This window comes from Cobetia sp. 29-18-1, from assembly GCF_029846405.1.
GTDB lineage: Bacteria > Pseudomonadota > Gammaproteobacteria > Pseudomonadales > Halomonadaceae > Cobetia > Cobetia amphilecti.
In genome coordinates this window covers 57,672-114,329 of record NZ_JARWKS010000011.1, presented here as the reverse complement: position 1 = coordinate 114,329, position 56,658 = coordinate 57,672, and the positions used below count along the sequence as shown (strand labels likewise).

Annotated in this window: 53 protein-coding genes (2 of these 53 running past the window's edge); 31 read left to right on the top strand and 22 right to left on the bottom strand. The window is 63.6% G+C overall.

Features of this window, described 5'->3' with window-relative positions; all coding sequences use genetic code 11:
• From relA to ppc, 3 genes are all read left to right on the top strand, one after another.
• A protein-coding gene (gene relA, locus QD208_RS10595) for a GTP diphosphokinase (protein WP_043331860.1) crosses the window boundary here: on the top strand, nt 1-1,508 show its 3' portion. Its footprint begins 757 nt before the window's first position; only the last 1,508 of its 2,265 coding nucleotides appear in the window; its start codon lies beyond the left edge, outside the window; its stop codon occupies nt 1,506-1,508.
• Complete coding sequence (gene mazG / locus QD208_RS10590; RefSeq protein ID WP_279836770.1) at nt 1,505-2,479, top strand: nucleoside triphosphate pyrophosphohydrolase; 975 nt, start codon at nt 1,505-1,507, stop codon at nt 2,477-2,479. Before relA ends, mazG begins: the two co-directional genes overlap by 4 nt.
• Before the next feature lie 332 nt (nt 2,480-2,811).
• Nucleotides 2,812-5,460 (top strand): phosphoenolpyruvate carboxylase, encoded by a 2,649-nt coding sequence (gene ppc / locus QD208_RS10585; RefSeq protein ID WP_043331859.1) that lies wholly within the window; start codon nt 2,812-2,814, stop codon nt 5,458-5,460.
• 255 nt (nt 5,461-5,715) lie between these two features.
• On the opposite strand, the gene QD208_RS10580 is transcribed toward ppc, so the two are convergent.
• From QD208_RS10580 to QD208_RS10545, 8 genes are all read right to left on the bottom strand, one after another.
• Nucleotides 5,716-6,762 carry an asparaginase gene (locus QD208_RS10580; protein WP_153635285.1) on the bottom strand — a complete coding sequence of 349 codons (1,047 nt, stop codon included), beginning with the start codon at nt 6,760-6,762 and terminating at the stop codon, nt 5,716-5,718.
• A 102-nt stretch (nt 6,763-6,864) separates the two neighbouring features.
• Entirely contained in the window at nt 6,865-7,524 is a 660-nt protein-coding gene (pcp, locus tag QD208_RS10575) for a pyroglutamyl-peptidase I (protein WP_279836769.1), read from the bottom strand.
• A 76-nt stretch (nt 7,525-7,600) separates the two neighbouring features.
• The gene (locus tag QD208_RS10570) at nt 7,601-8,512 is read right to left on the bottom strand and encodes a DUF979 domain-containing protein (RefSeq protein WP_279836768.1); all 912 of its coding nucleotides are present in this window, start codon (nt 8,510-8,512) and stop codon (nt 7,601-7,603) included.
• Complete coding sequence (locus tag QD208_RS10565; RefSeq protein WP_279836767.1) at nt 8,509-9,282, bottom strand: DUF969 domain-containing protein; 774 nt, start codon at nt 9,280-9,282, stop codon at nt 8,509-8,511. The genes QD208_RS10570 and QD208_RS10565 overlap by 4 nt, the downstream gene beginning before the upstream one ends.
• Nucleotides 9,283-9,649: 367 nt before the next feature.
• Nucleotides 9,650-10,840: an MFS transporter gene (locus QD208_RS10560; RefSeq protein ID WP_279836766.1), complete on the bottom strand. Its 1,191-nt coding sequence runs from the start codon at nt 10,838-10,840 to the stop codon at nt 9,650-9,652.
• A gap of 204 nt (nt 10,841-11,044) precedes the next feature.
• Entirely contained in the window at nt 11,045-11,659 is a 615-nt protein-coding gene (locus QD208_RS10555; protein WP_043331852.1) for a hypothetical protein, read from the bottom strand.
• Nucleotides 11,660-11,909: 250 nt separating this feature from the next.
• Nucleotides 11,910-12,524: a CBS domain-containing protein gene (locus QD208_RS10550; RefSeq protein ID WP_279836765.1), complete on the bottom strand. Its 615-nt coding sequence runs from the start codon at nt 12,522-12,524 to the stop codon at nt 11,910-11,912.
• A 339-nt stretch (nt 12,525-12,863) separates the two neighbouring features.
• Nucleotides 12,864-13,364, bottom strand: a complete 501-nt coding sequence (locus QD208_RS10545; protein ID WP_131431471.1) for a hypothetical protein — start codon at nt 13,362-13,364, stop codon at nt 12,864-12,866.
• A gap of 708 nt (nt 13,365-14,072) precedes the next feature.
• On the opposite strand from QD208_RS10545, the gene QD208_RS10540 reads away from it, so the two are divergent.
• From QD208_RS10540 to QD208_RS10530, 3 genes are all read left to right on the top strand, one after another.
• Nucleotides 14,073-15,251 carry a GGDEF domain-containing protein gene (locus tag QD208_RS10540; RefSeq protein WP_279836764.1) on the top strand — a complete coding sequence of 393 codons (1,179 nt, stop codon included), beginning with the start codon at nt 14,073-14,075 and terminating at the stop codon, nt 15,249-15,251.
• Nucleotides 15,252-15,338: 87 nt separating this feature from the next.
• The gene (locus tag QD208_RS10535; protein ID WP_279836763.1) at nt 15,339-15,974 is read left to right on the top strand and encodes a hypothetical protein; all 636 of its coding nucleotides are present in this window, start codon (nt 15,339-15,341) and stop codon (nt 15,972-15,974) included.
• A 369-nt stretch (nt 15,975-16,343) separates the two neighbouring features.
• The gene (locus QD208_RS10530) at nt 16,344-16,883 is read left to right on the top strand and encodes a glycine zipper 2TM domain-containing protein (RefSeq protein WP_043331847.1); all 540 of its coding nucleotides are present in this window, start codon (nt 16,344-16,346) and stop codon (nt 16,881-16,883) included.
• Nucleotides 16,884-17,018: 135 nt separating this feature from the next.
• On the opposite strand, the gene QD208_RS10525 is transcribed toward QD208_RS10530, so the two are convergent.
• The 8 genes from QD208_RS10525 to QD208_RS10490 all read right to left on the bottom strand — a co-directional run bounded on the left by QD208_RS10525 (nt 17,019) and on the right by QD208_RS10490 (nt 29,613).
• A complete protein-coding gene (locus tag QD208_RS10525; RefSeq protein WP_279836762.1) occupies nt 17,019-17,714 on the bottom strand; it encodes an ABC-type transport auxiliary lipoprotein family protein in 696 nt (231 codons plus the stop codon).
• An 11-nt stretch (nt 17,715-17,725) separates the two neighbouring features.
• Nucleotides 17,726-19,360, bottom strand: a complete 1,635-nt coding sequence (gene pqiB / locus QD208_RS10520; protein WP_054554969.1) for an intermembrane transport protein PqiB — start codon at nt 19,358-19,360, stop codon at nt 17,726-17,728.
• Nucleotides 19,357-20,859 carry a paraquat-inducible protein A gene (locus QD208_RS10515; RefSeq protein WP_279836761.1) on the bottom strand — a complete coding sequence of 501 codons (1,503 nt, stop codon included), beginning with the start codon at nt 20,857-20,859 and terminating at the stop codon, nt 19,357-19,359. The genes pqiB and QD208_RS10515 overlap by 4 nt, the downstream gene beginning before the upstream one ends.
• Nucleotides 20,860-21,235: 376 nt before the next feature.
• Nucleotides 21,236-24,367 carry an efflux RND transporter permease subunit gene (locus QD208_RS10510; protein ID WP_215824022.1) on the bottom strand — a complete coding sequence of 1,044 codons (3,132 nt, stop codon included), beginning with the start codon at nt 24,365-24,367 and terminating at the stop codon, nt 21,236-21,238.
• 101 nt (nt 24,368-24,468) lie between these two features.
• Entirely contained in the window at nt 24,469-25,767 is a 1,299-nt protein-coding gene (locus QD208_RS10505; RefSeq protein ID WP_279836760.1) for an efflux RND transporter periplasmic adaptor subunit, read from the bottom strand.
• A gap of 564 nt (nt 25,768-26,331) precedes the next feature.
• Nucleotides 26,332-27,564 (bottom strand): ArsA family ATPase, encoded by a 1,233-nt coding sequence (locus QD208_RS10500; RefSeq protein ID WP_279836759.1) that lies wholly within the window; start codon nt 27,562-27,564, stop codon nt 26,332-26,334.
• Nucleotides 27,555-27,875 (bottom strand): cory-CC-star protein, encoded by a 321-nt coding sequence (locus QD208_RS10495; protein WP_279836758.1) that lies wholly within the window; start codon nt 27,873-27,875, stop codon nt 27,555-27,557. The genes QD208_RS10500 and QD208_RS10495 overlap by 10 nt, the downstream gene beginning before the upstream one ends.
• The gene (locus QD208_RS10490; RefSeq protein ID WP_279836757.1) at nt 27,865-29,613 is read right to left on the bottom strand and encodes a carbon starvation protein A; all 1,749 of its coding nucleotides are present in this window, start codon (nt 29,611-29,613) and stop codon (nt 27,865-27,867) included. Before QD208_RS10490 ends, QD208_RS10495 begins: the two co-directional genes overlap by 11 nt.
• Nucleotides 29,614-30,103: 490 nt before the next feature.
• On the opposite strand from QD208_RS10490, the gene coxB reads away from it, so the two are divergent.
• Genes coxB through QD208_RS10470 form a run of 4 tightly spaced genes read left to right on the top strand, consistent with a single transcriptional unit; the run spans nt 30,104 to nt 34,440 of the window.
• Nucleotides 30,104-31,279: a cytochrome c oxidase subunit II gene (gene coxB, locus QD208_RS10485; protein ID WP_279836756.1), complete on the top strand. Its 1,176-nt coding sequence runs from the start codon at nt 30,104-30,106 to the stop codon at nt 31,277-31,279.
• Between the two features lie 30 nt (nt 31,280-31,309).
• Nucleotides 31,310-32,962 (top strand): cytochrome c oxidase subunit I, encoded by a 1,653-nt coding sequence (ctaD, locus tag QD208_RS10480; protein ID WP_107335293.1) that lies wholly within the window; start codon nt 31,310-31,312, stop codon nt 32,960-32,962.
• A 27-nt stretch (nt 32,963-32,989) separates the two neighbouring features.
• On the top strand, nt 32,990-33,583 hold the full coding sequence (locus QD208_RS10475; RefSeq protein ID WP_215824027.1) for a cytochrome c oxidase assembly protein: 594 nt from the start codon (nt 32,990-32,992) through the stop codon (nt 33,581-33,583).
• A complete protein-coding gene (locus QD208_RS10470; protein ID WP_131431479.1) occupies nt 33,580-34,440 on the top strand; it encodes a cytochrome c oxidase subunit 3 in 861 nt (286 codons plus the stop codon). The genes QD208_RS10475 and QD208_RS10470 overlap by 4 nt, the downstream gene beginning before the upstream one ends.
• A 17-nt stretch (nt 34,441-34,457) precedes the next feature.
• Here QD208_RS10470 and QD208_RS10465 read toward each other — a convergent pair whose 3' ends face one another.
• The gene (locus QD208_RS10465) at nt 34,458-34,649 is read right to left on the bottom strand and encodes a DUF2909 domain-containing protein (protein WP_043337068.1); all 192 of its coding nucleotides are present in this window, start codon (nt 34,647-34,649) and stop codon (nt 34,458-34,460) included.
• Nucleotides 34,650-34,755: 106 nt separating this feature from the next.
• On the opposite strand from QD208_RS10465, the gene QD208_RS10460 reads away from it, so the two are divergent.
• From QD208_RS10460 to QD208_RS10450, 3 genes are all read left to right on the top strand, one after another.
• Nucleotides 34,756-35,493, top strand: coding sequence for an SURF1 family protein (locus QD208_RS10460; protein WP_279836755.1), 738 nt, complete (start codon nt 34,756-34,758; stop codon nt 35,491-35,493).
• Nucleotides 35,494-35,568: 75 nt separating this feature from the next.
• Complete coding sequence (locus QD208_RS10455; protein ID WP_279836754.1) at nt 35,569-36,210, top strand: hypothetical protein; 642 nt, start codon at nt 35,569-35,571, stop codon at nt 36,208-36,210.
• Between the two features lie 377 nt (nt 36,211-36,587).
• Nucleotides 36,588-37,694 (top strand): COX15/CtaA family protein, encoded by a 1,107-nt coding sequence (locus QD208_RS10450; protein ID WP_347881997.1) that lies wholly within the window; start codon nt 36,588-36,590, stop codon nt 37,692-37,694.
• A gap of 168 nt (nt 37,695-37,862) precedes the next feature.
• Here QD208_RS10450 and QD208_RS10445 read toward each other — a convergent pair whose 3' ends face one another.
• The 3 genes from QD208_RS10445 to QD208_RS10435 all read right to left on the bottom strand — a co-directional run bounded on the left by QD208_RS10445 (nt 37,863) and on the right by QD208_RS10435 (nt 39,402).
• A complete protein-coding gene (locus QD208_RS10445; protein ID WP_043337063.1) occupies nt 37,863-38,258 on the bottom strand; it encodes a glutathione S-transferase N-terminal domain-containing protein in 396 nt (131 codons plus the stop codon).
• A 75-nt stretch (nt 38,259-38,333) separates the two neighbouring features.
• Nucleotides 38,334-38,753: a LysR substrate-binding domain-containing protein gene (locus QD208_RS10440; RefSeq protein ID WP_279836752.1), complete on the bottom strand. Its 420-nt coding sequence runs from the start codon at nt 38,751-38,753 to the stop codon at nt 38,334-38,336.
• Nucleotides 38,743-39,402, bottom strand: coding sequence for a LysR family transcriptional regulator (locus QD208_RS10435; RefSeq protein WP_279836751.1), 660 nt, complete (start codon nt 39,400-39,402; stop codon nt 38,743-38,745). Before QD208_RS10435 ends, QD208_RS10440 begins: the two co-directional genes overlap by 11 nt.
• 130 nt (nt 39,403-39,532) lie before the next feature.
• Between QD208_RS10435 and QD208_RS10430 the strand changes: the two genes are divergently transcribed.
• The 6 genes from QD208_RS10430 (at nt 39,533) to QD208_RS10405 (ending at nt 44,886) form a co-directional block, all read left to right on the top strand.
• Entirely contained in the window at nt 39,533-40,738 is a 1,206-nt protein-coding gene (locus QD208_RS10430; protein ID WP_225347735.1) for a multidrug effflux MFS transporter, read from the top strand.
• A 185-nt stretch (nt 40,739-40,923) separates the two neighbouring features.
• A complete protein-coding gene (gene yegS, locus QD208_RS10425) occupies nt 40,924-41,832 on the top strand; it encodes a lipid kinase YegS (protein WP_279836750.1) in 909 nt (302 codons plus the stop codon).
• A gap of 163 nt (nt 41,833-41,995) precedes the next feature.
• Nucleotides 41,996-42,457 (top strand): NfeD family protein, encoded by a 462-nt coding sequence (locus QD208_RS10420; RefSeq protein ID WP_052384909.1) that lies wholly within the window; start codon nt 41,996-41,998, stop codon nt 42,455-42,457.
• Between the two features lie 102 nt (nt 42,458-42,559).
• Nucleotides 42,560-43,585, top strand: a complete 1,026-nt coding sequence (locus QD208_RS10415) for an SPFH domain-containing protein (protein ID WP_043337056.1) — start codon at nt 42,560-42,562, stop codon at nt 43,583-43,585.
• Nucleotides 43,586-43,667: 82 nt separating this feature from the next.
• Nucleotides 43,668-44,117: a nucleoside deaminase gene (locus QD208_RS10410; protein WP_107336621.1), complete on the top strand. Its 450-nt coding sequence runs from the start codon at nt 43,668-43,670 to the stop codon at nt 44,115-44,117.
• Nucleotides 44,118-44,337: 220 nt separating this feature from the next.
• Nucleotides 44,338-44,886, top strand: a complete 549-nt coding sequence (locus QD208_RS10405; RefSeq protein WP_279836749.1) for a hypothetical protein — start codon at nt 44,338-44,340, stop codon at nt 44,884-44,886.
• Between the two features lie 259 nt (nt 44,887-45,145).
• On the opposite strand, the gene QD208_RS10400 is transcribed toward QD208_RS10405, so the two are convergent.
• Nucleotides 45,146-45,349, bottom strand: coding sequence for a cold-shock protein (locus tag QD208_RS10400; RefSeq protein WP_043335501.1), 204 nt, complete (start codon nt 45,347-45,349; stop codon nt 45,146-45,148).
• 247 nt (nt 45,350-45,596) lie between these two features.
• Between QD208_RS10400 and QD208_RS10395 the strand changes: the two genes are divergently transcribed.
• From QD208_RS10395 to QD208_RS10360, 8 genes are all read left to right on the top strand, one after another.
• Nucleotides 45,597-46,436, top strand: coding sequence for a 2OG-Fe(II) oxygenase family protein (locus tag QD208_RS10395; RefSeq protein ID WP_043335503.1), 840 nt, complete (start codon nt 45,597-45,599; stop codon nt 46,434-46,436).
• A 224-nt stretch (nt 46,437-46,660) separates the two neighbouring features.
• Nucleotides 46,661-47,086: a TM2 domain-containing protein gene (locus QD208_RS10390; protein ID WP_043335505.1), complete on the top strand. Its 426-nt coding sequence runs from the start codon at nt 46,661-46,663 to the stop codon at nt 47,084-47,086.
• A gap of 127 nt (nt 47,087-47,213) precedes the next feature.
• On the top strand, nt 47,214-47,639 hold the full coding sequence (locus tag QD208_RS10385; RefSeq protein ID WP_054554953.1) for a hypothetical protein: 426 nt from the start codon (nt 47,214-47,216) through the stop codon (nt 47,637-47,639).
• A complete protein-coding gene (locus QD208_RS10380) occupies nt 47,639-48,352 on the top strand; it encodes a divalent cation transporter (RefSeq protein WP_043335509.1) in 714 nt (237 codons plus the stop codon). Before QD208_RS10385 ends, QD208_RS10380 begins: the two co-directional genes overlap by 1 nt.
• A gap of 87 nt (nt 48,353-48,439) precedes the next feature.
• Nucleotides 48,440-49,024: an exopolysaccharide biosynthesis protein gene (locus tag QD208_RS10375; RefSeq protein WP_279836748.1), complete on the top strand. Its 585-nt coding sequence runs from the start codon at nt 48,440-48,442 to the stop codon at nt 49,022-49,024.
• Between the two features lie 300 nt (nt 49,025-49,324).
• Complete coding sequence (locus QD208_RS10370; protein WP_216061481.1) at nt 49,325-49,969, top strand: LysE family translocator; 645 nt, start codon at nt 49,325-49,327, stop codon at nt 49,967-49,969.
• A 67-nt stretch (nt 49,970-50,036) separates the two neighbouring features.
• Nucleotides 50,037-50,573: a hypothetical protein gene (locus QD208_RS10365; protein ID WP_043335517.1), complete on the top strand. Its 537-nt coding sequence runs from the start codon at nt 50,037-50,039 to the stop codon at nt 50,571-50,573.
• 113 nt (nt 50,574-50,686) lie between these two features.
• Entirely contained in the window at nt 50,687-51,751 is a 1,065-nt protein-coding gene (locus QD208_RS10360) for a hypothetical protein (protein WP_279836747.1), read from the top strand.
• A gap of 148 nt (nt 51,752-51,899) precedes the next feature.
• Here the strand turns inward: QD208_RS10360 and QD208_RS10355 are convergent, their stop codons facing one another.
• The gene (locus QD208_RS10355; RefSeq protein ID WP_279836746.1) at nt 51,900-53,882 is read right to left on the bottom strand and encodes a transglycosylase SLT domain-containing protein; all 1,983 of its coding nucleotides are present in this window, start codon (nt 53,880-53,882) and stop codon (nt 51,900-51,902) included.
• Nucleotides 53,883-54,156: 274 nt separating this feature from the next.
• Between QD208_RS10355 and QD208_RS10350 the strand changes: the two genes are divergently transcribed.
• The 4 genes from QD208_RS10350 to htpG form a co-directional block, all read left to right on the top strand.
• Nucleotides 54,157-54,495, top strand: a complete 339-nt coding sequence (locus tag QD208_RS10350) for a YkvA family protein (RefSeq protein ID WP_215824038.1) — start codon at nt 54,157-54,159, stop codon at nt 54,493-54,495.
• 240 nt (nt 54,496-54,735) lie between these two features.
• Nucleotides 54,736-55,122 (top strand): MAPEG family protein, encoded by a 387-nt coding sequence (locus QD208_RS10345; RefSeq protein WP_153635312.1) that lies wholly within the window; start codon nt 54,736-54,738, stop codon nt 55,120-55,122.
• Nucleotides 55,122-56,288, top strand: a complete 1,167-nt coding sequence (locus QD208_RS10340) for a PaaI family thioesterase (RefSeq protein ID WP_279836745.1) — start codon at nt 55,122-55,124, stop codon at nt 56,286-56,288. The genes QD208_RS10345 and QD208_RS10340 overlap by 1 nt, the downstream gene beginning before the upstream one ends.
• A 331-nt stretch (nt 56,289-56,619) precedes the next feature.
• On the top strand, nt 56,620-56,658 hold the beginning of the coding sequence (gene htpG, locus QD208_RS10335; RefSeq protein ID WP_279836744.1) for a molecular chaperone HtpG. 1,845 nt of this gene lie beyond the right edge of the window; the window shows 39 of its 1,884 coding nt (coding positions 1-39); the start codon lies at nt 56,620-56,622; its stop codon lies off the right edge, out of view.

The window sequence follows — 56,658 nt, the reverse complement described above, 5'->3', positions numbered from 1 at the left end:
AGGGCATCAAGCACTTCGATGTCGCGGGCCGTGCCAAGCACATCTACTCCATCTGGCGGAAGATGAAGATCAAGCGCATCGCCTTCTCCCAGGTGTATGACGTGCGCGCGGTACGGATTCTGGTCGGCACCGTCAGCGATTGCTACACGGCGCTGGGGATCGTCCACTCGCGCTGGCACCACGTGCCGCATGAGTTTGACGACTACATCGCCAACCCCAAGAAGAATGGCTACCAGTCGCTGCACACTGCGGTGGTGGGGCCGAGCAACAAGGTCATCGAGATCCAGATCCGTACCTTCGACATGCACGAGGAGGCGGAGCTGGGCGTGTGTGCCCACTGGCGTTACAAGGGGCACGATGTCGGCCATAAGAGCCGCAGCTACGAGGACAAGATCGCCTGGTTGCGTCAGGTGCTCGAATGGCAGGACGAAGTCGGCGAGAACGGCGGCCAGGAGGCGATCCGTCAGGGGCTGAGCTCCGATGTCGCGCCGGACCGCATCTACGTCTTCACGCCGGAGGGGCATGTCATCGACCTGCCCAAGATCGCGACGCCGATCGACTTCGCCTACCGCGTGCACACCGAGGTCGGCCATCGCTGCCGGGGTGCCAAGGTCGACGGGCGCATCGTGCCGCTGACCTACAAGCTCAAGACCGGCCAGCAGGTCGAGATCCTGACCGCCACCAAGGGCGGCCCGAGCCGCGACTGGCTCAACCCGAATCTGGGCTACGTGCGCACCTCGCGGGCCCGCGCCAAGATCCAGACCTGGTTCAAGCTGCAGGCACGCGACCAGAACGTCGATGAGGGCAAGGCGCTGCTCGAGAAGGAATTCTCGCGGCTGGCGCTGGAGAATCTCGACCGTGACAAGCTGGCCAACGCCGTCAATTACCCGACGCGTGATGACATGTACGCCGCCATCGGCGCGGGCGATCTGCGCGTCGGCCAGGTGCTGCACCAGGCCCAGCAGCTGTTCGGCGATACCGATGATCAGGAGCAGCTCGAGCGTCTGCTGCGCCAGCGCAAGCCGCAGGGCAAGGAAAAGCCCGACGCCGTCATGGTGCTGGGGGTCGGCAATCTGAAGACCACCATGGCCAACTGCTGCCACCCGGTGCCGGGCGATCAGATCGCCGGTTTCATCACCCAGGGGCGCGGCGTGACCGTGCACCGTCAGGACTGCCCGAACCTGATCCAGCTGCGCTCGGACGAGCCGCGTCGCATTGTCGATGTCGACTGGGGTCAGCGCTCGCGCAATCAGTATCCGGTCGATATCGAGATCCAGGCCTGGGACCGCTCCGGTCTGCTGCGTGATGTCACCAATGTGCTGAGCGGCGACAAGGTCAACGTGCTGTCGGTGAATACGCGCACCGATCAGCTCGACAACATCGCCACGCTCAAGATCACGCTGGAAGTCGAGAATCTCGACGTGCTGGGGCGCGTGTTCGCCCGCATCCAGCAGCTGCCCAACATCATCGACGTCAAGCGCCTGCGGGTCGGGGGCGACAAGGCATGAGGCTGGAGTCTGGTGAAAGTCGGGAACCTGGCGAAGAGACGGCCACGCCAGTCGATACGCGCTACACCCTCGATGACCTGCTGACCCTGATGGCCGTGCTGCGTGACCCGCAGTACGGCTGCCCGTGGGACAGCCGCCAGGATTGCGCGAGTCTGGTGCCGCACACCCTGGAGGAGGCCTATGAGGTCGCCGATGTCATCGAGCGCGCCGCGGCCGATGCCAGTGTGCTCGAGGAGCTGCCGGCGGAACTGGGTGACCTGCTGTTTCAGGGCGTCTTCTACGCCCAGATCGCCAGTGAGCAGCAACGCTTCGATTTTCACGACGTGATCCATGTGCTGACCGAGAAGATGCTGCGCCGCCATCCGCATGTCTTCCCGGATGGCAGCCTCGCGTCGCGCCGGGAGGGCATCGCCACTCATGAGGTCGATGAAAGCTCCCTCAATGCGCAGTGGGAGTCGCTCAAGCAGCAGGAGTCCGCTGACGCGCCTGCCAGTCAGACTGCCGGCGACAGCGTGCTGGATGGCGTGCCACTTGGCCTGCCGGCGCTGACGCGGGCGGCCAAGCTCTCGAAGAAGGCCGCGCGTTCAGGCTTTGACTGGCCCGATACGAGTGGCGTGCTGGCCAAGATTCGTGAGGAGCTCGGCGAGGTCGAGGAAGCTCTGGCCGAGGGTGATACGGCCCATGCGCGCGAGGAGGTCGGGGATCTGCTGTTCGCGGTGGTCAATCTCGCGCGCACCCTCAAGGCGGACCCGGAGCAGATGCTGCGCGCCACCAATGCGCGCTTCGAATCACGCTTCCGCCATGTGGAAGCCGCGATCGCCGGGCAAGGGCGCACGCTGGATGAGGCCTCGCTTGCCGAGATGGATGCGCATTGGGATGAGGCCAAGCGCCGGGAGCGTGCGGCTGAGCAGGCGCGACAGGGCGATGGTGCGACGTCAGCAGTGCGTCCGGTGACGCCGCTGGTTCGGTGATGGAGCGTCGTCACAGGGTATTGGGAAAAGGGCATTTGGAAAAATGTAGTAAGTTTACGCGATAGTCGGATTGTGGAGCCGAGGCCCGCGGTCGTATGCTGAGGGGAAGCGATCAGGACGCGAGTCTTGTCCTGCTTTCCGGTCTGCTGCGCCGCGGGTCTTTCCGTTTCGCGCCAGTGTCTTCACCAGCGCCAGGCCGGTGTCTTCCCTCAGCCGGTTGTCATCAGGTGTCTTTGCGCAATGAGGGAATCTGTTGTCAGCTATCTGACTGTGTGCCCCTGGTGACAGGGGAAGATGACCGCGGCAGCACCGTCACTCCCAAGGAGGGTTTCATGAGTCACGACTTGCATGAATCGTTGCGCGATAACGTGCGTATTCTCGGTGACAACCTCGGCCAGACCATCGCGGCCGACCTCGGCGATGACTTCGTCGCACGCATCGAGCGCATCCGCGCCCTGGCCAAACAGGGCCAGCAGGGCGATCAGGCCGCCCGTCATGAGCTGATCGACTATCTGCGTGATCTGCCGGATGGTGATCTGCTGCCGGTCACCCGGGCGTTCAACCAGTTTCTGAATCTTTCCAACATCGCCGAGCAGCACTACCGTGGCCGCTTCAAGCGCGTCGAGGATTATCGTCCCGGCAGCCAGCCGGACCTCGGCGAGCTGATCACGCGCATTCGCGAGCGTGGTTTCAGCGCGCAGAAGATCGTCGAGGAGCTCTCGGCGATGCGTGTCGAGCTGGTATTGACGGCGCACCCGACGGAAGTCATCCGCCGCACCCTGATCCAGAAATACGATGCCATCGAGGGCTGTCTGACCCAGATGGAAGGCGCCTGTGATCGCCCGGAACAGGCGACCCTCGCGCGTGCACGCCTGACCGAGCTGATCAGCCAGGCCTGGCACACCGACGAGATTCGCCACGAGCGTCCGACGCCGGTGGATGAGGCCAAGTGGGGCTTTGCCACCATCGAGAACTCGCTGTGGCAAGCGGTACCGGACTTCCACCGTCAGCTTGACGAGATGACGCTGGACGCCGCCGGCGAGCGCCTGCCGCTGGACGCCGCACCGATCTGCTTCGCCTCCTGGATGGGTGGTGACCGCGACGGCAACCCCAATGTCACCGCCAGCGTGACGCGGACCGTGCTGCTGCTGGGACGCTGGATGGCGGCGGACCTCTACCTTCGCGATCTCGAACAGCTCAAGTCGGAGCTGTCGATGTGGAAGTGCACGGCCGCCCTGCGTGCCGAGGCCGGCGATGTGGCTGAACCTTATCGCGAGATCCTGCGCCGCCTGATCCTGCGCATGGAAAGCACGCGTGACTGGGCCAAGGCGGGCCTGGACGGCAAGCGCCACGAAGGTGTCGATATCATCGAGACCCGTGAGCAGCTGTATACGCCGCTGCTGGCCTGCTACCGCTCGCTGTGCGATGTGGGGCTGGACACCATCGCCAACGGCGCACTGCTCGACACCCTGCGTCGCGTGGCCTGTTTCGGTGTCACCCTGACCAAGCTCGATATCCGCCAGGAAAGTACGCGTCACGCGCAGGTCTTCGACGAACTGAGTCAGACGCTGGGGCTGGGCAGCTATTTCGAGTGGGACGAGCAGCAGCGCTGTGACTTCCTGACCAAGGAGTTGGCTGGCCGTCGCCCGCTGATCCCGCGCCATTGGGAATGCTCCACCGACACGCGCGAGGTGCTGGATACCTTCAAGGTCATCGCGCGCGAGCATCGCGAGGCGCTGGGCACCTACATCATCTCGATGGCCGGTCAGGCCTCCGATGTGCTGGCGGTGGCACTGTTGATGAAGGAGATCGGCGGTGATGTGCGCCTGCCGATCGCGCCGCTGTTCGAGACGCTGGATGATCTGGACCGCTCAGGCCCCGTCATCGACACGCTGCTGGGCATGCCGATCTATCGCGAGCAGGCCGGTGATCGTCAGGAAGTGATGATCGGTTACTCCGACTCCGCCAAGGACGCCGGCCAGCTGGCGGCTGCCTGGGCACAGTACCGTGCTCAGGAAACGCTGGTGGAAGTCACCAAGCGCCACGGCGTCGAACTGACCCTGTTCCACGGCCGTGGTGGAACGGTCGGTCGTGGTGGCGGCCCGGCGCATGCGGCGATCCTGTCCCAGCCACCGGGCTCGGTGACCGGCTCGCTGCGCGTCACCGAGCAGGGCGAGATGATTCGCTTCAAGTTCGGTCTGCCCGACATCGCCAGCCGCTCGATGGAGATCTATGTCTGCGCGGTGCTGGAAGCCAGCATGCTGCCGCCGCCGGCACCCAAGCAGCAATGGCGTGACGAGATGGATCGCCTGGCCGGTATCGCGCACAAGGCCTATGTGGGCGTGGTGCGTGAAGACCCGAACTTCGTGCCGTACTTCCGCTCGGTAACACCGGAAACCGCACTGGCACGCCTGCCGCTGGGCTCACGCCCCGCCAAGCGTCGTCAGGATGGTGGCGTCGAGACGCTGCGTGCGATCCCGTGGATCTTCGCCTGGACCCAGATTCGTCTGATGCTGCCCGCCTGGCTGGGCAGTGGCGAGGCCTTCGCCACGCGCATGCAGGAAGAGGGCGGCCTGGAAGTGCTGCGCGAGATGATGAACGACTGGCCGTTCTTCTCCACCTACGTCGACATGCTCGAGATGCTGCTCTCCAAGGCCGATCTCTCGACGGCGGCCTACTACGAGCAGCGTCTGGTCGATGAGCCGGCCCTGAAGGCGCTGGGGCAATCGCTGCGAGATCGTCTCGAGCGTCTGGAGAAGGTGGTGCTGGAGATCCGCGATCAACAGGCACTGCTTGAGCATATGCCGCTGATCCGTCAGGCCATCGATGTGCGCAACCCCTACATCGACCCGCTGCATGGTCTGCAGGCCGAGCTGCTGCAGCGTAACCGCGACGCTGATGGCGCCATCTCCGCCGAGCTGTCACGCGCACTGATGGTGACCATGGCCGGTATCTCGGCCGGTCTGCGCAACACCGGTTGATTCAGTTGATCCAGCTGGCCCTGTTGATTTGCGCCTTGGCGTGAAGGATTAGCCAAGGCCTATCAGCGAAACTAGAAAGCCCCCGTCAGGTACGCCTGACGGGGGCTTTCTGTTATCTATCGGTCAACGCTGAAGGCTGGTTTGCGCCCTGATCAGCGACCAGAATTCAGCGCTCAGCGGCTAGAGTTCAGAGGCTAGAGTTCAGAGGCTAGAGCTCAGCGACAAGAGTTCAGCGACACGCGGGGTCGCCAGGACTCACAGCAGGCCGCTGGCGCGCTCGCCTACCAAGGGCATCAGGAAGCGTTCCCGCTGCCAGTCCTCATCCTGATCGAGCGCCACCAGATGCAGCAGTTTGGTGAAGGCCGCTTCCAGCGTCATGTCGTCGCCTGACAGCACGCCGACAGTGGCCAGGCCTGCGCCGGCCGCATAGTGGCCGATGGTGACCGGCCCGTGCGGACATTGGCTGATACCGGCCAGCAGCTTGCCTTCGCCACGCGCATCGGCCAATACCCCCAGAAGCTCGCCGTCTTCCGGCAGATTGCCGCTGCCCCACAGCTCCAGCACGGCGCCCTTGACCTCGGGGCGCATCAACTGCACACGCACGCTCTCGGCGCTGATGCCGGGGTAGAGCGGCAGGCGAATGATGCTGTCCTTGCCGAGGCGGGCATAGTCGGGCAGCTCGAAGGCGGGGCCTTGATCATCCATCAGGCGGCCGGGGTAGAGCACGACGCGGTCATCGACCCATTCGCCCAGCAGCGGCGCATTGGGCGTGGTGAAGCCGCGGTGGTCCTGGGTGTACCACTTGCGGGTGCACACGCCACGCAGCAACTGTCCGCCGAAGGCGACCACGACTTCATTGAGGGTCGGCTGGGCGGCGGCGGTGAGTGCCAGCTCGACATTGCCCAGCGCGTCACTGTGCTCGGCTTCCAGCGGCAACTGTGCACCACTGACGATCACCGGGCGCGCGGTACCCTTGAGCTGGAAGGCGAGGCTGGAGGCGGTCCAGGCCAGGGTGTCGGTGCCTTGCAGGACGACGAAGCCATCGAAGCTGTCGTAGGCGTCCGCGATCTGGCTGGCGATGGTGTGCCAGTCCGCCGGTGTCGCGGAGGAGGAGTCGATCAGCTGCGGAAACTCGCGCAGGGTGAAGGCGGGCAGACGGCCACGACGGCTGGGGGGCAGTTGCTCCAGTGCTGCGCGCAGACGTGCATCGAAGTCACCGGCAGGTACCAGTCCTTGTTCACTTTCCACCATGCCCAGCGTGCCGCCGGTATACAGTACCAGGATGTGCGTCTCGGGAGTCATCGTGTCCACCTGCCAGAAATGGGAAAGCCGGCATTGTAACGCATGCCGGCTTGCAGGGGAGCTGTCGGAGTCGGGCGTTCAGCCGCGACGCGATGGGGGCGCTCAGCTGATATTGCCACCGCCGATGCGCGCATCCTCCTGATGGGACATGGCGCTGATGCACATCACCCGTATGCCTTCGAGCATGCTTTCAAGACTCATGGTCGGCAGGCGGCCATCGACACTCTGCTCGGGCAGCGCCGGGATATGCACGAAGCCGGAGCGGATGGGGCTATCCGCCAGATGACGCTGCACCCCATAGAACAGGTGGTTGCAGACGAAGGTGCCTGCCGTGTAGGAGACGCTGGCGGGAAGGCCTGCCGCCTGGAGGTCGTTGACCATTGCCTTGATCGGCAGGGTGGTGAAGCAGCCATCCGGGCCATCGGCCTCGATGGGCTCATCCACCGGCTGGTGGCCGCCGTTGTCCTTGATGCGATAGTCATCCAGGTTGATGGCGACCCGCTCCGGCGTGATGGCGCTGCGACCGCTGGCCTGACCGAGCATGATCACGGTGTCAGGGGCGTGCTGGCCGATGGCCTTGATGACGCTGTCAATCGCGGCGTAGCGTGTCACCGGCACCCGGCAGGTGATGATCTCGAAGCGCTCATCGGGCTGGTCGTGCATGGCCAGTCTCTGGCCGTCCAGTTGTTCGATGATCTTGAGGGCGGGATTGACGCTATCCGTGCCGAAGGGCTCGAAGCCGCAGAGTAGCAGACGACGCATGATGAAATTCCTTGGCTGGCATCGATCACCGCGGGTCACTGCTGGCGGTGATCGATGCGCGGGTAAGAGTGGGAGATCAGAAGGCCAGCAGCAACATCAGGCTGATGTTGGCGGCCAGCATGACCAGCGCAGGCAGTATCTGTGCGCGAATGATGTGGTAGCGGTCATCCAGTTCGAGCAGGGCGGCCGGCACGATGTTGAAGTTGGCGGCCATCGGCGTCATCAGCGTGCCGCAGTAGCCGGACAGCATGCCCAGCACGCCGACGATAGCCGGGTTGCCACCATGTAGCGCGATGACCAGCGGATAGCCGATGCCGGAGGTGATGACCGCAAAGGCCGCGAAGCCGTTGCCCATCAGCATGGTGAACACGGCCATGCCGACGCAGTAGGCAATCACGCAGGCGATCAGGCTGGTATCCGGCACCACGCTCGAAACCAGCCCGGCGATGGTCTGGCCGACGCCGGCCTGATCGAACAGCAGGCCAAGGGCGGCCAGGAATTGCGGCAGGATGGCGGCCCAGCCGATGGCATCGGCCAGACGGCGACCTTCCTGCATGCCGGTCGCCGGGCTCTCACGCAGCAGCAGCAGCGCCACGGCAAAGGCCAGTACCGTCGCGACGCCCAGGCCGACCAGTGCACTCTGACCTGTCGTGAGGGTGTAAAGGAAGGTGCCGACCGGAATCACCAGCGCGGGGATGAACAGGCGCGACCCGAGACGCTTGCGGCGTGTCTGACGCGCCTCATCGCTCAACTGGCCGTAGTTGCCGAAGCCGAGCTGGCCGGTGGCGGCCAGCAGCGCCAGCGCCAGCATGGCAAGACCGACCACGACATCGGGCAGCCATTGTCCAAATGCCAGGCTGATGCCGAAGATCATCCAGAAGGCACTGGTGCCGAGCCTGCGCGGATGATCACGATCGGTGAGCGTCAAGACGGCAAAGGCCATGATGGCGAAGCCGGTAATCAGGTAGAGAGCGTCGATACCGTTCATGAGTGGCTCTCCGTCGCAGAAGTGGTGAAGGTGTCCTTGCCTGGTGTCGCGTTGGCCTGGCCGGAGGGCTGGGGGTATTCCTCGCGCAGCAGCTGTTGTTCACGGCGAATGCGTGCGTCCAGCCGGCGGCAGAGCACGAAGACCACCACCAGTGACACCAGCGCGGTGGGAATGGCATACAGCGCCATGTCGGCCAGGCTGACGCTGGCACCGCTCTTGTCGAGCACGCTCTTGATCAGCAACAACCCGCCGGAAGCCACGAAGATCAGCTGACTGAAGAAGTTGCCGAAGTTCTCGCTGACGGCATTCAGAACGCGGATGCGTTGGCTCAGGGCCTTGAAGCGTGGCGAGCTCAGCGCCTCTTCGGGGAGATCACGTTCGGCGGCACCGACTGACATCGGGGCGACCAGCGGTCGGATCATCGCCGGGTGGCCACCGAGTTGCAGGCCGAAGGCATTGGTCGCCTTGCGCAGCACCAGGTAGCTGAAGGAGATGCGCCCGGCGCTGGCGGCCCGCAGTTTCTGGACCAGATGTTCGGCCTGATCGCGCAGTCCATTGCGTTCGAGCAGCCCGATCACCGGCAGGGTGATGATGAACAGCGAGACGGCGCGGTTGTCGGTAAAGGCCTGACCGAGCGCGGCGAGAATTTCAGTGGGTGACATGCCGGCCACCAGGCCGGAGGAGAAACCTGCCACCAGCACCACCAGCAGCGCATTGAGGCGCAGTGCCAGGCCGATGACTATGATGGCTACGCCGATCAATGACAGCATGAGGTGTCTCCCGAGCCGGGGGAGGACAATCGAATCCTTTCGAAGGACATGAGCATGTGCCTCTGGGTGTGAGATTGTTGTTATGAGGGTCTCGTTGCGAAGCAGGTCGAACATTGCCTGGCTGTTCGAAACATTGCCGAGCAGTTCGAACACTGCCGAGGCGTTCGAACATGGCAGGGCGTAATGTTCGTTGCTTTACAACGAGAACTCAGAGGGTAGAGCGACACCAGAGGAATCCAAATGAGACATTCGGAATATATAAATTTCAACGACAAGTAGTATCGGCAAAATCTATCATTCAGGCATGAATGACAGATAATATTGATGCCTTGGTGGGGCCTTGCCTCACCAAATGGGGGGGAAGATGTCAGCCGTCGACCACTTCGGTGCAGCCATCCTCGCGCAGGCAGATACGGCGACGCCTGCCGACCTGGAAGCCAAGCATGGCGGCGCTCAGCAGGATCAGCGCGAACAGCGACGCGATCACGCGCAGGTCGGCCGTGATTTCCAGCAGAATGCCGACGGCGAGTGGCCCGAGGGCGGCCAGCATGTAGCCGGTGCCTTGTGCCATACCGGAAAGGGCGCCTGCCAGACGTGCATCGGAGGTGCGCAGCACCAGCAGCGTCAATGCCATCGAGAAGCTGCCCCCCTGGCCGAAACCGAGCAGCACGGCGAACAGCCAGCGCAGGGACAGTGGCCCGATCATCAGTCCCAGCAGGCCGATGGCGGTACAGGACAGCAGCAGCAGGATGGCGGGGCGCTGGTCGCGCCCCATGCGGCCGATCACGGGGGCCAGCAGGGCAGTGAGCACCTGTGCCATTACCGAGGCGGCCATCAGCCAGCCGGATTCGATATCGCTCAGGCCGCGTTGCTGGAGCAGGAAAGGCAGCCAGCCAAAGACGATATAGGCCAGGGAAGACTGGCAGCCCATGAAGAAGGTGACCTGGCGGGCCAGCGGCAGGTGCCACAGGCGGGGGGTGGCCTGCTGATGGCTGGTCATCTTCTCTGGCCACGGGTGGTGCATGCTCAGGCGCCAGGCGGGAAGCGCGATCACCACAAGCAGCGCCCAGCAGGCCAATGAGGCTTGCCAGCTGTCGAGAAGATTGGCCAGTGGCACGCTGAGTCCCGCGGCCAGCGCCGCACCAAGACACAGCGCCATGGTGTAAACGCCGGTGAACAGGTCGGCTCGCTCAGGATGCTCACGCTTGACGATGGCGGGCAGCAGGGTGCCGGCGACGCCGATGCTGCCACCACATAACAGGGTGCCGAGATACAGCAGCAGCGCCATGTCACTAGCCCGCAACCACAGGGCGATGCCGAGAGTGACCAGGGCAAGGCTGAGGGTGCGCTCTACCCCCAGGCGGCGGGCCAGGCGCGGCGCCAGTGGGGCGAAGAGCCCCAGGCAGACGACGGGCAGTGTGGTGAGAAGGCCCGCTGCCAGCGTGCTCAGGCCCAGGTCCTGGGTGATGCGATCCAGCAGGGGCGCCAAGGATGACAGCGCCGGACGCAGGTTCAGAGCAACCAGAATCAGGATGAGCAGGAATAGGGATGCTGGCATTCGGCGCATGAGGAAACCTGAACGAGAGGACAGGTCTGTGAGAATACCGGCATATGCTCAAGCTGTCTTGCCGCGAACCGTTCTTCCTCCAACCGGACCCTGGACAGCAGAACGCTCGGCAGTTGCCGAGCGTTCTGTCTCTATGCGCCTTTCTCGATGGGCCTTTCTCAATTCATCTGTCTCAATGCGCCGCTCCTGTGCCCCTCAGTACTTGGGCTCAAGCTCCAGCTCGCGTGTCGGGCTGTCGATCCTGCGTGCTGCCGCGCGTTGACGCGTCGTGGCGCCGTCGGCATGCACATCGTGGCCGCGGGGAGCGACATTGCGCCATGCGGGCGTCTTCTGCAGGCGCTCGGCATTGGCGCGTGCCGTATTGGAGACTGGCTGGCGACTCGCCTTGGCGCGAATCAGGGTCATGTCCTCGGTGCTCAGCAGCATGCCCTGGGGCGTGCGCTCCAGCACGAGGTGGCCGCGGAAGTGCCAGCAGCGCATGGGGGTATGCGCGACACGATAGCGATGGCCAGCCACCTCCAGCGAGATGGCTTCCTTCGGCTGGCAGCCAAGGGGATGCAGGGTCACTTCCTCCAGCAGCACCAGACGATTGAAGTCATCCGGCTGAAGTACCTGATTGCCATCATGCATGCGCACCGGGAAGGCATGGTTGTCGCGCTGCAGCTCACGCCGCTTGTGACTGACGCTGCCGTTGCCTTCCACGATGCCGGCACCACACACATGCACGAGCTCGCCATCAATCTGTTTGATGACGAGCACCTCGACGTGGCGCTGCTTGAAAAGATGATCACGCAGTGAGCGTAATGGCATGGCTGAAATCCTCATCTACACCATCCGTTGGCTGAGTATATCCGTCAGAGCCCGAGTCATCTCTCTGACCGACAGGCGCTTCCATGCTGCCTGCCAAGTGATATCTCGCGCTGATAGCCACATCATACGCCGTTCGTGAGCATTTTTCCCGAATCAAGCACCAGTCTGGGGATAAACCATCTTGTCAGGACGCGGCTTCATGACGCCTCTGTCAGCCAGATGACTGAGGACACTGCCTACCCTTGTCGGGTCACTCGTACTTGCCCAGCACGGCCCGGCAGATATCAGCGAAATTGCGTGCTTCCGGCGGGTGCTCCAGATCGAGCCCCAAGGCCTTGCCGACACGGGAGGCGGCGACCAGACCGCGCACGCTGGGTTTGCCATCGTCGCCCTGCTCGGTCACCAGCAGGTGGGATTCGCCGCTCTGACGCAGTGTCTCGACCAGGTCCCCGACGCGGGCGCGCTTGAGCACGGCGAGAGGAATGCCCGGCAGCTCCGCGCGGGGGATCTGCACCATGTCGGTAGTGACTTCGTCGCGCTGAACATTGAAGCGGGTCATGGCACGCATCACGACTCGGCCGCCCTGCAGCTCACGCGAGGTCACCACGCCAGTGAAGGTGCCATCATGATCGTGGACCAGCAGCAGGCGCACCCCCGCCTGTTTCATGGTCGCCAGTGCCTGACCGATGGAGGCGCTGCCCTGAATGCTGCGACCGGCGGTGACGGCAAAGTCCGTCACCAGCTCACTGGCCGGGCTATCCATGGTGATGTCGCCGATCGGCTGCAAAGGCAGACGAGCGGAGGTGACATGAGAGAGCGTTTCGACGTCGAGGGTATGGTAAGCCGACGGTGCAATGGCATTCATGGACTGACTCCTGTAATCAGATGACGAGCATGTTCTGCGTACTGTGAGTCAGGCGAGGGCCAGGAGTTTCCTGCACGATGGGTAACCTCAGGTTGCTACTGTCGCAACAGTGACAGGAGTTCCGGTCTATCAGGTCAATATTCGTCGCTATCTGTGCGAGATGGGAAATGGATAAATTCCATTTGGGAAACAAAGCCCCGGCAGGCCGGTACTGGCATGAGCCAGCAGTTTCCTTGCCCCTGACAGCATTGATGCCCACTGCACGAGGCGAGTGGGCATCATTGAGCCGATTCAGGGAGTCATCCCTTCATCAGGGGCTGGCGTTCACGCCTGGGCGCGTCACACCCACTGCTTGAGGTCGCCGCGTACGGCATCCAGGAAGGTGATGAAGTCCGTCTGGTCATCGGCGTCGCAACGGTCCACCTTGCAGGCCAGCTTCATCTTGGTGCCGGCGACGATTTCGTCATACACCTCGAGCGTGAGTTTCTCGACGCTGGCATCGGCGGGTTCCTGCTCGCCATCCAGCAGGCTGAACGTTGTCATCAGCGTGCCGCGAAGACGCGTGGTGCCGCCTTCCGCGACCACACGACGCACCTTGAGCCAGCCTTCGCGCACCATGATCTCACCCTGCGCATCGCGTTGCTTGTAGATGGTGCGATAGCATGCATTCTCGGAGACGCCCTTGGCGGCCATGCTTTCATAGGCCTTGATCATGCGCGTCGCCATGGTGCCAGCTTCGGCGATCTTGCGGCGGGCAGCACGATGTTCACGTTCCAGGCGGTCTTGCTTGGAGAAACGCTGCCACAGGTGGAAGTCGCGTGTCAGAGTGGTCGCGTCCATTACAGTCTCTCTTCTCTAAAAACGGCGGGGAAAAGTGGGTGACGGCTACTGCCATGTCCAGGCGCTGATGGTGTCACGAAGGCGGGCGATTGTCTGCCCGGTTCTTGTCTCAGACGTCGAGGAGGGCCCGAGTGCCAAGTGGTGCGGGTCATGCAGGCTGGCGGTGAGATGTCAGCATTGCCATGCTCAAGAGTACCATTGGCTGGTCACGGACTTTTTCCAGCCCGGTCATCATCACGACTGAATCTAGGGCTTAAATCTTCTCTGAACTACTCTGCAAGTCACCCACAAGGCCCACTTTGTGAGAATCTTCGACTGCTGATCCTCGAGATTGCTGATGCTTCACGTTCAGGCTCCTGCTACGTGAGCCACGCCGCTGTAATGGGATTGCCAGTCTCGCAGGGGAGGGCGCCTGGTACACGTGAGTCACATGCCTGACCGCGCTGCATGCCTTGAAGGATGCGCACTGGTAAGGGCTGTCACGTTTCATACAGCAGCGTGAGATAGAATAGGCAGGTAAAATCATCAGGTAGCGCGCAGCGGAGGCACACGGGAAGTGCCGTAAATGAGGAAGGAATCATGGCGAAAGCAGATCGCCGTCGCAAAGCGGGAAGTCGGCAGGGTGTCTTGCGCACGGTAAACATGAAGTGGCGGTGGCCAGCTCCAGCGGGGCTGGCTGAGCGGCACCTCGTGCTTTATCAGTTGTTCATGTGGATCTATATCAGTGCGCTCGGCTGCCAGCTGGGCTACTTCGCTCTGCTGGGCCTGCAGCCTTATCCGCAGCCGGTGGTGATCAATGTCATCGGCGTTCTGCTCAACGTCTTGGCCATCATGTTCCACCGCAAGGGGTACATGAATTCCGCGTTGCTGTTGCTGGTGGTGCCGATGTCAGCCAAGGCGGCATGGTGGGAATACCAGTTCGGCGCCGAGGGTGGCTTCGAGTATTTCCATATCGTCGCCATCTTCTTCATCTGTATCGCGTCCCTGTCACGCATTCAACGGCTATTGTTCAGTGGTGTCCTGCTGCTGTTCTATATCGGCGCCCAATATCTCACCAGCCCGGTCTATATCGTCTCCTACGAGTTCATGTCGTTGGCCAGTGTCGTCAACCTGGTGATTTCCGTCACCTTCATCGCGGTGGTGGCGGTGCAGATCGGGTGGGAGGCAGAGCAGCGCGAGAAACGCTATCGTCGAGACTTGCGCCATGACCAGCTGACGGGGGCACTGTCTCGTTTTGCCTTGCTGGAAGAGGGGCCGCGTCTGCTGAGTCGTGGTGGCCTGGGAGTGCTGATGATCGATGTCGATCACTTCAAGGCCATCAATGATACCCAAGGGCATGCGATTGGCGATGAGGTGTTGATAGAGCTGACGCAACGGCTGCGTCACCACCTGCGCGGCAGTGATCAGTTGTGCCGCCAGGGGGGAGAAGAGTTCGTGGCCCTGTGCCCGACGGAGGACAGAGAAGGGCTCCAGCACGCAGCCGAACGCTTGCTGCTCTCGATCAACAGTCGTGCCTTCACGCTGAGCAACGGCCAGCTGCTGCGGGTTACCATCAGTATCGGGGTGGCCCAGGGCGGACCGGCCGCTTGCGCGGAATCACTGCTGCCGGACCTTCTGCAGCGTGCCGATCAGGCCATGTACCGTGCCAAGCGCGAAGGGCGCAATCGGGTAGTCACCGTCTGGGATACGCCCGAGCACGGTGCTGCCAGTCTCGATCAGATCGAGCCGTCTGATCACGGCCACGACAGCCTGGCCATGCCAGGCATGCCGCCACTGGACACTCCGGGCGATGGATCAGGCGAAGCGGCCTCGACCCCCAGCCGCTCTGATGTCAGTCACCATGACGATGTGCAGACCGCCGATGAGGTCTATCAGTGGAAGCGCTGACGCAAGGATGATGGCTTTGCCATTTCACCTCATTGGGCGTGATATCCGTGCGTGATCCACGCTCTCACCAAGCGGAGAGACAAGTTGATGATGGATTCCTGTGGCAGCGTTTCACGCCAGATGTTGCGCCGGCTCATGCGGGGACTGCTGGTGGCGTCGCTGGTCAGTGGTATGCCGCTTGCGGCGGTTCAGGCGGAGGAGTCGCCGAATGCTGCAGCGTCTTCGAGTGACGAGCAGGCGCCCCGGGCGCAAGTGATTGCCGACCCGGCGACACCCTCTCTGCCGCCTGCCGCCAAGGCCAACAACAGCATCTTTCGCTGCGTGCAGTCGGGGGTGCCCACCTGGCAGCAGCAGCCTTGCCAGCAGGGTGATACCCCCGTCACGCTGGATGATTCGCTGACGGTGGTGCCCGCCGCTGACGTGATAGAAGAGACTTCAGGCGAAGACCCGACCGCACAGCGTCTGGCGCGTGAGAAGGAGCGTGCCCTGGCCGCACGTGAGGAGAGTCAGCGCCAGTACCGCATTCGTTCAGCGCTGGATGATGGCTATCTGGTGCAGGGCATGAGTGAGGCACAGGCCATCTCGTTGCTGGGCAAGCCCAGTGATATCAGTGAGACGATTGCCGATGACACGTCCTGCCGTCTATTGAACTGGTGGGAAGATATCCGCGTGCAGTTCTGCAACGATGAAGCCGTGTCCATCACGGCCAATCAGCTGGACTGAGTGACTTGCGGTCAGCGCCATCAAGGCAAGGGCCGGTACGAGCTGAGGCGCTCGCACCGGCCCTGTTCGTGCTGTCCGACTCGTACAGCCCGCGTCAGCGCCATGACGATGAGCGGGGTTTTCTGGCCGCAAGCCTGCTTGCCAAGAAATTGCTAATATAAGGCATGATCTAGCGTAGAACCCGGCTTTTCCATGTTCGATGTTGCGAAATGGCGACGACCGGGTGGTGAAGTTGCCACATTACCGAGTTTATCGAACAGTGTTAGATTACTCTCCGAACGCAGCGGCAAGCCCCTCAAGTGTCATCCAGGGGCATGGCTGACTGGCCGACGAGCCAGGCTGCAACACTATTCGGTGAGGAGAACACGCATGAACAAGTCCATCCTGATTGGCGCGATCGTGGCTGCACTGGGCATTGGCGGTGGAGTGGCGATCGGCAGCTATACGGCCAGCAACTCAGGCCCTGAATATGCCGATATCGTGGCGGTGGATGCCGTGACGGAAACCGTGACCACTCCGCGCGAGGTCTGTCACAACGAGACCGTGACGCATCAGGCACCCAGCAAGGACACCCACAATGTCGTCGGCACGGCCGTCGGCGCGATCGTCGGCGGTGTGGTGGGCAATCAGTTTGGCGGTGGCAATGGCAAGAAGGTGCTGACAGCCGCGGGCGCCGTGGGTGGCGGTTATGCCGGCAACCAGATCCAGGGTCAGATGAAGAAGGGCGACACCTACACCACGACCGAACAGCGCTGCGAAACGGTGCAGGACGCGTCAGACAAGGTGGTCGGCTACGACGTCAAGGTCGACATGGGTGACGAGACCCGCACCGTGCGTCTCGAGGACAAGCCGGACGTGAAGCGTTTCGAGATCCGTGACGGTGAGCTGGTACTGCCCCAGCAAGGCTGAGGCCAGCTAGCCGCCAGACAAGAAGACCCCCGACGGATTCCGTCGGGGGTCTTCTTTTTTTTGGACATCCCGCTTTCTGGACATCCAGCTTTCTGGTTATCCAGCCGTGCTCTTTTCTATCAGACCGTCAGGTCGTCAGCTGGCATCCGCCGTGGAGGGCAATGCCTTGGCGATCTCGCGTGCCAACTGCTCGCCGGTCACACGCCAGCCTTCGCCCAGGCTATTGACCAGCGCCGGATAGCCGTCATCGGTCAGGGGAGTCAGCGTCTGGATGTTGCCTTCCTCCAGCACGCTGCCATCCACGCCGCGCAGGCGCCAGCGACCGGTGATGACGGACTGGCCATCATGGCGGCCGATGAAGCGATCCAGGCTTACGCTCAGGCGTGCTCCCTTGAGGCCGCTCAGGCTGGTGTCCGCGATACGGTACTGGCTCAGCGGTTGGGCGGGGCTGGCCTTGAGCTGCGTCAGCAGCTGGCGGGTCAGCATGTCCTGCAGGTCATCGGCCCACAGGTTCTGGCTGGCCTGTACCAGCGTGATGTCGTCCGTCTGATAGACCAGACTGCCGCCTTCCAGGTAGCTGGCCAGTTGCACCGGCATCACTTCCAGCAGGGGCGCATCGGCGGCAACACTGCGCTGGGCGGCGGCCTGTGTCGTTTGCGGCAGCAGGTAGGCGCCACCGGTGGCGGCAGTCGTGCAGCCCGCCAGTGTGCCGAGCATCAGCAAGCCTGCCATCAGGCCGCCGAAGCGGCCCTGGCGCGACGTTGAAGTGCGCGGTGAGGCAGACGCGCTGCACGCTTGCGGCATGGTGGCTGTGCGGGTCGAGAGACTCATGGCTGTCGTCATCATTGGGCCCTTGGAATCGGATCGCGAGTGGTCGGCTTGTCGAAGATCAGGCTGGAGGGGTTCTTCTCCAGCGTGTCGAGCAGCGGTTCCGCCTTCTTGAGCACGCGGTCCAGTCGTTCGAGATCGCCTTCCAGCTTGCGGTAGGCGGAAGAATCCGGTGTCAGGCCATCCAGGGTGCGATTGAGGTTGTCGATGCTGGTGCTGATGTCGCCCGGCAGCTTCTGTACCGCCTCGGAACCCAGCAGGCTATCGACATGACCGGCCGTCTTGTCGAGGCGCTTGACCAGACTCTCGGAGGCCGACAGCGTCTTGTTCAGGTTGCTCAGTACCGGCTCGACATCGAGTGCATTGAGCTTGTCGAGCAGGGCATTGAGCTTGGCTTCCATCTGCGCCAGGCCTCCCGAGACGCTCGGCATGACCTCGATATCATCGAAGGTATCGGCCTTGTAGGGCGGCGGGTTGTCATAGAAGTCGAGATCGACGAACAGGGCGCCGGTCAGCAGGTTGCCGGATTTCAGCGTCGCGCGCATGCCGCGCTTGAAGAGGCGCTCGAGACGCTTCTTCCACTGGGCCACGCCTTCATCATCCACTTGCCCCTCGAGGCGTTCGGGCTCGATGCGAATCAGCACCGGAATCTCGAAGCTCGACAGCGTCCGCACGCGCTGGTGGGTAAGGCGATAGGGCACGCTGACCACGGTGCCGAGACGGACGCCGCGGAATTCCACCGGCGCGCCGCGCGACAGGCCACGCACGGTATCGTCGACCATGATCACGTAGTCGATGGCCTGGTGGAAGCTGCCTTCACGGGCCTCTTCCTGGTCGGAATACAGCGTGAAGGAGGTGTTCTCGACCACCGGACGGCCACGCGGCAGGTCTTCGGGAATGCCGAAGGCCACCCCTCCGCTCAGTACGCTTTCCAGTGACCCGACATCGACCTGCAGGCCCTGGGAATCCAGGCGCAGGCTGACCCCGCTGGTGGACCAGAAGCGCGTGGTGGAGGTCACCAGCTCATGGTAGGGCGAGTCGATATACAGGGTGTAGTGCATTTCCTTCTCGCTGGGGCGGAACTCGCTGGATTCCACGCGCCCGACCACGAAGCCCTCGTAGGTGACGGGGTCGCCATCCGACAGCACGCTGCCATCGTTGCTGGTGAGGTCGATGCGCAGTCCCTTGGCGTCCTGCGTCGTCACCGGCGGTTGCTCCAGCGCCACGAAGTGGTCCTCCTCATCGCGGCTGTCGCCGGGCTGAAGCTGGATATAGGCCCCCGACAGCACGGTGTTGAGGCCACTGATGCCCTCACGACCGATGCGCGGCTTCACGACCCAGAGTCGCGAGTCGGCATTGAGCATGCGCTCGCTGTCCTTGGACATGCGCGCGGTGACGATGGTCTTGTCGAGATTGTCCGACAGACGCACGGATTCGACCTTGCCGACCTCGACATTCCGGGTCTTGATCAGTGTCTTGCCCGCCTCGATGCCTTCCGCCGTCTCCATTTCGATCGTGATCAGCGGGCCACGGCTGGCGTAGTTGTGCCACACCATCCAGGCGCCGATCAGCAGGGCCACGATCGGGACAATCCAGATCGGCGAAAGGCGGCGTCGACTTTCACGACGTGCGCGAGAATCATCACTCATAAGTCATCCTGTGAGGCGGCAGCGGAAGGGGGATTGCGGGAGGCATTCAGGGTCGTGAATGGCGTCGTGAACGGAGGCGTGGCCTGCGAGGACGCGGCAAGAGATGCGGAGCCCGTCAGCGGCGTCAGCGGCAGATCACCGAACAGCGTGTTCGCCATCATCGTCTTCTCCGTCTCGGTGTCCCAGACAAGGCGTGGGTCGAAGCTCAACGCCGACAGCATCGTCAGCACCACCACGCAGGCAAAGGACAGCGCCGCGGGCCCCGGGTGGACCGACATCAGCGCGCCCAGCTGGATCAACGCGGCCAGCAGCGCCACCACGAAGACATCGACCATCGACCATCGCCCGACATATTCGGTGATGCGGTACAGGGTCACCCGCGCTCGAGCATGTTGCACCTCGGGGCGCTGGGCGCTGATGCACAGCCAGGCGATGGCGATCATCTTCGAGGCCGGCACCAGGATGCTGGCGATGAAGATGACCATCGCGATGGGCCAGTCACCATGTGACCAGAGCACCACGATGCCACCGGCAATCGTCTGCGGGTCATTCTCCCCGAGACTGACCGTGGTCATGATCGGGAAGAGATTGGCGGGGATGTACAGAATCGCCGCCGCGATCAGCCACGCCCAGGTACGCTGCAGGCTCTGCGTCTTGCGCTGATGGACAGGGTCGCCACAGCGGCGGCAGTGGGTGTGCGCCTCCCGTTTGCCGCAGGCGTTGATCAGGCCGCAGCTATGGCAACTGGCCAGTCCCTGCAAGGCGGCGCCGATGCCCGGCAACGTCCCGTTGGGGGCGGCTGGCTCGCCCGCCAGCGCGAACCACATGCGATCCCCATCGATGCTGGCCAGCGTCTTGGTCATCAGCAGGGCGAAGGCGCAGAACGCCCAGAAGGAAGGGCCGAAGCTGATATCGGCCATGCCGGCGATCTTGACCAGGCTCACCATCACGCCGACCAGAAACACATCCGCCATCATCCACGGGCGCAGGTGGCTCAGGGTGCGCGCAATGCCGCGAATGCCCGGCAAGGGCAGTTTCAGCCCGATGGCTGCATGGGTGTAGATGACGCCCAGCAGGTAGAGCGCCGGCAGCATCACGATGGTCAGGATCAGCAGCACGGCCAGGGAAGGATAGGACTCGGCCGTCAGGGCGGCTGGCGTATCGATCAGGCTGAGGCTCGCCGAGATGCCACTGGTGGCAAAGGCGATGAACTCGAAGGGCAGCGTCAGCACCAGCATCACCAGGCACGCCATCGCCAGTGCCAAGGTGCGTTGCACGGCATGGGCGTGGCGCTGGGCGAACAGATGATCGCAGCGCGGGCAGCGGGCGCGCTCGCCGGCCTTGAGCGCCGGCAGGGCCACGACGAGATCGCAGCACTCGCAGGCACGCATCCGCCGCCGTGACACGCCTGACGTGACAGGCGCGAACACCTGCGGCGGATCACGGGTTTCAAAGGTACGCCGGGTGTAGCGGCGCAGGGCAGCAAGGGGACGAGGCATGTCGCTCCAGCGGGATCGGGTGGTGTATCGCCGTGCCGCGCGTGTTCGGGGCATGCGCAGAGGCGTTGTCAGTCGCGGCTTGACCACGCCTGTGGTTGCGCTCTTGGGGAAGCGCTCTCGGGGATGCGCCGTCAGTGGCCTGGCCCCATGCACACGCGGACCTGCGAAGGTATAGGAGCTGTAGGAGCACCAGGCCTGCGCAGGCAAACAGTGTTCGATAGTAGCATGATGCCGCAAAAGGCTGATGGCACTCAATGCTTGCCGCGTGAGCGCGCCTTTTTTTGCCAGCCTGCAAACAGGCACGCCGCCCGGAGAGGGCGGCGTGCAGGGCCGTCACGCAATGTGACAGCAATGAGGCTTCTGTCGTGATCAGAGATCAGACAAGGTCATCCTCCTGGCGGGCCGCTTCGTGGGCTCGCTTGAGGTCCTTCGGCTCACCGAAGAGGCGGCGCACGACCACATAGCAGACCGGCACCAGGAAGATCGCCAGCACCGTGGCCGAGATCATCCCGCCGATCACGCCGTTGCCGATGGCGTGACGGCTGGCGGCACCCGCACCCGTCGAGATGGCCAGTGGCACGGCACCCAGGGTGAAGGCCAGCGAGGTCATCAGGATCGGGCGCAGACGCATGCGCACGGCTTCCATGGTGGCATCGATCAGCGAGCGACCTTGCACTTCAAGGTCCTTGGCGAACTCGACGATCAGGATCGCGTTCTTGGCCGAGAGCCCGATGGTCGTCACCAGGCCGACCTGGAAGTAGACGTCATTGTCGAGTCCGCGCATCCAGGTGGCGAGCAGGGCACCCAGCACCCCCAGCGGTACCACCAGCATGACGGAGAACGGAATGCTCCAGCTCTCATACAGCGCGGCCAGACACAGGAAGACGAAGACCAGCGAGATGGCATACAGATACGGTGCCATGCCGCCACTCTGGGATTCCTGCAGCGAGATGCCGGTCCATTCCAGCGCGACGCCATTGTTGAGCTGGCTGACCATCTCTTCCATGGCCTGCATGGCCTCACCGGTGGAGTAACCCGGTGCCGCCTGTCCCAGCAGTTCCATCGAGGAGACGCCGTTGTAGCGTTCCAGCTGCGGCGACCCGTAGGTCCACTCGCCGTTGATGAAGGCACTCAGCGGCACCATCTCGCCGGAGGTGTTGCGTACGTACCACTTCTTGAGGTCTTCCGGCTGCATGCGGGCACTGGCTTCCGCCTGCACATAGACCTTCTTGGTACGACCGTTGTCGAGGAAGTCATTGACGTAGGTCGAGCCCCACGCCGTGGAAAGCGTCGAGTAGACCTCTGACAGCGAGACACCCATCGCCGTCGCCTTGAGTTCATCGATATTGAGCGTGAACTGCGGGCTGTCTTCCAGACCATTGGGGCGCAGGCCGGTCACGGCCGGATTCTGGCCCGCCATGCCCAGCAGCTGGTTGCGCGCGTCGGTCAGTGCCTTGTGGCCGATGCCGCCACGGTCGACCAGCATCATGTCGAAGCCGCTGGCGTTGCCCAGTTCCATGATCGGCGGCGGGTTGATGGCGAAGACCAGGGCTTCCTTCAAGGTGCCGAAGTAGCTCTGTGCTTCACTGACCACGCTGAAGGAATCGCGCTCGCGCTCATCCCACGGCTTCAGGTTGATGAAGGCCAGGCCCATGTTCTGACCGCGACCGGCGAAGCTGAAGCCGGCGACGTCGAACATTTCCTGAACCGCATCTTCCTGATCGACCAGGAAGTGATGCTCGACCTTTTCCAGCGTCTCGAGCGTCTGTTCCTGAGTGGAGCCCACCGGCAGGATGACCTGGTTGAACAGATAGCCCTGATCCTCATCCGGCAGGAAGCCGGTCGAGATGCGCGTGAATACCACGCCACAGCCGACGACGATCAATGCATAGACCAGCATCGAGCGCCCGGTGCGCTTGAGCATGCCGCCAACACCTTTCTGGTAGCGCGCGTTGGAGCGATCGAAGACCCGGTTGAAGAGGCCGAAGAAGCCGGTGGTCTTCTCCTTGGTCGGCTTGAGCAGGGTGGCGCACAGGGCCGGCGTCAGGATCAACGCCACCAGTACGGACAGCGTCATCGCCGAGACGATGGTCACCGAGAACTGACGGAAGATCGCGCCGGTGGTGCCGGGGAAGAAGGCCATCGGAATGAACACGGATGACAGCACCAGGCCGATACCCACCAGTGCGCCGGTGATCTGGCCCATCGACTTGCGAGTCGCTTCCAGTGGCGAGAGCTTCTCTTCGTGCATGACGCGTTCGACGTTTTCGACCACCACGATCGCATCGTCGACCAATAGCCCGATGGCGAGCACCATGGCGAACATCGTCAGGGTATTGATGGAGAAGCCCAGCACTTCCAGCACCCCGAAGGTGCCCAGCAGCACGACCGGCACCGCGATGGTCGGAATCAGGGTGGCGCGGAAGTTCTGCAGGAACAGCAGCATCACCAGGAAGACCAGTGCCACGGCTTCCAGCAGTGTCATCACCACTTCTTCGATGGAGATCTTGACGAAGGGTGAGGTGTCGTATGGGACCTTGAAGCTCATGCCCGGCGGGAAGTAGGCGGACAGCTCATCGAGGCGGTCCTTGACGGCCTGGACAGTGTCCAGCGCGTTGGCGCCCGAGGCCAGCTTGATCCCCAGGCCAGCAGCAGGCTTGCCGTTGTAGCGGCTGACGGTGCTGTAGGTTTCGGCGCCTTTCTCGGCGCGACCGACGTCACGCAGATAGACCTGAGAGCCATCTTCCTGGGTCTTGAGCAGGATGTTGCCGAACTGCTCCGGCGTTTCAAACAGGGTCTGCGCCACGATGGTGGCGTTGAGCTGCTGGCCTTCTTCCGCTGGCAGATTGCCCAGCTGGCCCGAGGCGATCTGGTTGTTCTGCGTGCTGATGGCCGTGGTGACGTCGCTGGTGGTCAGCTTGAAGTTGTTGAGCTTCTGCGGGTCGAGCCAGACACGCATGGCCCCCGGCGCGCCGAACAGCTGGGTCTCGCCGACGCCCTGAACACGCGCGACCTCATCCTGGATGTCGGAGGCGACATAGTCGGTCAATTGCTGCTTGGTCATGCTGCCATCGTCAGAGACGAAGGCCGCGACCATCAGGAAGCTGCCGGAGGACTTGGTGACTGAAACACCCTGGTTCTGAACGGATTGTGGCAGGCGCGGAGTGGCCAGCTGCAGCTTGTTCTGTACCTGAACCTGGGCGATGTCGGGGTCGGTGCCGGTGTCAAAGCTCAGCTCGATGCTGGCGTTGCCCTGGGAGTCCGAGGTCGAGCTCATGTACAGCAGATTGTCGATGCCGTTCATCTGCTGCTCGATGACCTGGGTCACCGTGTCTTCCACCGTCTGGGCGGAGGCACCGGAGTAGGTAGCCTGAATGGTGATGCTGGTAGGGGCCAGCGAGGGGTACTGCTCGATCGGTAGCTTGAGGATACTGAAGATACCCCCCAGCATCACGATGATGGCGAGCACCCAGGCAAAGATAGGGCGATCGATGAAAAATCTGGCCATGACGTTTGAGGCTCCTGGAACGTCGTTCGGGACGGTCGCCAGTCACACGAGAAGCGTCTCTCGTCTGACTGGCGACAGTGGCGCGAAAAGCGGGGGCAGGCTTACTGGCTATCGCCGGTCTTGGCCTGTTCACTTTCCGAGGAGTCGCTGCTGGCAGCAGTCCGCGACTGAGATGCGGCGTTCTGGTCAGTGCCTGTCTCGTCCGAGGCGATCTCGACCGTGGCACCCGGCTTGATCTTCTGCAGACCGCTGACGATGACCTTGTCATTGCTGTCGAGGCCGCTGGTCACCAGCCACTGATTGTCGATGGCCTGACCGATCACGACCTGCTTGGCCTCGACCTTGTTCTCGGCATTGACCGTCATCACGCTGGCCTGGCCCGTGCTGTCACGGCTCACGGCTTTCTGCGGAATCAGGATGGCATCCTTGGCGACGGCTTCGGTCAGACGGGCACGCACGAACATGCCCGGCAGCAGCAGCTCATCTTCATTGGGGAACAGTGCGCGCAGCGTGACCATGCCGGTCCCCTGGTCGACAGTGACATCCGCGAACTGCAGCTTGCCCTTGGCGCCATAGACGCTGCCGTCTTCCATCACCAGCTCGACTTCCGTCTGGACCGGGGCGGTGGCGGCATCGCGATTCTCGCCCAGCTCACGCTTGAGGCGCAGCACTTCGGTGGCGGACTGGGTCAGGTCGACATAGATGGGGTCCAGCTGCTGGACGGTGGCCAGACTGGTTTCCTGACTGGCCGTGACCAGTGCGCCCTTGGTGACGCTGGACTTGCCGATACGACCACTGATCGGTGAGGTGACCTTGGTGTAATCCAGGTTGATCTGCGCGCTGGATACCGCGGCCTTGGCCGAGGCGACATCGGCACGGTCTTCGCCGACGGTGGCCACGGCATCGTCATAATCCTGCTGGCTGACCATCTTGCGTGCGACGAGGTTCTTGTAGCGCTTGGCTTTGAGGCTCGAGGTGTTGAGGCTCGCCTCGGCGCGCGCCAGGCTCGCCTTGGCGCTCTCGACATCGGCGCGATAGGTGCGCGAATCGATGTGATAGAGCACCTGACCTTCCTCGACGTCACTGCCTTCGGTGAAGTCGCGCGATTCGATGATGCCGCCGACCTGCGGACGCACTTCCGCGATCTGATAGGCACGCGTGCGGCCCGGAAGTTCGGTGGTGAGCGGTACCTCCTGGGCAGTGACGGTGACGACATCGACCTGAGCGGCCTGGCTGGCGCCTGCGGCGGAGCCTTGGCCAGCCTCCTCCTTGTCGCCGCTACAGCCGGCCAGCAGGGCACCGACCAGCAGCAGGCTTGCCGGAAGCAGGCCGAGGCGGCGGGCATTGAAAGCCAATGGGTGTCTCTGCAAGCGGGATTGACTGGGGGAAGTCGGGGCCATGGAGCGTCCTTTACGAAATTCAGGGGCTGAAGTGCGTCACTATCGCCACATTGTGACTCACCGCAGGCGCGGCAGGTCAAAGCAACGATGTCATGATGAGGAATATATTTAGCCCGCTATTCTATCGGAATGGCGAGGCGACTGTATGGTTGTTTTGTGCAGTTATTGCGCACCCTGTTGCAACAGATTGTTGCCACGTGAGCAGCATTCTGAACCTCATGGAGGGGATGCAAGACAATGCAATTCGCTTGCCATGCCCGCAGGCGTGCGCATGCCTCGCCTCACGCAAGGTGCGTGCACAAGTCAGGTGAGGCCAGGGCAGTGATGGTGCACCAATATGCGTAAATTCTGAATAAGTTATCAGATCGAAGTGTCTGAATGATGAACTCCCCGGCCCTGTACGCGAATGCATGTCGTCAGCACATGACGGATCAGCGGATCAGCGGATCAGCGGATCAGCGTGAGGTCGGGAGAGCGGGAAAGCGGGAGGGTGAAAGAGCGGAAGCGCTGAGGGGGTGAGGGGCTGAAGCGCTGATGGGATGAAGCGCAGGGCGACCTCTTGAGTCATCTGGCGGGAGCAGCGCAACCGCAAGAGGACGCGGCAGGGGCGGGTGCCCAGGGGCGGAACGCCGTGAATTGTGCCACCAGCGGGGCAAGGCTTGCGCGGTCCTCCGGCAGCTGTGGTTGGCGCAGCAGACGCAGGCGCGGGCGATCAGCGAAGGCCTCCTCCAGTCTGGCGGCCCAGTGTTGCTGCTGTTCTCGCCAGGTCGCGACCCAGTCATCCAACGACTCGTGGGGCGTTGAGGGGGAACCGCCAGCCCCTTGCGCGGCGGGCTCCGGCAGGCATTGATTGATGATCAGGCCGCCGACGGCCAGACCATGGGCTTCCAGCGCCTCTCGTGTTCGAGTTGTCTCCAGACACGGCAGCTTCTCTGGCGTGCTGACCAGAATCACGCGCGCCCGGCGGGTATCGCTCAAGCGCTGACGCAATGCTGCGTAGCGCGTACGGCGTTGCTCCAGCGCCTCGCTGATCGGGTCTTCCGGCGCTTCTTCGCCTGGCGTCTCTGACGCCTGCTGACTGTCCAGCCACAGGCTGCGTTCGGCGACGGCGCGCCTGCGCTGGCCCAGCATGCCCTCCAGCCAGCCGCCCAGCACTTCGGGCAGACTCAGCAGGCGAATGGTGTGCCCGCTGGGGGCCGTATCGAACAGGATATGGCGATAGTGTGGGGCTTCATCTTCCAGCGGGGCTGGCGGAGTCAGGATGATCTCCACCAGCGCATCGAAGAGTGCCGCTTCACTGGTGCCGGGGGCGTGGCGTGACAGCTCGAGCTGGCGCATCACGGTGGCACTGCGCTCGCCACTTACCAGGGGGACGATCCGCTGGCGGACCGCCTCCAGGTAGCGGTCGCATTCCCGCTCGGGGTCCAGTTCCATCACGTCGAGGCGCGGCGCGATGTTGCAGGGCTTGCCACCGATCGCACCGAACAGGTCGCCGAGATTGTGCGCGGGGTCTGTCGACACCAGCAGGGTCGCTTCGCCTTTCTCCGCCAGTGCCAGCGCCTGGGCCGCCGCGCAGCTGGTCTTGCCGACACCGCCCTTGCCACCGAAGAACCAGATCTCGGGGTGCTTGGATATCCCGGCTTGCTCCGGTGCTTGGCCAGACTGGTGAGCGTGAGCCTCGTAAGTCTCGTGAGCCTCGTAAGTCTCGTGAGCCGCTGACGGCTGAGTGCCTGACCAGACAGCCGTATCTTTCGCCGTGCGGGATGCTGCGCGTTTCCAGAGCCTGCTCAACAGCACTTGATGCCCTCCAGCGGTGAATGCTCAAGCCCCTGACGCAGGTGCCAGTCATGCATGCGTTCCAGCATCAGCGGCAGCATCTCCAGCGAGACGGCCGGCGCCGGATTGGGGATGCCCATCAGCTCCGCGAAGCTCATCATCATGAAGATGTCCTCCTCCTCACGGGCAAGCTGCGCCAGATCGCGCTGCTGGTTGACGCGCAGCATGGCCTCCCAGCCATCCCGCAGCTGAATGGCGCCTGTCAGCAGGCGCCGTGTCAGACCCGGCAGGCGGGGTGATGACGCCAACCGGGTATCGTCATCAGCTCTCATGAGCGCTCACCCGGGCGGGAGACTTCAGGCTGCGGCTGGCCTCGAGCAGGATCCACAGCGCAAACACCATGATCAGGCTGCCGAAGGTGAACAACAGCCATTGCGGATCGTTGCTGCCCATGCCCGACCAATCCAGCACCACCTGCTGCACCATCGCCCACAGCGTCATGATCATCAAGAAGACCATCGGGGCCAGGGTATAGATGACTGGGCGGCCCTGACGCTTGAGCCACACCGACACCAGCATCAGCGAGATGCCCGCCAGCAGCTGATTGCTGGTGCCGAACAAAGGCCACAGCAGGTAGCCGCCGGAACCGAAACCCTTGGGTCCCTGCGGCAGGATGACCAGTGCGGCACTGGCGATGACGGCGATGCTGGTGGCGACATGCTTGTGGCTGAGCACCGGCATGCCGTATTCGCTGCCCAGTTCCGCGATGATGTAGCGCATCAGGCGCACGGCGGAGTCCAGCGTCGTTGCCGCGAAGCTGACCACGATGACCGCGACCAGCGTACTGCCGACGTTGGCGGGCAGGCCGAGGTGCGAGATCAGCTGACCGGACCCCTGAACGAAGCTCGAGAGGCCATTGGCACCCGCCGCGGCGAAGCTTGAATAGGTCGCGGTGAAGTCGGCCTGGGTTGCGAACAGGGTCGCCACCGCGATGATGGAAATCAGCGCCAGCATGCCTTCGCCCAGCGCACCGGAGTAACCGATCAGGCGCGCATCCGGTTCATGGGACAGCTGTTTGGAGGTGGTGCCGGAGGCGACCAGACCGTGGAAGCCCGAGATGGCGCCGCAGGCAATGGTGATGAACAGCAGCGGGTAGAAGGACATCTCGGCATCGGCGTTGAAGGCCGGCGCCGTCAGCTGCGGGCCACCTACGGCCAGTCCCAGATACAGCAGTACCAGCCCGACCACCAGCTGGTGAGAGTTGATGGTGTCGCGTGGCTGCAGCAGTTTCCAGACCGGCAATACCGAGGCGATGTAGACATAGCTCATCAGCGCGATGATCCATACTAGGAAGGCGCTGGAGATGGGCGAAAGGCCGAACAACAAGCTGCCATCCTCGCCACCGGCCATGGCGGTAAAGGCACCGGCCAGATCGATCTGCAGGAACTCGAACTGACCCGCCAGCAGGGCGGCGGCATACATCACCATCAGCGCGAGCAGCGAGGGGATCAACATCTTGCCGCCACGACGATAGACGCGATGGCCGATCCATACCGCCAGCGGAATCTGGATCAGCACCGACAGCACGCTGGCCGGGAAGTTGATGAACAGATTGGCGATCACCCAGGCGAACACCGCGTTCAGCATCAGGACCAGGATCAGGATGATGAACAGAAACAGCAGCTTGGCACGCTTGCCGATCAGCTTGTCCGCCAAGGTGCCCACCGACTGGCCGCGATGACGTGCCGACAGCGTCAAGGTGCCGAAATCATGCACGCCTGCCGCGAACAGACTGCCCAGTACGACCCACAGCACGGCCGGCAGCCAGCCCCAGTAGACGGCGATCGCCGGACCGACAATGGGGGCTGCGCCCGCCACCGAGGTGAAATGGTGGCCCCACAGCACCCAGCGATTGGTCGGCAGGTAGTCGGTGTCATCGCGCAGCGCGTGGGCTGGTGTCACGAAATTCGGGTCGAGGCGGAAGATGCGTTCGGCCAGAAAGCGGGAATAGAAGCGATAGCCGATGGCGAAGGCAACGCAGCCGAACAGGGCAAGCCAGATGGCGTTCATGGCAGATTCCGAGGGGCGTGGTGATGGATTGAGTAGGGCGTGCTGGCGTGTGCCGGTTGTCAGCTCGACATGCCGCTGTCGAGCGCACGCCGAGCAAGACCTTCCGTCAGGGATTTCAAGCAAGACTTTCAACACACTGGTGCCGATCGGCGTGACGCTAACATCGATAAATGCGCATATAACTTCGCCATTGGTCGCCCCGCCGCGCGCCAGCATGTCGCCAGCCGACTTCATGGCAATGACTCAATCGCCGCCTTCCTGCGTGGACTGAACGCAGAAGCGCGCCGCTGCCTTGTGCTCAGGCGGCATCACGCGCGGGGTAGCCGTTTTTGCCTCGCTCTGCCTTGCGACCAAGGAGTATCAGTGGGTTGATCCACGCGACCTTGTGTTCCGCCAAGCTCTTCTATACTCGAAGCAAGTCGGAGCACGGGGAGCCGCTCAGCGCCGTCATCTGGGTGAGGCTCTCGATAACAATGACAAGGAGGCGCCGATGTCATGGATCGCGGAATGCCTTTCCCGTGTCACCAGGCCAATGCGTCTGCGCTTGCGACGTACAGTGAAGACCCTGTCACTGACGACCCTGACACTGACAGTCCTTTCCCCTTCGGTGCTGGCAGTCGAATACAACATGCCGGTCGGGGTCACCGCGGTCAGCCGCGAGATCCACTCGCTGCACATGATCATCTTCTGGATCTGTGTGGTCATCGGCATCGTGGTGTTCGGTGTGATGGGCTACGCGATGATCAAGCACCGCAAGTCACGCGGTGCGGTATCGGCAAGCTTTCATGAAAATACCCGTATCGAGATTCTGTGGACCGCCATCCCGCTGTTGATCCTGGTGGTGATGGCGGTGCCTGCCACCGCCACGCTCAAGGACATGTACGACGCCTCCGAGTCGGCGCTGGACGTGAAGATCACCGGCCATCAATGGCGCTGGCAGTACGAGTATCTGGGCGAGGATGTCGCCTTCACCTCAAGCCTCGCGACCCCGCGCGAGCAGATCAACAACACCGCCGCCAAGGGCGAGCATTACCTGCTGGAAGTCGACAACCCACTGGTGTTGCCCATCAATCGCAAGGTGCGCTTCCTGACCACCTCCGCCGATGTCATCCACTCCTGGTGGGTGCCGGACTTCGGCGTCAAGAAAGACGCCATCCCCGGCTTCATCAATGAGGCCTGGACGCGTATCGAGACCCCCGGCACCTATCGTGGCCAGTGCACCGAGCTGTGCGGCAAGGACCACGGCTTCATGCCGGTGGTGGTCGAGGCGTTGCCGGAGGCCGAGTTCGATGAGTGGCTGATCGCGCGCAAGGCCGAAGCCGAGGCCGCGCTCAACGATGCCGGTCGTGACTGGAGTCTCGAGGAGCTGATGGAGAAGGGCGAGAAGACCTACGCCACCATCTGCGCCTCCTGCCACCAGCCGGATGGCCAGGGCATGCCGCCGGCGTTCCCCTCGCTGGTGGGCAGCGCCATCGTCACCCAGGACATGCAGGCGCACATCGATATCGTGGTCAACGGCAAGGCGGGCACCCCCATGGCGGCCTTCGCCGATGTGCTGAGTCCGGTCGAGCTGGCGGCTGTCATCACCTATGAGCGCAACGCCTGGGGCAATGATACCGGCGAGCTGGTGCAGCCAGCCGTCATCAAGGAACAGCTGTCTCAATAGCGTGCAAGCGACGCATTCAGGAGGCGTGTCATGGCCAGTGAACAGCCACGCAAGGCGGTACTTCAGGCCAGCGAGAGCGAGGGGGCCACCGCAGGCGGCGCTCATGTGGGCGAGGGCCACGGCAGCGCGCCGCGCGGCATGCTGCGCTGGCTGCTGACCACCAATCACAAGGATATCGGCACCCTCTATCTGATCTTCTCGCTGAGCATGCTGTTCATCGGCGGCATCATGGCGCTGGTGATCCGCACCGAGCTGTTCCAGCCCGGCCTGCAGATGGTGCAGCCGGAGTTCTTCAACCAGATGACCACCATGCACGGGCTGATCATGGTGTTCGGCGCCATCATGCCGGCCTTCACCGGGCTGGCCAACTGGATGATTCCGCTGCAGATCGGCGCGCCCGACATGGCGCTGCCGCGCCTCAACAACTTCAGCTTCTGGCTGTTGCCGGTCGCCTTCCTGTTGCTGCTTTCCACCCTGCTGATGGAGGGCGGTGGCCCCAATTTCGGCTGGACCTTCTACGCGCCGCTGTCCACCACCTATGCGCCGCCTTCGACCAGCTTCTTCATCTTCTCGCTGCACATCGCCGGCATCAGCTCGATTCTCGGCGCCATCAACATCATCGCCACCATCCTCAATCTGCGTGCCCCGGGCATGCGCCTGATGGACATGCCGCTGTTCGTCTGGACCTGGCTGATCACCGCCTTCCTGCTGATCGCGGTGATGCCGGTGCTGGCGGGCGCCATCACCATGATGCTGTTCGACATCAACTTCGGCACCAGCTACTTCAATGCCGCCGGTGGCGGCGACCCGGTGCTGTTCCAGCATCTGTTCTGGTTCTTCGGGCATCCCGAGGTCTACATCATGATCCTGCCGGCCTTCGGCATCGTGTCCGCCATCGTGCCGACCTTCTCGCGCAAGCGGCTGTTCGGTTACGCCTCGATGGTCTACGCCACCGGCTCCATCGCGATCATGTCCTTCCTGGTCTGGGCGCATCACATGTTCGCCGTCGGCCTGCCACTGGTGGCGGAACTGTTCTTCATGTACACGACGATGCTGATCGCGGTGCCGACCGGCGTGAAGGTCTTCAACTGGATCGCCACCATGTTCCGCGGCTCCATCAGCTTCGAGCCCCCGATGCTGTTTGCGATCGCCTTCATCGTCCAGTTCACCATCGGCGGCTTCTCGGGCCTGATGCTGGCCATCGCCCCGGCGGATTTCCAGTACCACGACACCTACTTCGTGGTGGCGCATTTCCACTATGTGCTGGTGCCCGGCGCGCTGTTCGCGATTCTCGCCGGAGCCTACTACTGGCTGCCCAAGTGGACCGGCTTCTATCCCCATGAAGGGCTCTCGAAGTGGCATTTCTGGCTGTCGGTCATCGGCGTCAACCTGACCTTCTTCCCGATGCACTTCTCGGGGCTGGCCGGCATGCCGCGCCGCATCCCGGATTACGCGCTGCAATTCGCCGACTTCAACATGCTGTCCAGCATCGGCGCCTTCCTGTTCGGTATCTCGCAGCTGCTGTTCCTGGTCGTGATCGTCAAGTGCGCGCGCGGCGGTGTCAGGGCGCCGGCGTGTGCCTGGGAGGGGGCGGTGGACCTGGAGTGGAGCGTGCCGAGCCCGGCGCCGCTGCATACCTTCGAGATTCCTCCGCAGACCCGCGATGGCCAGATCATCCGCTGAGCGATGGACAGCGGCCAGGAGAGTGACATGCCCTCACGCGATCACGCAGCACAGCAACAGGCAGTGGCACGCACCGTGCGGCGCACGCTGCTGGCGCTGGTCGCGATGCTGGGCTTCGCCTTCGCGCTGGTGCCGCTCTATGACGTCTTCTGCAATCTCACCGGCCTGAATGGCAAGGCCGCCAGTCAGGCCAGGGCCGCGGTGGCCATGGAGATCGACGAGAGCCGCTGGGTCTCGGTGCGCTTCATCACCCAGCAGGGGCAGGGCCTGCCGTGGACACTCGAGGCGTTGGATGAGCAGTTCCGCATCCACCCCGGTGGCCAGTACAGCGCGCGCTTCGTGTTCACCAATCACGCCGATTACCCGGTGCGTGGCCGCGCGGTCCCCAGTGTCAGTCCTGCCGAGGGCTCACTGCATCTGCGCAAGATCATGTGCTTCTGCTTCCAGGAGCAGACGCTGGCAGCAGGCGAGCGGCGCGAGCTGCCGCTGGTCTTTCAGGTCGACCCTGACCTTCCGGAGGGCATTCGTGATCTGACCCTGGCGTACACGCTCTATCCGGTCATGACGCCGTCATCCGCGGGGGACGATGGTGCAGAGCATTCTGCAGGAGGTGAAACATGAGCAGTGGCAGCTATTACGTCCCGGCCCACAGTGCCTGGCCCATCTTCGGCGTGCTGGCGGTGGGCGGCATGATGATCGGTACCGGAATCTGGATGGTACACGGCAGCGCCGCCTGGTTGTCAGGCATCGGTCTGCTGGCCGTTGTGCTGGTGATGGCGGGCTGGTTTCGGGATGTGGTGCGCGAGTCGATGGGCGGCCTCTACGATGACCAGATGGACCGCTCGTTCCGCTGGGGCATGGCCTGGTTCATCTTTTCGGAATTGATGTTCTTCGCGGCCTTCTTCGGGGCGCTGTTCTATCTGCGAACCTTCGCGCTGCCCTGGCTCGATGGTGAGGGCGCCAAGGGGGTGACGGCGTTGCTGTGGCCGGACTTCACCGCCAGCTGGCCCCTGATGACGCCGCCGGATGCCAGCATCGCCGGGCCCAGAGAGCTGCTGTCGCCCTGGCAGCTGCCGCTGGCCAACACGCTGTTGCTGGTCAGTTCCAGCGTCACGCTGACGGTGGCGCATGAAGCGCTGAAGATGGAGTTTAGGCGCACGGCACGCAACTGGCTGGCGGGCACCGTGGTGCTGGGGCTGTGCTTTCTGACCCTGCAGGGCATCGAATACTACGAGGCCTGGCACCACCTGGGGCTGACGCTGCAGGCGGGGGTCTATGGCGGCACCTTCTTCCTGCTGACCGGTTTTCATGGTCTGCACGTCACCATCGGCACCCTGATTCTGATCGTGATGCTGGTGCGCGTGATACGCGGCCACTTCTCGAGTGAACGTCACTTCGCCTTCGAAGCGGCTGCCTGGTACTGGCACTTCGTCGATGCGGTATGGATCGGTCTGTTCCTGTTCGTCTATGTGTTCTGACAGCACGCGGCGTGATGTCAGTCCAGCATTCCGGTGGAGAAGCCAATGACCAGCAGAATCACCAGACACACTGCCAGGCCAACCCGCCATTTGAGAGAGGTCAGCAGGCGTCGACTGCGGCTGCCATCGCGCAGCAGAAAACCGGCACCGGCGACCAGGCTTGCCAGCATGCCGATAAAGACCAGTGCGATCAGCGATTTGAGCAGCATGTCACCTCCCGGGGCGCAGACAGTGGCGGGTGAGCACAGCGCGGCACTCGCTTGTGACAGTCGAGCTCATCCGGCAGACAAGCGCAAGTCAGCGCCAGCGGCGCAGGTGTCATCCACAGCGGCGCAGGCGTCTTCAACGGCGGCGACGCAGGAGCGCCAGGTCGGACGCGGCTGGTGGCTGTTCTGGGGATGCCTGATCGTGCTCGGCCTGTGTCTGTGCAGCTGGCAGGTGATGCGTGGCCAGGCGCGTGCCCAGCATCTGGAGGATACCGCCAGCGCGCCGGAGCTGGTGATGCCGACGGCGCCACCCGCCAGTGCCAGCCTGATCGAGCTGCGCGGCGAATGGCTCGCGGAGCACAGCCTGCTGCTGGACAACCGCACGCTGGACAAGCGCCATGGCGTGGCGGTGCTCACGCCCTTCCGAACGCTGGATGGCCGCTGGTGGCTGGTGGAGCGTGGCTTCGTGGCATCGCCGGCACCCCGCAGCGACCCGGAGTTCACGACCCCGACAGGCTCCGGGGTGATCAGTGGTCGCTGGCAGTGGTTGAACGGTCAGGGCAACAGCGGTGGCCCACTGTTCGGCCCCAATCGCGAGGGGCAGCGCCTGCAGCAGGTCGATCTGAGCGCCTGGCAGGCGCTGGGCACACCGGCCTTTGCGGGTGTCTTGCACCAGACGAGCGGGGAGGGGCGATACCTGCCCTGGTGGCAGCCGAGCAACATGACGCCCGAGCGCCACTACGCCTATGCGCTGCAGTGGCTGGGGCTCAGCCTGGGAGCGGCGGTGGTCATGATTCTGGGTGCGCGCCGTCAACGTCAGTCCGCGCTGCGTCAGCGCCAGGCCTAGCGCCCGGTGCTTGTGTCTTGAGTCTGTTGTCCGCACACCCGGGCAAGCAGGGAAGCCGTCGTCAGGAGGAGAGCGATGACACACGTGATGCGACAGCGTCTGAAACTCGTGGCCTTGCTGGGGCTGTTGTCCGCCCCGCTGCCCTTGGCGTGGGCCATGCTGAGCGCACAGGTCGGGATCCCCGAGGGGCGGGTGGCAAACGGTGCCCTGTTGCCAAAGGTCAAGCCGCTCACGGACTGGTCGCTCGACTACCTCGTGACAGAAAACGCCACTGACAACGTCACCGAAAACGCCACAGGAAACGCGACTGACGGCGCTGTTGGCGCGAAGGAGGCCCCTGGCATGCCGCCGCTGGCCGCCCGAGGCGCGGATGAGCAGCGTTTCTGGCTCAGCTGGCCGGAGCCGAACCAGCCGCAGCTGGCCGCGGCGCAGGCCGAGCGCTGGTGGCGCCTGCATCGCGCGCTTGGCAAGGAGGCGCCACGCCTGGGCCGCCTGGTGGTGGCTGAAAAGACCTTTGTGCATCCCCATGTGCCGGGCGAGCAACGGGCGCTCGGGCGCTGGCCGGCGCCGAACGATGCCACTTCCGCATCGCACCGGTTGCGCCTGATCGACCCTCACGGACAGGTCGTGGTTGCCTATGGGCCCGAGATCACCCCGCAGGCCGTGATGAAGGATGTGCGCCGGCTGCTCAAGCGTAATCCGGTCGCGCCTCGCTAGGTCGGACCTCGCCAGGTCGCGCCTCGATAGTTAGCGCCTAGCCAGGCCGGGCCTCTCCAGACCACGCCTCGCCAGGCCGCGCGTGATCTTCTTTCGCTTCACCAGGGAGATATGCCATGTCTCGCCTCGCCAGACAGAAGCGCTATCCACCGCGGGCCTGCGCCGTCTCGCGGGCTCGCCAACGAGGGGCGGCGTTGCTGCCTCGCCCGCCATTTCTGCGCCACGCCACCACGGATGAAGCCTCAGCTGCGCAGGCCTTCTCGATGGCGACGCCTGAGCTGACGTCTGATCTGGTGCATGGCCCTGTCTCACGGCAGGCGGCGAGCCGACGGGTGACGGCACGCCTGTGGCACAGCAGTCAGCGACTGGTTGCCAGCATGCTGGGACTTGTCATTCTGGTGATCGGGCTGGGAGCCTGGACGCGGCTGGTGGACGCCGGTCTGGGGTGCCCCGACTGGCCGGGCTGTTATGGCGCTCTGGTCGTGCCGGATGCCCAGACGGCGAGTCTGCATAGCCCGCATCATCCGCTTGAAGGCTACAAGGCGTGGGCGGAGATGATCCATCGCTATGCGGCGAGTCTGCTCGGGCTTGCGGCAATCGCTTTGCTCGCGCTGGGCTGGCGGATACGCCGTCGGGAGGCTCACCAGCCGCAGGCCTTCGAGGGTGGCAGCGGCGAGGCAAAGGTGACTGATCACTGGGGTGCGGAGGTGCACACTCGTTTTCCCCTGGCCGGCTGCTGGCTGTTGTTGGGCATGCTGTTGGTCCAGGGTGCGTTCGGGGCCTTTACCGTGACGCTGAAGCTGTGGCCGCAGGTGGTGACGCTGCATCTGCTGGGCGGTCTGAGCGTATTGAGCCTGCTGCTGTTGCTGTGGCTATCACTCAGACGGCGGGCGGCGCACCTCAAGGTGACGGCTGAGCAACACAAGGCGGGCGCTTATGCAGCGCACATCCGGCGTCAGCCCTGGCTGGCCACTCTGGCCGCGGCTCTGCTGCTGGGGCAGCTGGCCCTGGGGGGCTGGACCTCGAGCAATTATGCCGGGCTTGCCTGTGAAGGTTTCCCGACCTGCAATGGTGCCGCATGGCCGGCGATGGACTGGGGAGAGGGCTTCCACCTGACCCAGGATGTCGGCCCCAGTTATCTGCACGGGCAGCTGCATGGTGAGGCGCGCACGGCCATCCACATGGCGCACCGTGGCGGGGCCGTGCTGCTGGGGGCGGTGCTGTTGGCGCTGTATTGGCGCCAGCGCCGCTACTTGCCGGCGCGGACGCCATCGCCTCACAACCCCTGGCGCTGGGCGCTGGGGTGTTGGCTGGTGCAGGCAGGCTTGGGGGTCGCCAATGTGCTGTGGTGGTTGCCGCTGGATCTGGCGCTGGCGCATACCCTGGGGGCCGTCGCGCTGACGCTGGCGATGGTGTGGGCGATGGATCAGATGCGCCAGGCGGCTCGCCACAAGCGGGCATCCGTCTCGCAGGCGCTGGCCTGATGAGAAGCAGATGGTGGGCAGCAGTTAGGCGGAAGGTAGGCAAGAAGGTGGGCAAGACGGTAAGCATAAGAGAGACACCCAAGCGCGCGTGATCGCGCTTACCAGACCGCAAGAGGCCGCTCATGAGAGCGGCCTCTTGCGGTCTGCGTCGTATCAGCCGGTATCCTGTCAGGCCGCGCTGCCGAAGCGCTCCTGCAGGTAGGCATTGATGGTGTCGGATTCGTACATCCACTCTTCGCGCCCATCGTCATGGGTGATCAGCAGGCACGGCACCTTGACGCGACCGCCACCCTGTTCGAGGGCCTGGCGGTGAGTGGCGTTGTGCTGGGTGTCGCGCTGCTCGACGTTCAGGTTCAGTTGATGCATGCGCTTGCGCACCTTGATGCAGAACGGGCAGGTCGAGAACTGATACAGCGCCAGTTTGGCCGTCTCGGCGTCCACCTCGGCCTGCTGGGCGGGGCTGCGCTCGAGCGCGCTGCCGCGGGTCAGCTTCTCGCTGAGCAGCATGAAGGGAGCCAGCACCAGACGCAGGGTGCGGAAGAACAGGCGGATGATGGAGCGCATGGCAGAACCTCATGGGACGTGCGGGTATCGGCGCCAGTGCCGCAGGGCGGGTGGCGAATTTACAATGGGGCCATTCTAGAGCTCAGCGGCCTCGGCGTCTTCCCCATGCGCGTTGCGGATATGCGTCAGCAGGGACTGTCGCAACCAGCGGTGCCCGGGGTCCTGCTCGTGGCTGGCATGCCAGATCAAGCGGTAGCTGAGCGCGGGCAGGCGCATCGGTAGCTCAAGAATCGCCAGCCCATGCAGCTCGCTGCTGGCCTGGGCAAAGCTTCTGGGGGCGCAGAACACCAGCTCGCTGTGCGCGACGATGCTCAGGGCATCGCGGAAATCCGGCACCAGCACGCTGATGCGGCGTGGTGCGCCGTGCTGCTCCAGCCGCTCATCCAGCGACCAGCGTGAGCGCCCCTCGCAGGTGGCCTGGACATGACTCAAGGCCGCGAATTCGCTCAGCGTCATCGGTGTCTGGCGCCGCGTGAGCGGATGATCACGCCGCACTAGAATCACATGGTCGTCGCGCCACAGCAGGCGCGATTGGAAGCCAGGGGGGGAGGGCAGGCGGCTCGCCCGGGGTCTCGGCGCTGTGATCGTGTCCGGCAAGCCCGATATCCAGCTGGCCCTTTTCCATCAGGCTCAGGCAATCGGCCTGCCAGCGGCTGATCTCGAGGCTGCCATGCGGCAGCGCATCGGTCAGTGCGCGCGTGCAGGACGGCATCAGGGTCGCCCAGGCGCTTTCCAGCACCGCCAGTTGAAAGCGCCGCTGGCTGGTGGCGGGGGTGAAGGTGGCAGGGGCGCTCAGATTCTCGAGACGCGAGAGCAGCTCGGCCAGCTCGCCACGCAATGACAGGGCCCGCGCCGTGGGGCGCAGACCGTGGCGTTCGCGAATGAAAAGGGCGTCATCAAACATCACGCGCAGGCGTGCCAGACTCTTGCTGACGGCAGACTGCGAGAGGTGCAGACGGCCCGCCGCGCGCGTCACGCTGCACTCTTCCAGCAGTACCTGCAGCACCTGCAGCAGATTGAGGTCGATGCGCGTGTTGAAGGGCGTGGCCGCTGGCGCTGAGCCCGAAGACGCAGGCAGTGAAGACGCGGCTGGAGACTGGGCGGCAACCGGCCTTGCGGGTGTCTGCGGGGCTGTCGCGCTCATGAGTTTCTCCAGTGGAATATCAAGCCTGAAATAATATCATTTTGCTTCATAAGTCGCAGGCGCTAGGCTCTGCGGATTCTTGATGGCCCTCTGTCGGGCCGCCCTTGGCTTCTGACTCTCGAGATTATCCATGTCCGTGTCTTCCTCTGCTGCCGCAAGGCCCATGCCCAACGCACGACTATTGCTGTTGCTGCTGGTCGGCTGCGTGATGTTCTCGCCGCTGGCGATCGATATCTATCTGCCCTCACTGCCGGCGATGGCGCGTGAATTCGCCCAGCCCACCGATGTGATGCAGATGACGGTGACGCTGTTTCTGGGCGCTGTGGGTGTCGGGCAGATTCTGGTCGGCCCGTTGACGGACCTCTACGGACGGCGTCCGGCGCTGTTGGGTGGCGCGACGGTCTATCTCGTCGGCGCGATGGTCGCCGTGCTGGCACAGGACATCAGCATGCTGTATCTCGGGCGTATCCTGCAGGGGCTGGGAGCGTGCGCCACGGTGACGGTGGCCTTCGCGGCCGTGCGTGACTGTTACACGCCGGAGCAGGGCGCCAGGATGTACAGCTATCTGAATGGTGCGCTGTGCATCATCCCGGCGCTGGCGCCGGTGCTGGGCGGCCTGCTGGCGGTGCAGTTCGGCTGGCGCTCCAACTTCCTGTTCATGGCCGCCTTCGCGCTGTGCGTCGGCCTGATGGCGTGGAAGAGCTTTGGCGAGACGCGTCCGGCCACGACGGTCGTGGAGCGTCCGCTGTACAACTGGGCGCGCTACCGCCCCGTGTTGACCAGCTGGCGCTTCCTGTATCAGGCGCTGGTCGCGATGGCCGCGATGAGCGCCATCCTGCTGTATGTCTCGTCGTCCTCCGAGCTGCTGGTCGAGCGCCTCGGTCACTCCGAGCTGGTCTTCAGTGCCCTGTTCGGCGGCAATGCCGTGATCAATATCATCACCTTCTTCTTCGCACCGCGCGTGATCACGCGCCTCGGCCGTCAGCCCACCGTGCGCCTGGGGCTGGCGATCATCCTGCTCTCCGGCCTGATGCAGGGCGCGGCCTTCGCCTGGCTGCCACTGTCGGCCGCTGCCTTCATGGTGCCGGTGGCAGTGCTGTCGGTCGGCTTCTCGTTGGCGCTCGGCGCGGCATCAAGCCTGGCGCTGGAGGCCTTCGCTGAGCGTGCCGGCACCGCGGCGGCGCTGCTCGGCAGCATCCAGCTCGGCGGCTCGGCAGTGGTAGCAACGGCGCTGCTCAATACGCCGCTCGCCCCTCAGCAGGGGCTGCTGCTGATCAGCGTGGTGATGGTGCTGCCGTTGCTGCTGTTGGGCGCGCGACGTCAGCCGGGCGTCTAGTCGGTATGACTGGCCGGTGAGACTGCGCGGTGCGACGGCGCATTGCGACTGCCCAGGGCGACTGGACAGGCATGGAGGATTCGCTGGCTGGCGACAGCGGCGGGACGCAGGGCAGAGATGGTTCATTGAAGGCCCCCGACCAGAGTATGCTTGTCGCTCGATCCGCATGTCGCCAAGGAGGCACCATGGAATCAGCGGCGCGTGTGCGCGTGATACTCAACGGGGACAAGGCTCAGCAGCCGGAGCTGCGTGAGGCCATCTTCGCTCAGCGTGAGCGTATGGCAGGGCTAGAAGTGCGGTTGACCTTCGAGGGTGATGATGTCGCGAGACTGGTGCGCGAGGCGATCGAGGAAGGCGTCACGCGGCTGGTCGTTGGCGGCGGTGACGGCACCCTCAATCTGATCGCCAATGCATTGATGCAGTATCCACTCGCGAAGCGTCCGGAAGTCGCGATCCTGCCGTTGGGCACCGCCAATGACCTGGCGACCTCGCTCGGCATCCCCGAGCCGGTGACGGAATCGCTGGCGCTGGCCTGTGAAGGGGCGGCGCGAGCCGTCGATGTGGTGCAGCTGGATGATGCCTACTTCCTCAACATGGCCTCGGCAGGTTTCGGCGCCGAGGTGACGCGCTCGACGCCCGGTGGCCTCAAGAAGCTGTTCGGTGGCGGGGCCTATTCGCTGATGGGCGTGCTTAAGGCGTGGGACTTCCGCCCCTATCGTGGCAGCGTGACCCTCAACGGGGTGGAGGAGGAGCTGGCGTTGTTCGTGCTGGCGATCGGCAATGGTCGTCAGGCGGGCGGCGGTCAGGAGCTGGCACCCCGGGCGCTGCTCGATGATGGCTGCTTCGATGTGCTGGTGATCCGCGACTTCCCCATCGCGCGGGTGGGTGAGGTGATCGAGGAGCTGGAGTCGCTCCCCGACAATGGCCATTTCGTGCGGTATGTGCGCACTGACGCGCTGCACTATCGTGGTGAGTCGCTGCCGGTGAATCTCGATGGCGAGAGCTATCTGATCGAGAACAGCGAATTCCAGCTGATTCCCGGCGCTCTGCGTCTGGTCGCCCCGCAGGGCGCCGCCCTGCTGACACACTCATGAGCCCGCAGATGGGCCATTGAGCGCTGGCTGAGCCATGTGGGCTGGCTGGTACACGAGCGCAGTCTGAGGTTTACTCAGGCTGCGCTCGTTGCGTTGGTGGCAGCGTATTCTTCCAATCTCTCGGCCGCGCAGGGCGGGAGTCAGGACTTCAGGGAGTGATTGCATGGTCGGTTTGGCGGCGTGGCATATCTGGGTCATCCTCGCGTTGATTCTGGCGGGGCTTGAGCTGCTGGGCGCGCAGTTCGTGCTGCTGGCACTGGGTGTCAGTGCCCTCGGGGGCGCTCTGGCGGCGGGGCTGGGGGCGGGGCTGAACATCCAGTTGATCAGCGTCGCGATCACGGCCCTGGTGCTGGTGCCACTGTTCGTGCGCAAGATCCATCCCTATCTGTTGCCCAAGACGCCCTACGGCACCCTGGGCAGCGGCGCGGAGACCGGGCAGCTGGCCAAGGTGATCATCGGCAACGGCGGCAAACCTGCCGTGCGCGTGTCAGGCAATGAGTATCCGCTACGCTGGGAGGGGGAGGCGCCGCCGGCAGCGGGGGACACGGTCAGGATCGTCAGCGTCGAAGGCATCACCGTCTGTGTCGAGCCCGTCTCGAAGGAAAGTGGCACAAAGACACCATGAGATCGCGGCTCGACAGCGCGGTCGTGGTGGCAGCGGATCAAGCGTGATCGGATATTTCACAAGGGCTTGCGGATACGGCCCAGTTCAAGGGAGTTGAGCAATATGATTATCAGTCCGGGACTCATCATCATTCTTTTCATACTGGCGCTGGTGGTAATCCTGCTGGCCAAGGGATTGATGATCGTCCAGCAGTCAGAAGCCGTCGTCATCGAACGCCTCGGCAGCTACAGCCGCACACTGGAATCCGGCGTGAATCTGGTGATTCCGTTCATCGACAAGCCGCGCTCCATCACCATTCGTCGCTATCGTGAGGTCAAGGGCGACAATCTGCCCTTGGTGGTGGAGGAGACGCGCATCGATCGCCGCGAGACGGTGATGGACTTCCCCGGCCAGAGCGTGGTGACGACGGACAACGTCACCGTGACCGTCAATGGCGCGCTCTACTTCCAGATCGTCGATCCCAAGCGCGCCGTCTATGAAGTCGAGAACTTCACCCAGGCCGTCGAGGTTCTGGCCAAGACCAGCCTGCGCTCCGAGATCGGTCGCATGGAGCTCGACAAGCTCTTCGAGAGCCGCAAGGAGGTCAACGACGCCTTGCAGATCACCATGGATGAAGTCGGTGACAAGTGGGGCGTCAAGGTGACGCGCGTCGAGATCCAGGACATCAGCATGCCCGAGGAAGTCGAGGACGCCATGCGGCTGCAGATGGCGGCCGAGCGCAAGCGTCGCGCCACGGTGACCGAAGCCAATGGCCAGCGCGAAGCTGCCATCGCGACCGCCGAGGGCGAGAAGCAGTCTTCGGTGCTGCGCGCCGAGGGTGACAAGCAGGCCGCGATTCTGCGCGCCGAAGGTGAGCGTCAGGCCATCTATCAGCTGCGCGATGCCATCGGTGCGGAAGACCCGCAGCTGGTGGTCGGCTACATGCTGGGCCAGAAATATCTGCAGGTACTGCCGGACATGGCGCGCGAAGGTGATCGCGTCTTCATCCCCTATGAGGCCTCTGCCTTGCTGGGTGCCATGGGCAGTTTCCGCGAGCTTGCCACTGAAGTCGGCGAGCCCACCAATGCCAGCAATGAGGGGCTGAGACGCGCCCGTCAGATGATGACCGGCGAAGCGGGCCTGGGCTGAGTGTATTGTGCCGAGCAGTGAGTGGCAGTAGGCTGCCGCTCCACTGAATATTCACCGCATCTGGAGCAAGACGATGATAGCAATGACTACTGATCATGAGCGCTTCCTGCAGGCCGCCATTGAAGAGGCGGAAAAGGGCTATGCGGCCGGCGGCGTGCCGATCGGCTCGGTACTCGTCCATGATGGCAAGATCATCGGTCGTGGCCACAATCAGCGCCAGCAGAAGGGCAGCACGGTGTTGCATGGTGAAATGGATGCACTGGAGAACGCCGGTCGCCTGCCGGCCAGCGTCTATCGTGAATCCGTGCTCTATACCACGCTGTCACCGTGCCCGATGTGCAGTGGTGCCATCCAGCTCTACGGTATCCCGCATGTCGTGGTCGGTGAGAACCACACCTTCATGGGCGCGGAAGACCACCTGCGTGGCCTGGGCGTCAAGGTCGATGTGGTCGACAACGCGCGCTGCCGCGAGCTGATGGCGACCTTCATTCGCGAGCAGCCGGACGTCTGGAACGAAGATATCGGTGAGTGATCGCGGCGCGGTTTTTGGTGGTAGCTGATGGAAAATGGTGTTCGTTAACACTATTCTGCTGTGAAAAGGGCGGAATGCTTGAAAAGCTGTCGGTCTGGCACCATGTCTTGGGTATCAGGCGCCAAGCCACGCTTTCGCTTGCATGACTACACGACCTTTGTTGCAATGCCACTTGCAGGAAACAGGGGCTGGCAACTCCCCACCTATCATGGAGAAGACGATGAAACTCAAGCAATGGATGATTCCCGCACTGGCCGCTGGCCTGTCTCTGGCCATCGCTGGTTGCGATAACGGCGATACTGACAAAGCTGCCCAGAACGCCGAGACCTCTGCCGAGCAGAGCGCCGAGCAGGCTGAACAGAGCGCCGATCAAGCGGCTGACGCCGCTGCCGAGAAGATGGACGAGGTAGCTGACGAAGCGGCCGCAGAGATGGATGACGCTGCTGACAAGGCCGACAACATGGCTGACGACGCTGCCGAATCCGCCGATGCCATGGGCGATGAAGCTGCCGCCGAGAGCGAAAGCGCCCTCGACGCGACCAAGAACGCTGCTTCCGAGACCTATGAGTCCGCCAAGGAAGGTGTCAACGACGCTGCTGACGCCACTGCCGATGCTGCCAAGAACGCCTATGACTCCACCAAGGAGCAGGCTGCAGAGCTGACCGACTCCGCTGAGCAGTCTGGCGACAACGCTGCTGCCGAAGCGAACGAGAAGATCAACGCTGCGCAGCAGGATGCCAACGAGTCCATCGACGAAGCGCAGCAGTAATCACTGGCCAGCGAATGCTGGCGTGATGCCTGTCGCAAGCCGTGTCACTGGCTGAGTGCGAGTGACACGGCCGCCGATACAAGAACGCCGCGCCCCTTTGGGTCGCGGCGTTCTTGTTGATGGCGACTCTTCGTGAAGCGTGAGTCAGGCCAAGGCCTGGCCACAAAAAAGCCCGCCAGAAGGCGGGCTTTTCCATGACTGTCTTGCTGCCATCATCAGAGCGCCGGTGAGGGCGGCCTGACCAGGCTGATCGAGAAGATCAGACCGGCTTGATGTTTGCGGCCTGAAGGCCTTTCTTGCCCTGGGTGACGTCGAAGGAAACCTTCTGACCGTCTTGCAGGGACTTGAAGCCTTCTGCCTGAATTTCAGAGAAGTGCGCGAACAGGTCGTCGCCGCCGTCGTCCGGAGAAATGAAGCCGAAACCTTTGGTGTCGTTAAACCACTTGACTGTGCCAGTTGCCATGATTCTTTCCTTGCTTACGAGATGATGTTGGTGGTCTGCCCATCAGACCAGAGTGCGTTGGTGCGGCTAGGGGGAATTCCACCAGAGAGACGCGTTGCGTCCAGCGACGACATCCTTTCCTGCTTGACCTACGCATGCAGCCTAGGCTGCACGTGCTCGCTTCCATTCGAACAGAAAGTTGTCGTATTGGCGACTCCTTCCGGCTCAAGTAGGATGCTCACACAGAGCCAACATAGATGGAAATGCCATGAAGGTCCAGAACGTAGATTACCGCTCGGCCGATGCAGCCGAAAAATTTGTCGAATCCCTGCGCACGACGGGCTTCGGTGTCATCCGCAATCACCCGATCTCTCATGAATTGGTCGAGAAGATCTACGCCGAATGGGCCGAATTCTTCTCCAGCGCCGACAAGCTTGACTGGCGTTTCGACCCCAAGACCCAGGATGGACTGTTCCCGGCAGATGTCTCCGAGACCGCCAAGGGCCATACGGCGCGTGATCTCAAGGAGTATTACCACATCTACCCGTGGGGCAAGATTCCGGACAGCCTGCGCGAGAATGCCATGGAGTATTACCGCCAGGCCGAAGCCTTCGCGGCAGAGCTTCTGAGCTGGGTCGAGGCCCATTCACCTGCCGAAGTGGCCGAGCTCTACCGTGAACCGCTCTCCAACATGATCAAGGACAGCGGTCAGACGCTGCTGCGCGTGCTTCACTACCCGCCGATGACCGGCAGTGAAGAGCCGGGCGCCGTCCGTGCCGCGGCGCATGAAGACATCAATCTGCTGACCGTGCTGCCGGCAGCCAACGAGCCGGGCCTGCAGGTGATGGACGTCAATGGCGAATGGATGGACGTGCCCTGTGATCCGGGTCAGCTGGTCATCAATGTCGGCGACATGCTCCAGGAGACCAGCGGCGGCTACTTCCCGTCGACTACGCACCGCGTGATCAACCCGACCGGCGAGGGCTCCAGCCAGTCACGCCTGTCGCTGCCGCTGTTCCTGCATCCGCGCCCCGAAGTGGTACTGTCTGACAAGCACACGGCGGACTCCTACCTCAAGGAACGTCTGCGCGAGCTGGGCGTCATCTAGCGCCGGCTCCGGTCTCGGCCAGGCTTTCGTTCCCGGCTTGGCTTTCGCTCCCGGGACCGCTGAAGAGACACTTGCTGATCCGACGCCATCCGCGCCAGTGCGCGGGTGGCGTCGTCGTTTCCGGGCGTGGCCTCTGGCGGCAGAAGGCTTGATTCATCGGCGCCAAGACCGCATTGACTGTATTCGCAATCATGATCTGCCGCATCGCGGCTAAGGCTTCACTGATGACCACATCGCCTGTTGTACAGGACACGCATTCCAAGACCATGGGCTATCTGCTGTGGATCTTCGGTTTCCTCGGCGCGCACCGTTTCTACTATGGCAAGCCGGTCACCGGCACCATCTGGCTGTTCACCTTCGGGTTGCTGGGCATCGGCTGGTTGATCGACCTGTTCCTGATTCCGGCGATGGACCGCGAGGCGGACTTCCGTTTTCGCGAAGGCCCGATCAATTACTCGCTGAGCTGGATTCTGCTCACCTTCCTGGGCGTGTTCGGCATCCACCGCATGTACATGGGCAAGTGGCTGACCGGCTTGCTCTACCTGTGCACCGGCGGGCTGTTCTTCATCGGCGTGCTGTATGACTTCTGGACACTCAACGACCAGATATCGCTGCGCCATGCCGAACAGGCGCCGGCCACCCAGCGCTAGAGATCACGCCTGCGTTGCATCCAGCGGGACGGAAGTGACGTAGCAGGAAAGGCAGTGTCGAGTTTTCGCATGTTCTAATGTGCTGGGGCTCGGATGTTTTCATCAACATGACGACAAGGAAGTGAACATGATCTGGTTGAAAGCCTTCATCGCCGCCTTTCTGGCGACTCTGATCTTCCATCAGGGCCTCTTCGGGCTCTTCTATCTGGCCGACATTCTGCCCAAGGCGCCCTACAACATGACGCCTACCGGGCCGCTGGGCGTTCCGTCAGTGCTCTCGCTGGCCTTCTGGGGCGGGCTGTGGGGGCTGCCGCTGTGGGCATTGGTGCGTCGCAGGACGGGCGTCAGCCATTGGCTGATCAGTCTCGTCTTCGGTGCAGTCGGCCCGACGGCCGTGGCCATGCTGGTCGTCTTCCCGCTCAAGGGAATCGAGGTTGCGCCACTGATGGTGGTCGGTGGCCTGATCCTGAATGGCGCCTGGGGCGTCGGTACCAGTCTGTTGATGCGTGTGCTGGGTGCGCGACCGAGTCCTGCAGCCCCGACGACAGCATGATGGCATCGATTCCGTGGACCATGGTGGCGCTCGCCTGGGCTGCCGGGTTGTGCATGCCGCTGGGTGGCGTGATCGCCCAGCTGGAGCGCAGTCACGAGAGTCACGTCAAGCGCAGCTGGCTGGCGGGGATCACCGCGCTCGGCGGCGGCATTCTGTTGGCCGCCGTCTCACTGGTGCTGGTACCGCATGCCATGCAGGCGCTGTCCATCGCGGCGCTGTTGGGGCTGTTTCTGCTGGGCGCGCTGATCTTCATGCAGCTGGACCGCTGGCTGGCGCGCGGTGGCGGCGCCAAGGGCCAGTTGCTGGCGATGCTGATGGACTTCATCCCCGAGGCGATCGCGCTGGGTGCACTGGCCTCTGCCTCTCCGGCCGCGGCGATGTTGCTGGCACTGTTCATCGCGGTGCAGAACCTGCCGGAAGGCTTCAATGCCTATCGTGAGCTGGAAGGGGCCGGGCTGACGGCGCGTCAGGGGCTCGGGGCCTTCGTGCTGCTGTCTCTGCTGGGCCCGCTGGCGGCATTGGCCGGCCATCTGTGGCTTGCGGATGCGCCGGGCGTGCTGGGCGGACTGATGGCCTTCGCCGCCGGCGGCATTCTCTACCTCGTCTTCCAGGACATTGCGCCCCAGTCGCGGGTGGCGCATCACTGGTCACCGCCGTTGGGCGCCTCGCTGGGGTTCATGATCGGCATGCTGGGCGATCGCCTGGTCGGCTGACGATTCACCGTGGCGGGGCGGCACCAGCTGACTCGCCACGGCCCGAGACCTTCACACCCTCCGTTATCTTCCCGATAGGGAGCTCGCATGAGCAAGCACGCCAATGAAGGCAACCTCACGGGGTTGCTGGAAGAGCTGGACCGCGAGATCGAAGGGGATATCTCGCTGGGCGACATTCTGGAGCACTTCAACTCCCGGGGCTTCGGTCCCTTGCTGGTATTGCCTGCCTTGCTGGTACTGCTGCCGACCGGGGCGATCCCCGGCGTACCGACGACCTGCGCGCTGTTCATCGTGCTGATCGCGGGTCAACTGTTGCTGGGGCGCAGGATGCCGTGGTTGCCACGCCGGCTGGCGCGCTTCAGTTTCGAGCATCAACGCCTGACCCATGGCGTCGAGCGGGCAAGACCCTGGACACGACGCCTCGATCGTCTGCTCAAGCCACGCTTGAGCTTCATGACGCGCGGCGTTGCCTATCGCGGTATCGCGGCGCTGACCATCCTGCTGGCCACGGCCATGGTGCCGCTGGAGCTGGTGCCCTTCGCCGCGGCCTTGCCGGCGGCGACCTTGCTGCTGCTGGGGCTGGGGCTGATCGGGGAGGATGGCCTGGTCATCCTGCTGGCCTTGCTGGTGCTGCTGCTGGATATCGCTACGGGGTTCTGGTTGGTAGGTTGAAGGCTGCGTTGGTCGCTCAACAGCGACGCAGCGTATTTTAGGACTCGAGGCTCGTATCCTTGATGACGCGAGATGGCTTCTGCATGCCATCAGCTGTGGACTCATGAGAGCGCCTGCGCCGTTGTGTAGCAACGCAGTAAGACAAAAGACTGAAGTGCACCATTCAGAGGCAAACCAGGCTGTCATCTTGGTGTGGATGGCTTTGCAGGCTGGCCGTGCTCGCCTAGACTGGTCGCCTGTTCAGTGCCATGGGGGCACGAATTCGGCTACTGAAGCGGGTCTGTCGCAAGGACGTTCGTCATGTTTGATTTCATCCAGTTCGATGCTGCCTTCTGGTCCTTCGTGGTGGCCATCACCTTGCTGACAGTCACGCCCGGGGTCGACACCCTGCTGGTGATTCGCAATACCTCGCGCGGTGGCCTGCGTGACGGCGTGCTCACCAGTCTCGCGATCTGTGCCGGTCTCTTCGTGCACGCGCTGGTGTCGTCGGCGGGCATCTCGCTGATCCTGTTGCAGTCGGCATGGGCGTTCTCGGCCCTCAAGCTGGTCGGAGCGGGCTATCTGATCTGGCTGGGCATCAAGAGTCTCAAGAGTGCGCGGCGCGCGCGCGGGCTGAATGTCGACGTCACCGTGACACGTCAGCAGGTATCGTGCTGGCTGCCGCTGCGTGAGGGCTTCCTGTCCAATGTGCTCAACCCCAAGACGGTGGTGTTCTACATGGCCTTTCTGCCGCAGTTCATCGCGCCGACCGACCCGGCCGTGCTCAAGTCATTGTGGCTGGCGGGTGTCCACTTCGTGATCGCCAATCTCTGGCAGATCAGCGTGGCGCTGATGGTCGGTGGTGCAGGGCGCTGGCTGGCAAGGCCGCGGGTCGCCTGCTGGATGGAAGGCATCACCGGGTCCGTCATGGTGCTGCTGGGGGCACGGCTGGCGCTAGGCCGCTAGGGATGAGCGGCCACTGCCAACATCGCAACGGAGCGCATGGGATGACGGTTCGTATCCTTGATGACACATGGATCCTGTGACATTGACACTGGCGGCCTTTCTCAAGGTCGTCACGCACCTGGAGGCTCGGGATATCAGTGATGTCTACGATTCCCGCGTACAGCAGGTACGGGTGCTTTACTACGGTTACACCATCGACTTCCGCCACCAGCTGTGGCGCATCGATGATGAATCGGTCTGTGCACATCTGGAAAAGACCGGTACCGCCGTCGAGCAGCGCGAGTGCTCGCGCATGGCCAGCCGACTGTTCGTCGAGACCTGCCATGCCTTGCAGCGCCGGGGGCGGGCGGCACATATCGACACCCGCACCATGTATTGCAAGGCCGCAGCGACCTTCAAGCCCCGGCGCGACCCCTATGCGGGCATGACGCCGGCAGAGCGCAAGGCGCGCAAGGCGCTGGAAGCGGCGCATCGAGAAGCCGAGCAGGCCTGCAACCGCTACGTACTGGATGCCCTGTCCTCGAATTCTCTGGAGATCCTGCGCCTGCGGCAACGCTACTGCGACAAGAGCAATCGATTGGCAGCACGGCTCGAACAACAATGATGCCCGGGCCGGTGCTCATGCCTGCCCGAGCCAACGACAGCAGCGGTACAGTGCTGCATTCATGACATGAAGACCGGCCCATCAAGGCTGGCATTGGCAGGGAACGCAATCGGATGAGTCTTTCACATACCCTTCGTCGCCGTCTGGGCGGGTTGAGTGCCGTGGTGCTGGTGGTCGCCGGGATAGCGGCCTGGCTGTACGCCGTCGATGAGGGGCGCTGGGTCGGTCGCGTGACCACGCGCCCCGAAACGCTGAATCTCGAGTCGGTGGAGCAGGGCAACCTGCCGGTCAATCAGTTCGTCTCGCTGCGCAATCATTGGGCGGTCTATCGCGAGCACACCGAGACCTTCCGCCTCGATGCCAATGCAGACGGGGGGCACCGCATCGAGACGCTCTATTATCCAGTCATCTCTGACATGAACCCCTATCTACTGGAGCTGGCCGGTCTGTCACGCGCCTTCGGCGGCATCGATGGCATCCCCTCGGAAGAATGGCCGCGCATCGAGCGCATGGGCGTGCTGGTGCGAACCGACTCCGTGCAGAGCCTGGAAAACGTGCCGCCGCTGATCGAGTTCCCCGATGGCCTGTTCGGCACCGTATTGCACGCCGAGACGGACCTGCCGGGCGATGAGCGCTCCCTGTTGGCCGAGCGCTGGCCCGACATCGATCTGTCGCGTGTGATCATCATCAATGCCGGCCACCGCCCCGGCAATGTCTGGGCGATGATCGTCTATGGCGTGCTGGGCACGCTCTGCTGGGCACTGGCGGTCTGGCTGATGGTGCGAATGATGCGTACACCGCCCATCACGCGCTCCCAGCCTCTGGCCTATTCCGGCCGAGCGGCATCGGAGCCGGTGGTGTCGCAGGCATACCCGGGCAGCGAGGCTGGGGGCGAGGGGGCGTCTCAGCGCCATGCAGCACAGGTCCATGCGGCATCTCAGGCCCATGATGACGCACCACAGCCCCAGGGCGCTCCCGGCAAGCGCCAGGGCTGGCGTGGCAAGGGCAAGGGAGGCGACGAAGGGCGACCCCTGAGCTATGCCGAGGCGCTGGGACGGTATACCCCTCAGCAGAAGCCGCCGTTCGGCAATGGAGTGGCTGCCTTGCGACCGGGAGAAGCCAAGGGCGAGAGCCAGTCCGGGTCCTCGCCCGCCATTCGTCCACGTCGCGATGACTGAATGACCGATTGAAAGAATGACTGTAAGAATGGCTGAAGGCCCAATGAGTTCTGATGCCATGGGTCCCGACGCCATGCGCCCTGATGCCATGAAAACGAAAACGCCAGCCCCATGGGGCTGGCGTTTTCGTTGCTGGATGCTGCTCGGCTCAGCGGCGATCCACCAGCGCGGTGGTGTAGCGCTGGCTGACTTCGCGGTCGCTGACCACCTTGACGCCCTCGCTGGTGCCCTTGGCCAGGCTTTCGAAGATCACGCGGTAGGCCAGCACGGCCTTGACGTATTCGCGGGTCTCCTTGAAGGGGATACGCTCGACGAAGCGGTCGTATTCGCCCGGGGTGTCGGCGAGCCAACGATCGACGCGTCCCGGCCCGGCATTGTAGGCCGCGGCGGCGGCCAGGCGGTTGCCGGAGTAGCGGTCCAGCATCTCGCGGATGTAGGTGCTGCCAAGACGGATATTGGTGACCGGATCACCCAGCGCCGCGTTGCTGGGCGTGGGCAGGCCCAGGCCGCGACTGACCTGAGCGGCGGTGCCCGGCATCAGCTGCATCAGACCGCGTGCGCCCACCGGCGAGGTAGCGGTGGGGTTGAAGGCGCTCTCGCGACGCGCGAGTGCCATCAGCATCCACGGGTCGACGCCGGCATCGGCACCGAAGCGCTGGAAGTCCTGCTGCCAGGCCGGCGGGAAGCGCCAGGAAAGGCCATCCCACAGCTGGCCGCGGATGGTGGCGAAGACGGTCAGGTCATACCATTTCTGCTGCAGTGCATAGGCTGCGAGACGGCGAGCATCGGCGTCATCCGCCTGGCTGACGGCGTTGAACCACTCGGAGCGAGCCAGACCGATCTCGTCGATGTTCATCAGCGCCCTGACACGCTTGACGGCCGGCGTCTCGGCGACCTCGGCCAATTCCGCGTCGGAGAAGTCCTGGTCATCGCGATTGAGCGAATACGCCTGCCCGATACGGTCGGCGGCCAGGAAGCCGTAGAAGTTGCGCTCGGTCGCGGCGCGCGTCCAGGCGGCGCGTGCTTCCTGCGGGCGACCAAGGCTGTCATCGGCACGCCCCAGCCAATACTGGTAGCGGGCTTCGTTGCGGAAGCGGTCCGGCATCTTCAACACCCATTCACGCACCTGTGGCCAGTCGCCATCGCGCACCGCGTTGCGCATGCGCAGATCGAACAGCTCCTCGTCATCGAGGATGGTCAGGCGCTGATCGACCCAGCCGCGGTTGTTGGGGATGTCACGCACCAGTGAATACCAGGCCAGGTCGCGCTCGACGGTGTGGCGCTGTTCATCACTCATCGGCATGTGCGGATTCACCTTGCGCCAGGCTTCCAGCGCGGCCTCGGTGTCGGCACGCACGAAGCCATGCATGGCGGCGACGCTCAAGGCGGCGAAGGCATGGCCGCCGTGGCCGAGGTTGGTCGGCAGGCGCGTGATGGCGGCAAAGTTGCCCTCCAGCTGTTCGCGTGCCGCGATGGCCCGCTGCCAGCTGCTGGGCAGCTGGCGCTCGAGATAGCTGACCATGCCACCCTGGCCGGCAGCCCAGGCGAGCATGGCGCGTTCCCAGATGGCTTGATCATCGATCACGCCACGCTCGCGCAACGCCGAGAACAGCGGGTCACAGGCCGAGTCCTGCGAGCCGGAGACATGCCAGAGCTTCAGACCGCCTTGCGATGCGCTCGCGACATCATTGCTCAGCTGCGCCGTGTAGTAATAGCACTGGCGCTGCGCGCCCGCCGGCACGCCATCGCTGACTTCCAGCAGGGCATCATGACGGCCGGTACGCCCGTAAGCGGAGATCGCCTGGCCTCGCATCCACTCGGCCAACGGCGAGTCTGCGTGACGCTCGATGAAGGACAGCACTTCCGCGGCGGTGGCGTACGGCAGGCGGGCCTTGAGCTGGTGGTACTCGATATAGCCCTCCAGCACGTGGCCATTGACGGCGACCTGCTGAATCTCGTCAAAACGCTTGGCGCGCGCATCATCGAAGGCGGCGCGGAAGCTCTGGTCACTGGGAGTGGCGGCCTGCAGGGGCAGGCTCAGTCCCAACAGCAGGCCTAGGCCGGTGAGGTGCCGCAGCGCCGCGAAGCGACGGCTGCCACGGGATCGGAGTGTTTGCTTGCCTGGTGTCACCTGGGACTCCTGCGACTGTCGGTAAAGGGGGCGTGGGCTGGCTGCGACCTTGTGGTGGCGGTTCAGTGCCCCGATGTTGAACAAGTGCCCCGATATTGGCTATCAGGGGTTGCCGATTCAGTAACGATAGTGGCTATCGTGGCAGTGGTCGGCGCTGAATAACAGCACCATCTGATACTGATAGTGAATTATCCGAGAGTGATATCGCGGCTGTGCTGCCGCGATGATGGCAAGCTCAGTGAATGAAATTTGTGCTACCCGTGAGGAGTCCACTATGGGCAAGGCATTATGGTTGACGCGATTGTTTGGCCGCCGACATGTGCTGGGCAAGGCAGGCGCCGCCTTGCGCACCATGGGGCCCTTGCTGCGCGACGTAGTGAGCGGACGTTATCGCCCGGTACCGTGGAAGGCGCTGGGGTTGGCGGCCGGCGCCTTCATCTATCTGGTCTCGCCGCTGGATCTGATCCCGGATCTGCTGGTGGGGCTGGGGATCCTCGATGATCTGGTGATCGTGACCTGGTTGCTCGGCAAGCTCGATGATGCGCTGGCTGACTATCGCCTGTGGCGTGGCGAGATTCCCGAACCTGATCCCTCCGACCCGCCGGCTCCCTGAAGGCGTTAAGCGTGGAAACGCCATTCCTCTACCAGCCCTGATGCTGGCACTGGCCATTGGCCGCATGGCAGGGACGCCGCGACCCTGCCATGCTCGTGACACGCTATCAAACACCAGTTTGAATGGCGCGCCGTCAGTGTCTGATCTGCCGTTTTATCACAGGGCGGCGCACCGTTTGTTCACAAACGAGACGCGCCGCTGTGGCAACGCCCTGAACAACGCCTTTCAAGGAAATTCTGCATGCTGATCTATGCCTGCCTGCTGTTTGCCGCACTGATGCTGGTGCTGACCAAGGTGCCGGTCGCCTGGGCTCAACAGCGAACCGGACGCTACGACAACCACGATCCGCGCGCACAGCAGCGTGAACTGACGGGCTTCGGGGCCCGCGCGCTCGCCGCGCACCAGAACACCATCGAAGCCTTTCCGCTGTTTGCCGCCGGGGTGCTGGTCAGCGTGATTACCGCGCCGGGCGCGCCCATCGCGACCACGCTGGCGGTGATCTTCGTGCTGGTACGTCTGGGCTATTGGGGCTGCTATCTGGCCAATATCGCCCCGTTGCGCTCCCTGTTGTGGGGCGCCGGCTATCTGGTCTCCCTCACGTTGATGGCGATGCCGCTGTGGATGTGATGCATGCAGTGCCGCAGAGCCTGCTGGGACTGGCCGTCAATCCCGCTGACGTGCCGGCTGCGGGTGGCGTATTGGATGACGCCAGCTGGGCGCGGGCGCTGACCGGATTCCTGAGCTTCATTCCGCACACGGCGCGCTTGAACGTCAGGGTCGAGAAGGTCGCCGCGCCGGCCATTCGCATGCAGCTGCCGTGGCAACCGGCTTTGATCGGCGATCCGCACCGCAGGCTGGTACATGGCGGTGTGCTGACCATGTTCGCCGATACGCTGTGCGGCAGTGCCGTGCTCACGGGGCTGTCGGCACCGGAAGTCTGCCCGACGTTGGATCTGCGCCTCGATCACTACCGACCCGGCGTCGAGGGCCTGGCGTTGGTGGGCGAGGCGCGCGTGCTGCGGGTCACGGAATCGATGGTGTTTACCGAGGCGCAGATCTGGCAGCAGCCGGGCAAGATCCTGTGTCGCGCGATCGGCAACTTCGTCAGGCTCGGCGAGCGCAATACGCCCAGCGGCTTTGCCGAGGCGCTGCTGGCGGCGGCCAACGCTCAAGCCCCAGTGAATCCTTCCACGGTCGAGTCGGAACCGCTGGGGCAGGCTGCACAGCCAGCAGACGAGAAGACCGAGGCGCAGGCGCCGCGTGATGCCCAGGACCCGCGCGGCCTGCTCAGTGCGCGACGTTTCGTCGAAGGGCAGCGCACACACGCCGACCTGGCGGCGCTGCTGGCGAGTCTGCCCTACGCGCAGGCGATCGGGCTTGGAGTGTGTGCCATTGACGGGCAGCAGGCGGGCGCGGCCAGTGATGCCGAGTTGCATCCTGAGCAGGCGCTGAGCTATTCCATGGCGGCGATGCCCGACAATGTCGGCAACCCGATGCTGCCAGCGGTGCATGGCGGCGTGCTGGCCGCAGCGATGGAAACCGCCGCGACGCTTGAGGTGCTCAGGCGGCATGGGCGCGGTGGTCGTGAAGCGCGCCTGCCCAAGCTGATCGATTTCTCCATTGACTATCTGGCCACGGCGCGCGGCGATCAGGTGACGCGCATCGACTGTGAAGTGATGCGTGAAGGCCGCCGCATGACCAATGTACGCGTCAGTGCCTGGCAGAAATCCCGCGAGCAACCGGTCGCCAGCGCGCGCATGCACTTCGTGCTGGAATCACTCGCCTCCCCGTGATGGCAGGTGATGTCTGCTCCGCAAGCGTCATACCTCAAAGCGCCTCCCTGATGGCTTCCTCTCCGTTGGCTTCCTTCGTTGGCTCCTTTCGTTGCTACCCCTAAGAGCCGCTTGGGTGTTTCCGTGCCATGCGCTAGGTGGGCCGGGCGCAATCATCTGTCGCTAGTGCCTTGAAATCCCTCACCCTTGCCCCATATCTGATCCACGAGTGCTTCCTTCGATCTGCCGCCCAAGAAAGGCAGGCGTCGGCGAGCCGGTTCCATTGTTGCGGGGGCGCTCTGGCCACCGCGAATCTTCTTTTCAGGCATCCACGACATAGAGGTCCTTTTCGATGACGACCGCCACTCACACCGAAACGCATGGCTTCCAG

Bases quoted from the DNA above. Each gene is read 5' to 3' on its own strand.
- mazG (WP_279836770.1), top strand. From the start codon at position 1,505: ATGAGGCTGGAGTCTGGTGAAAGTCGGGAACCTGGCGAAGAGACGGCC.
- ppc (WP_043331859.1), top strand. From the start codon at position 2,812: ATGAGTCACGACTTGCATGAATCGTTGCGCGATAACGTGCGTATTCTC.
- QD208_RS10580 (WP_153635285.1), bottom strand. From the start codon at position 6,762: ATGACTCCCGAGACGCACATCCTGGTACTGTATACCGGCGGCACGCTG.
- pcp (WP_279836769.1), bottom strand. From the start codon at position 7,524: ATGCGTCGTCTGCTACTCTGCGGCTTCGAGCCCTTCGGCACGGATAGC.
- QD208_RS10570 (WP_279836768.1), bottom strand. From the start codon at position 8,512: ATGAACGGTATCGACGCTCTCTACCTGATTACCGGCTTCGCCATCATG.
- QD208_RS10565 (WP_279836767.1), bottom strand. From the start codon at position 9,282: ATGCTGTCATTGATCGGCGTAGCCATCATAGTCATCGGCCTGGCACTG.
- QD208_RS10560 (WP_279836766.1), bottom strand. From the start codon at position 10,840: ATGCCAGCATCCCTATTCCTGCTCATCCTGATTCTGGTTGCTCTGAAC.
- QD208_RS10555 (WP_043331852.1), bottom strand. From the start codon at position 11,659: ATGCCATTACGCTCACTGCGTGATCATCTTTTCAAGCAGCGCCACGTC.
- QD208_RS10550 (WP_279836765.1), bottom strand. From the start codon at position 12,524: ATGAATGCCATTGCACCGTCGGCTTACCATACCCTCGACGTCGAAACG.
- QD208_RS10545 (WP_131431471.1), bottom strand. From the start codon at position 13,364: ATGGACGCGACCACTCTGACACGCGACTTCCACCTGTGGCAGCGTTTC.
- QD208_RS10540 (WP_279836764.1), top strand. From the start codon at position 14,073: ATGTGGATCTATATCAGTGCGCTCGGCTGCCAGCTGGGCTACTTCGCT.
- QD208_RS10535 (WP_279836763.1), top strand. From the start codon at position 15,339: ATGATGGATTCCTGTGGCAGCGTTTCACGCCAGATGTTGCGCCGGCTC.
- QD208_RS10530 (WP_043331847.1), top strand. From the start codon at position 16,344: ATGAACAAGTCCATCCTGATTGGCGCGATCGTGGCTGCACTGGGCATT.
- QD208_RS10525 (WP_279836762.1), bottom strand. From the start codon at position 17,714: ATGAGTCTCTCGACCCGCACAGCCACCATGCCGCAAGCGTGCAGCGCG.
- pqiB (WP_054554969.1), bottom strand. From the start codon at position 19,360: ATGAGTGATGATTCTCGCGCACGTCGTGAAAGTCGACGCCGCCTTTCG.
- QD208_RS10515 (WP_279836761.1), bottom strand. From the start codon at position 20,859: ATGCCTCGTCCCCTTGCTGCCCTGCGCCGCTACACCCGGCGTACCTTT.
- QD208_RS10510 (WP_215824022.1), bottom strand. From the start codon at position 24,367: ATGGCCAGATTTTTCATCGATCGCCCTATCTTTGCCTGGGTGCTCGCC.
- QD208_RS10505 (WP_279836760.1), bottom strand. From the start codon at position 25,767: ATGGCCCCGACTTCCCCCAGTCAATCCCGCTTGCAGAGACACCCATTG.
- QD208_RS10495 (WP_279836758.1), bottom strand. From the start codon at position 27,875: ATGAGAGCTGATGACGATACCCGGTTGGCGTCATCACCCCGCCTGCCG.
- QD208_RS10490 (WP_279836757.1), bottom strand. From the start codon at position 29,613: ATGAACGCCATCTGGCTTGCCCTGTTCGGCTGCGTTGCCTTCGCCATC.
- coxB (WP_279836756.1), top strand. From the start codon at position 30,104: ATGTCATGGATCGCGGAATGCCTTTCCCGTGTCACCAGGCCAATGCGT.
- ctaD (WP_107335293.1), top strand. From the start codon at position 31,310: ATGGCCAGTGAACAGCCACGCAAGGCGGTACTTCAGGCCAGCGAGAGC.
- QD208_RS10475 (WP_215824027.1), top strand. From the start codon at position 32,990: ATGCCCTCACGCGATCACGCAGCACAGCAACAGGCAGTGGCACGCACC.
- QD208_RS10470 (WP_131431479.1), top strand. From the start codon at position 33,580: ATGAGCAGTGGCAGCTATTACGTCCCGGCCCACAGTGCCTGGCCCATC.
- QD208_RS10465 (WP_043337068.1), bottom strand. From the start codon at position 34,649: ATGCTGCTCAAATCGCTGATCGCACTGGTCTTTATCGGCATGCTGGCA.
- QD208_RS10455 (WP_279836754.1), top strand. From the start codon at position 35,569: ATGACACACGTGATGCGACAGCGTCTGAAACTCGTGGCCTTGCTGGGG.
- QD208_RS10450 (WP_347881997.1), top strand. From the start codon at position 36,588: ATGCTGGGACTTGTCATTCTGGTGATCGGGCTGGGAGCCTGGACGCGG.
- QD208_RS10445 (WP_043337063.1), bottom strand. From the start codon at position 38,258: ATGCGCTCCATCATCCGCCTGTTCTTCCGCACCCTGCGTCTGGTGCTG.
- QD208_RS10435 (WP_279836751.1), bottom strand. From the start codon at position 39,402: ATGAGCGCGACAGCCCCGCAGACACCCGCAAGGCCGGTTGCCGCCCAG.
- QD208_RS10430 (WP_225347735.1), top strand. From the start codon at position 39,533: ATGTCCGTGTCTTCCTCTGCTGCCGCAAGGCCCATGCCCAACGCACGA.
- yegS (WP_279836750.1), top strand. From the start codon at position 40,924: ATGGAATCAGCGGCGCGTGTGCGCGTGATACTCAACGGGGACAAGGCT.
- QD208_RS10420 (WP_052384909.1), top strand. From the start codon at position 41,996: ATGGTCGGTTTGGCGGCGTGGCATATCTGGGTCATCCTCGCGTTGATT.
- QD208_RS10415 (WP_043337056.1), top strand. From the start codon at position 42,560: ATGATTATCAGTCCGGGACTCATCATCATTCTTTTCATACTGGCGCTG.
- QD208_RS10410 (WP_107336621.1), top strand. From the start codon at position 43,668: ATGACTACTGATCATGAGCGCTTCCTGCAGGCCGCCATTGAAGAGGCG.
- QD208_RS10405 (WP_279836749.1), top strand. From the start codon at position 44,338: ATGAAACTCAAGCAATGGATGATTCCCGCACTGGCCGCTGGCCTGTCT.
- QD208_RS10400 (WP_043335501.1), bottom strand. From the start codon at position 45,349: ATGGCAACTGGCACAGTCAAGTGGTTTAACGACACCAAAGGTTTCGGC.
- QD208_RS10395 (WP_043335503.1), top strand. From the start codon at position 45,597: ATGAAGGTCCAGAACGTAGATTACCGCTCGGCCGATGCAGCCGAAAAA.
- QD208_RS10390 (WP_043335505.1), top strand. From the start codon at position 46,661: ATGACCACATCGCCTGTTGTACAGGACACGCATTCCAAGACCATGGGC.
- QD208_RS10385 (WP_054554953.1), top strand. From the start codon at position 47,214: ATGATCTGGTTGAAAGCCTTCATCGCCGCCTTTCTGGCGACTCTGATC.
- QD208_RS10380 (WP_043335509.1), top strand. From the start codon at position 47,639: ATGGCATCGATTCCGTGGACCATGGTGGCGCTCGCCTGGGCTGCCGGG.
- QD208_RS10375 (WP_279836748.1), top strand. From the start codon at position 48,440: ATGAGCAAGCACGCCAATGAAGGCAACCTCACGGGGTTGCTGGAAGAG.
- QD208_RS10370 (WP_216061481.1), top strand. From the start codon at position 49,325: ATGTTTGATTTCATCCAGTTCGATGCTGCCTTCTGGTCCTTCGTGGTG.
- QD208_RS10365 (WP_043335517.1), top strand. From the start codon at position 50,037: ATGGATCCTGTGACATTGACACTGGCGGCCTTTCTCAAGGTCGTCACG.
- QD208_RS10360 (WP_279836747.1), top strand. From the start codon at position 50,687: ATGAGTCTTTCACATACCCTTCGTCGCCGTCTGGGCGGGTTGAGTGCC.
- QD208_RS10350 (WP_215824038.1), top strand. From the start codon at position 54,157: ATGGGCAAGGCATTATGGTTGACGCGATTGTTTGGCCGCCGACATGTG.
- QD208_RS10345 (WP_153635312.1), top strand. From the start codon at position 54,736: ATGCTGATCTATGCCTGCCTGCTGTTTGCCGCACTGATGCTGGTGCTG.
- QD208_RS10340 (WP_279836745.1), top strand. From the start codon at position 55,122: ATGCATGCAGTGCCGCAGAGCCTGCTGGGACTGGCCGTCAATCCCGCT.